General features: G+C 68.2%; 55 protein-coding genes, 1 tRNA gene and 1 pseudogene (2 of these 57 only partly in view). 26 read left to right on the plus strand and 31 right to left on the minus strand.

Annotated elements, in window-relative coordinates:
* From NGR01S_RS16545 to NGR01S_RS16565, 5 genes are all read left to right on the plus strand, one after another.
* Window positions 1-768, plus strand: partial view of an MFS transporter gene (locus NGR01S_RS16545; RefSeq protein WP_063037742.1) — the 3' portion only. 570 nt of this gene lie to the left of the window's left edge; only the last 768 of its 1,338 coding nucleotides appear in the window; its start codon lies beyond the left edge, outside the window; it ends in the stop codon at window positions 766-768.
* Window positions 765-2,096, plus strand: coding sequence for an MmgE/PrpD family protein (locus NGR01S_RS16550; protein ID WP_063037744.1), 1,332 nt, complete (start codon window positions 765-767; stop codon window positions 2,094-2,096). Before NGR01S_RS16545 ends, NGR01S_RS16550 begins: the two co-directional genes overlap by 4 nt.
* Before the next feature lie 4 nt (window positions 2,097-2,100).
* Window positions 2,101-3,078: an asparaginase gene (locus tag NGR01S_RS16555; protein WP_063037746.1), complete on the plus strand. Its 978-nt coding sequence runs from the start codon at window positions 2,101-2,103 to the stop codon at window positions 3,076-3,078.
* On the plus strand, window positions 3,075-3,965 hold the full coding sequence (locus NGR01S_RS16560; RefSeq protein ID WP_063037748.1) for a polysaccharide deacetylase family protein: 891 nt from the start codon (window positions 3,075-3,077) through the stop codon (window positions 3,963-3,965). The genes NGR01S_RS16555 and NGR01S_RS16560 overlap by 4 nt, the downstream gene beginning before the upstream one ends.
* Before the next feature lie 197 nt (window positions 3,966-4,162).
* On the plus strand, window positions 4,163-4,819 hold the full coding sequence (locus tag NGR01S_RS16565) for a GntR family transcriptional regulator (RefSeq protein WP_063037750.1): 657 nt from the start codon (window positions 4,163-4,165) through the stop codon (window positions 4,817-4,819).
* A 170-nt stretch (window positions 4,820-4,989) separates the two neighbouring features.
* Here the strand turns inward: NGR01S_RS16565 and NGR01S_RS16570 are convergent, their stop codons facing one another.
* The 6 genes from NGR01S_RS16570 to NGR01S_RS16595 form a co-directional block, all read right to left on the minus strand.
* On the minus strand, window positions 4,990-5,415 hold the full coding sequence (locus NGR01S_RS16570) for a nitroreductase family deazaflavin-dependent oxidoreductase (RefSeq protein WP_063037752.1): 426 nt from the start codon (window positions 5,413-5,415) through the stop codon (window positions 4,990-4,992).
* Between the two features lie 192 nt (window positions 5,416-5,607).
* A complete protein-coding gene (locus NGR01S_RS16575) occupies window positions 5,608-6,552 on the minus strand; it encodes a sigma-70 family RNA polymerase sigma factor (protein WP_063037754.1) in 945 nt (314 codons plus the stop codon).
* Between the two features lie 10 nt (window positions 6,553-6,562).
* Entirely contained in the window at window positions 6,563-7,753 is a 1,191-nt protein-coding gene (locus NGR01S_RS16580; RefSeq protein WP_063037756.1) for an NAD(P)/FAD-dependent oxidoreductase, read from the minus strand.
* A gap of 183 nt (window positions 7,754-7,936) precedes the next feature.
* On the minus strand, window positions 7,937-8,983 hold the full coding sequence (dmpG, locus tag NGR01S_RS16585; RefSeq protein ID WP_063037758.1) for a 4-hydroxy-2-oxovalerate aldolase: 1,047 nt from the start codon (window positions 8,981-8,983) through the stop codon (window positions 7,937-7,939).
* A complete protein-coding gene (locus tag NGR01S_RS16590) occupies window positions 8,980-9,951 on the minus strand; it encodes an acetaldehyde dehydrogenase (acetylating) (RefSeq protein ID WP_084481190.1) in 972 nt (323 codons plus the stop codon). The genes dmpG and NGR01S_RS16590 overlap by 4 nt, the downstream gene beginning before the upstream one ends.
* Window positions 9,948-10,775: a 2-keto-4-pentenoate hydratase gene (locus NGR01S_RS16595; RefSeq protein WP_063037981.1), complete on the minus strand. Its 828-nt coding sequence runs from the start codon at window positions 10,773-10,775 to the stop codon at window positions 9,948-9,950. The genes NGR01S_RS16590 and NGR01S_RS16595 overlap by 4 nt, the downstream gene beginning before the upstream one ends.
* 129 nt (window positions 10,776-10,904) lie before the next feature.
* On the opposite strand from NGR01S_RS16595, the gene NGR01S_RS16600 reads away from it, so the two are divergent.
* Window positions 10,905-11,672, plus strand: coding sequence for an IclR family transcriptional regulator (locus NGR01S_RS16600; protein WP_063037760.1), 768 nt, complete (start codon window positions 10,905-10,907; stop codon window positions 11,670-11,672).
* A 340-nt stretch (window positions 11,673-12,012) separates the two neighbouring features.
* A complete protein-coding gene (locus NGR01S_RS16605; RefSeq protein ID WP_063037762.1) occupies window positions 12,013-13,323 on the plus strand; it encodes a cytochrome P450 in 1,311 nt (436 codons plus the stop codon).
* On the opposite strand, the gene NGR01S_RS16610 is transcribed toward NGR01S_RS16605, so the two are convergent.
* A complete protein-coding gene (locus tag NGR01S_RS16610) occupies window positions 13,283-14,635 on the minus strand; it encodes a phthiocerol/phthiodiolone dimycocerosyl transferase family protein (RefSeq protein ID WP_063037764.1) in 1,353 nt (450 codons plus the stop codon). The genes NGR01S_RS16605 and NGR01S_RS16610 overlap by 41 nt on opposite strands.
* A 78-nt stretch (window positions 14,636-14,713) precedes the next feature.
* On the opposite strand from NGR01S_RS16610, the gene NGR01S_RS16615 reads away from it, so the two are divergent.
* The gene (locus NGR01S_RS16615) at window positions 14,714-14,968 is read left to right on the plus strand and encodes an acyl carrier protein (RefSeq protein WP_169811924.1); all 255 of its coding nucleotides are present in this window, start codon (window positions 14,714-14,716) and stop codon (window positions 14,966-14,968) included.
* Here NGR01S_RS16615 and NGR01S_RS16620 read toward each other — a convergent pair.
* Window positions 14,956-16,335, minus strand: a complete 1,380-nt coding sequence (locus NGR01S_RS16620; RefSeq protein ID WP_169811925.1) for a class I adenylate-forming enzyme family protein — start codon at window positions 16,333-16,335, stop codon at window positions 14,956-14,958. The genes NGR01S_RS16615 and NGR01S_RS16620 overlap by 13 nt on opposite strands.
* Before the next feature lie 190 nt (window positions 16,336-16,525).
* Complete coding sequence (locus tag NGR01S_RS16625) at window positions 16,526-17,425, minus strand: LysR family transcriptional regulator (protein ID WP_063037769.1); 900 nt, start codon at window positions 17,423-17,425, stop codon at window positions 16,526-16,528.
* Window positions 17,426-17,571: 146 nt separating this feature from the next.
* Here NGR01S_RS16625 and NGR01S_RS16630 point away from each other — a divergent pair, with 146 nt between their 5' ends.
* Entirely contained in the window at window positions 17,572-17,922 is a 351-nt protein-coding gene (locus NGR01S_RS16630) for a DoxX family protein (protein ID WP_063037771.1), read from the plus strand.
* A 300-nt stretch (window positions 17,923-18,222) separates the two neighbouring features.
* Here the strand turns inward: NGR01S_RS16630 and NGR01S_RS16635 are convergent, their stop codons facing one another.
* Window positions 18,223-19,077, minus strand: a complete 855-nt coding sequence (locus NGR01S_RS16635; protein ID WP_063037773.1) for a 3-hydroxyacyl-CoA dehydrogenase — start codon at window positions 19,075-19,077, stop codon at window positions 18,223-18,225.
* 215 nt (window positions 19,078-19,292) lie between these two features.
* Between NGR01S_RS16635 and NGR01S_RS16640 the strand changes: the two genes are divergently transcribed.
* The 3 genes from NGR01S_RS16640 to NGR01S_RS16650 all read left to right on the plus strand — a co-directional run bounded on the left by NGR01S_RS16640 (window position 19,293) and on the right by NGR01S_RS16650 (window position 21,649).
* The gene (locus tag NGR01S_RS16640; RefSeq protein ID WP_063037775.1) at window positions 19,293-19,871 is read left to right on the plus strand and encodes a TetR/AcrR family transcriptional regulator; all 579 of its coding nucleotides are present in this window, start codon (window positions 19,293-19,295) and stop codon (window positions 19,869-19,871) included.
* Window positions 19,868-21,073, plus strand: coding sequence for an NADH:flavin oxidoreductase (locus tag NGR01S_RS16645; protein ID WP_063037777.1), 1,206 nt, complete (start codon window positions 19,868-19,870; stop codon window positions 21,071-21,073). Before NGR01S_RS16640 ends, NGR01S_RS16645 begins: the two co-directional genes overlap by 4 nt.
* A gap of 177 nt (window positions 21,074-21,250) precedes the next feature.
* Window positions 21,251-21,649 (plus strand): hypothetical protein, encoded by a 399-nt coding sequence (locus NGR01S_RS16650; protein ID WP_063037779.1) that lies wholly within the window; start codon window positions 21,251-21,253, stop codon window positions 21,647-21,649.
* Window positions 21,650-21,757: 108 nt separating this feature from the next.
* Here NGR01S_RS16650 and gad read toward each other — a convergent pair whose 3' ends face one another.
* The gene (gad, locus tag NGR01S_RS16655; protein WP_063037983.1) at window positions 21,758-23,197 is read right to left on the minus strand and encodes a glutamate decarboxylase; all 1,440 of its coding nucleotides are present in this window, start codon (window positions 23,195-23,197) and stop codon (window positions 21,758-21,760) included.
* 328 nt (window positions 23,198-23,525) lie between these two features.
* On the opposite strand from gad, the gene NGR01S_RS16660 reads away from it, so the two are divergent.
* Window positions 23,526-23,951, plus strand: a complete 426-nt coding sequence (locus tag NGR01S_RS16660; RefSeq protein ID WP_063037781.1) for a VOC family protein — start codon at window positions 23,526-23,528, stop codon at window positions 23,949-23,951.
* Between the two features lie 19 nt (window positions 23,952-23,970).
* Window positions 23,971-25,611 carry an MFS transporter gene (locus tag NGR01S_RS16665; protein ID WP_157107292.1) on the plus strand — a complete coding sequence of 547 codons (1,641 nt, stop codon included), beginning with the start codon at window positions 23,971-23,973 and terminating at the stop codon, window positions 25,609-25,611.
* A 108-nt stretch (window positions 25,612-25,719) separates the two neighbouring features.
* On the opposite strand, the gene NGR01S_RS16670 is transcribed toward NGR01S_RS16665, so the two are convergent.
* From NGR01S_RS16670 to NGR01S_RS16680, 3 genes are all read right to left on the minus strand, one after another.
* The gene (locus NGR01S_RS16670) at window positions 25,720-27,282 is read right to left on the minus strand and encodes a bifunctional phosphatase PAP2/diacylglycerol kinase family protein (protein ID WP_245664634.1); all 1,563 of its coding nucleotides are present in this window, start codon (window positions 27,280-27,282) and stop codon (window positions 25,720-25,722) included.
* Window positions 27,283-27,366: 84 nt separating this feature from the next.
* Window positions 27,367-27,834: a peptide-methionine (S)-S-oxide reductase MsrA gene (gene msrA, locus NGR01S_RS16675; RefSeq protein ID WP_373861431.1), complete on the minus strand. Its 468-nt coding sequence runs from the start codon at window positions 27,832-27,834 to the stop codon at window positions 27,367-27,369.
* A 139-nt stretch (window positions 27,835-27,973) separates the two neighbouring features.
* Window positions 27,974-28,786 carry a class I SAM-dependent methyltransferase gene (locus NGR01S_RS16680; protein WP_063037789.1) on the minus strand — a complete coding sequence of 271 codons (813 nt, stop codon included), beginning with the start codon at window positions 28,784-28,786 and terminating at the stop codon, window positions 27,974-27,976.
* Window positions 28,787-29,300: 514 nt separating this feature from the next.
* Here NGR01S_RS16680 and NGR01S_RS16685 point away from each other — a divergent pair.
* Window positions 29,301-30,551 carry a cytochrome P450 family protein gene (locus tag NGR01S_RS16685; protein ID WP_063037791.1) on the plus strand — a complete coding sequence of 417 codons (1,251 nt, stop codon included), beginning with the start codon at window positions 29,301-29,303 and terminating at the stop codon, window positions 30,549-30,551.
* 223 nt (window positions 30,552-30,774) lie between these two features.
* A complete protein-coding gene (locus NGR01S_RS16690; protein ID WP_063037793.1) occupies window positions 30,775-31,647 on the plus strand; it encodes a bile acid:sodium symporter family protein in 873 nt (290 codons plus the stop codon).
* Window positions 31,648-31,656: 9 nt separating this feature from the next.
* Here NGR01S_RS16690 and NGR01S_RS16695 read toward each other — a convergent pair whose 3' ends face one another.
* Window positions 31,657-32,127: a MarR family winged helix-turn-helix transcriptional regulator gene (locus NGR01S_RS16695; RefSeq protein WP_084481195.1), complete on the minus strand. Its 471-nt coding sequence runs from the start codon at window positions 32,125-32,127 to the stop codon at window positions 31,657-31,659.
* Between the two features lie 57 nt (window positions 32,128-32,184).
* On the opposite strand from NGR01S_RS16695, the gene NGR01S_RS16700 reads away from it, so the two are divergent.
* Complete coding sequence (locus NGR01S_RS16700; protein ID WP_063037797.1) at window positions 32,185-33,021, plus strand: amidohydrolase family protein; 837 nt, start codon at window positions 32,185-32,187, stop codon at window positions 33,019-33,021.
* A gap of 37 nt (window positions 33,022-33,058) precedes the next feature.
* Here NGR01S_RS16700 and NGR01S_RS16705 read toward each other — a convergent pair whose 3' ends face one another.
* Window positions 33,059-33,892, minus strand: a complete 834-nt coding sequence (locus NGR01S_RS16705) for a sigma-70 RNA polymerase sigma factor region 4 domain-containing protein (RefSeq protein ID WP_063037799.1) — start codon at window positions 33,890-33,892, stop codon at window positions 33,059-33,061.
* A gap of 191 nt (window positions 33,893-34,083) precedes the next feature.
* On the opposite strand from NGR01S_RS16705, the gene NGR01S_RS16710 reads away from it, so the two are divergent.
* The 3 genes and pseudogenes from NGR01S_RS16710 to dhaL all read left to right on the plus strand — a co-directional run bounded on the left by NGR01S_RS16710 (window position 34,084) and on the right by dhaL (window position 36,678).
* The gene (locus NGR01S_RS16710; RefSeq protein WP_063037801.1) at window positions 34,084-34,332 is read left to right on the plus strand and encodes a hypothetical protein; all 249 of its coding nucleotides are present in this window, start codon (window positions 34,084-34,086) and stop codon (window positions 34,330-34,332) included.
* A 22-nt stretch (window positions 34,333-34,354) separates the two neighbouring features.
* The gene (locus NGR01S_RS16715) at window positions 34,355-34,813 is read left to right on the plus strand and encodes a hypothetical protein (protein ID WP_063037803.1); all 459 of its coding nucleotides are present in this window, start codon (window positions 34,355-34,357) and stop codon (window positions 34,811-34,813) included.
* Between the two features lie 172 nt (window positions 34,814-34,985).
* Window positions 34,986-36,678: pseudogene (gene dhaL / locus NGR01S_RS33205) on the plus strand (dihydroxyacetone kinase subunit DhaL).
* 1,448 nt (window positions 36,679-38,126) lie between these two features.
* Here dhaL and NGR01S_RS16735 read toward each other — a convergent pair.
* Window positions 38,127-38,199 (minus strand) — tRNA-Asn (locus tag NGR01S_RS16735).
* Between the two features lie 199 nt (window positions 38,200-38,398).
* Between NGR01S_RS16735 and NGR01S_RS16740 the strand changes: the two genes are divergently transcribed.
* Window positions 38,399-38,647, plus strand: coding sequence for a hypothetical protein (locus tag NGR01S_RS16740; protein ID WP_063037811.1), 249 nt, complete (start codon window positions 38,399-38,401; stop codon window positions 38,645-38,647).
* Between the two features lie 6 nt (window positions 38,648-38,653).
* Here the strand turns inward: NGR01S_RS16740 and dnaG are convergent, their stop codons facing one another.
* The 3 genes from dnaG to NGR01S_RS16755 all read right to left on the minus strand — a co-directional run bounded on the left by dnaG (window position 38,654) and on the right by NGR01S_RS16755 (window position 42,751).
* The gene (dnaG, locus tag NGR01S_RS16745) at window positions 38,654-40,579 is read right to left on the minus strand and encodes a DNA primase (RefSeq protein ID WP_063037813.1); all 1,926 of its coding nucleotides are present in this window, start codon (window positions 40,577-40,579) and stop codon (window positions 38,654-38,656) included.
* Window positions 40,580-40,823: 244 nt separating this feature from the next.
* Entirely contained in the window at window positions 40,824-42,071 is a 1,248-nt protein-coding gene (locus NGR01S_RS16750) for a deoxyguanosinetriphosphate triphosphohydrolase (RefSeq protein ID WP_063037985.1), read from the minus strand.
* A gap of 59 nt (window positions 42,072-42,130) precedes the next feature.
* Window positions 42,131-42,751: a YdcF family protein gene (locus tag NGR01S_RS16755; protein WP_174551712.1), complete on the minus strand. Its 621-nt coding sequence runs from the start codon at window positions 42,749-42,751 to the stop codon at window positions 42,131-42,133.
* A 789-nt stretch (window positions 42,752-43,540) separates the two neighbouring features.
* On the opposite strand from NGR01S_RS16755, the gene NGR01S_RS16760 reads away from it, so the two are divergent.
* The gene (locus NGR01S_RS16760; protein WP_084481230.1) at window positions 43,541-44,443 is read left to right on the plus strand and encodes a cutinase family protein; all 903 of its coding nucleotides are present in this window, start codon (window positions 43,541-43,543) and stop codon (window positions 44,441-44,443) included.
* Between the two features lie 298 nt (window positions 44,444-44,741).
* On the opposite strand, the gene NGR01S_RS16765 is transcribed toward NGR01S_RS16760, so the two are convergent.
* Together NGR01S_RS16765 and NGR01S_RS16770 are read right to left on the minus strand one after the other, a co-directional pair.
* Window positions 44,742-45,419 carry an MBL fold metallo-hydrolase gene (locus NGR01S_RS16765; protein WP_063037817.1) on the minus strand — a complete coding sequence of 226 codons (678 nt, stop codon included), beginning with the start codon at window positions 45,417-45,419 and terminating at the stop codon, window positions 44,742-44,744.
* Window positions 45,420-45,556: 137 nt separating this feature from the next.
* The gene (locus NGR01S_RS16770) at window positions 45,557-46,942 is read right to left on the minus strand and encodes a glycine--tRNA ligase (RefSeq protein WP_063037989.1); all 1,386 of its coding nucleotides are present in this window, start codon (window positions 46,940-46,942) and stop codon (window positions 45,557-45,559) included.
* Window positions 46,943-47,217: 275 nt separating this feature from the next.
* On the opposite strand from NGR01S_RS16770, the gene NGR01S_RS16775 reads away from it, so the two are divergent.
* Both NGR01S_RS16775 and NGR01S_RS16780 read left to right on the plus strand, forming a co-directional pair.
* Window positions 47,218-47,571: an ArsR/SmtB family transcription factor gene (locus NGR01S_RS16775; protein ID WP_030523140.1), complete on the plus strand. Its 354-nt coding sequence runs from the start codon at window positions 47,218-47,220 to the stop codon at window positions 47,569-47,571.
* A gap of 3 nt (window positions 47,572-47,574) precedes the next feature.
* Entirely contained in the window at window positions 47,575-48,018 is a 444-nt protein-coding gene (locus tag NGR01S_RS16780; RefSeq protein ID WP_245664635.1) for a Fur family transcriptional regulator, read from the plus strand.
* 79 nt (window positions 48,019-48,097) lie between these two features.
* Here NGR01S_RS16780 and NGR01S_RS16785 read toward each other — a convergent pair whose 3' ends face one another.
* Window positions 48,098-49,078, minus strand: a complete 981-nt coding sequence (locus NGR01S_RS16785) for a hypothetical protein (protein WP_063037819.1) — start codon at window positions 49,076-49,078, stop codon at window positions 48,098-48,100.
* Between the two features lie 103 nt (window positions 49,079-49,181).
* Here NGR01S_RS16785 and NGR01S_RS16790 point away from each other — a divergent pair, with 103 nt between their 5' ends.
* Window positions 49,182-49,835 (plus strand): TetR/AcrR family transcriptional regulator, encoded by a 654-nt coding sequence (locus tag NGR01S_RS16790; protein ID WP_063037821.1) that lies wholly within the window; start codon window positions 49,182-49,184, stop codon window positions 49,833-49,835.
* A 5-nt stretch (window positions 49,836-49,840) separates the two neighbouring features.
* Here the strand turns inward: NGR01S_RS16790 and NGR01S_RS16795 are convergent, their stop codons facing one another.
* The 4 genes from NGR01S_RS16795 to NGR01S_RS16810 all read right to left on the minus strand — a co-directional run bounded on the left by NGR01S_RS16795 (window position 49,841) and on the right by NGR01S_RS16810 (window position 52,796).
* On the minus strand, window positions 49,841-50,266 hold the full coding sequence (locus NGR01S_RS16795; RefSeq protein WP_030523144.1) for a CesT family type III secretion system chaperone: 426 nt from the start codon (window positions 50,264-50,266) through the stop codon (window positions 49,841-49,843).
* Entirely contained in the window at window positions 50,263-51,078 is an 816-nt protein-coding gene (locus tag NGR01S_RS16800; RefSeq protein ID WP_174551710.1) for an isoprenyl transferase, read from the minus strand. Before NGR01S_RS16800 ends, NGR01S_RS16795 begins: the two co-directional genes overlap by 4 nt.
* Before the next feature lie 313 nt (window positions 51,079-51,391).
* A complete protein-coding gene (gene recO / locus NGR01S_RS16805) occupies window positions 51,392-52,201 on the minus strand; it encodes a DNA repair protein RecO (protein WP_063037823.1) in 810 nt (269 codons plus the stop codon).
* 85 nt (window positions 52,202-52,286) lie between these two features.
* Window positions 52,287-52,796, minus strand: coding sequence for a cupin domain-containing protein (locus tag NGR01S_RS16810; protein WP_063037825.1), 510 nt, complete (start codon window positions 52,794-52,796; stop codon window positions 52,287-52,289).
* 107 nt (window positions 52,797-52,903) lie between these two features.
* On the opposite strand from NGR01S_RS16810, the gene NGR01S_RS16815 reads away from it, so the two are divergent.
* Complete coding sequence (locus NGR01S_RS16815; protein ID WP_063037827.1) at window positions 52,904-53,782, plus strand: LysR family transcriptional regulator; 879 nt, start codon at window positions 52,904-52,906, stop codon at window positions 53,780-53,782.
* A gap of 83 nt (window positions 53,783-53,865) precedes the next feature.
* Here the strand turns inward: NGR01S_RS16815 and NGR01S_RS16820 are convergent, their stop codons facing one another.
* The 4 genes in view from NGR01S_RS16820 to NGR01S_RS16835 are tightly spaced (each overlapping or abutting the next) and all read right to left on the minus strand, a layout consistent with a single transcriptional unit that may run on beyond the window.
* Window positions 53,866-55,104, minus strand: coding sequence for a cytochrome P450 family protein (locus NGR01S_RS16820; RefSeq protein ID WP_063037829.1), 1,239 nt, complete (start codon window positions 55,102-55,104; stop codon window positions 53,866-53,868).
* Window positions 55,101-56,384 carry a cytochrome P450 family protein gene (locus tag NGR01S_RS16825; protein WP_063037831.1) on the minus strand — a complete coding sequence of 428 codons (1,284 nt, stop codon included), beginning with the start codon at window positions 56,382-56,384 and terminating at the stop codon, window positions 55,101-55,103. Before NGR01S_RS16825 ends, NGR01S_RS16820 begins: the two co-directional genes overlap by 4 nt.
* On the minus strand, window positions 56,381-57,010 hold the full coding sequence (locus tag NGR01S_RS16830; RefSeq protein ID WP_063037833.1) for a GTP-binding protein: 630 nt from the start codon (window positions 57,008-57,010) through the stop codon (window positions 56,381-56,383). The genes NGR01S_RS16825 and NGR01S_RS16830 overlap by 4 nt, the downstream gene beginning before the upstream one ends.
* Window positions 56,991-57,017, minus strand: the final stretch of a protein-coding gene (locus NGR01S_RS16835) for a DUF742 domain-containing protein (RefSeq protein ID WP_063037835.1). The gene runs 333 nt beyond the window's last position; 27 of the gene's 360 nt are visible here — the last part of the coding sequence; the start codon falls outside the window, past its right edge — the gene reads right to left on this strand; its stop codon occupies window positions 56,991-56,993. Before NGR01S_RS16835 ends, NGR01S_RS16830 begins: the two co-directional genes overlap by 20 nt.

Below are 57,017 nucleotides of genomic sequence, written 5' to 3' on the forward strand. Positions count from 1 at the left end.
ACCACGATTCCGGACGAGGCCTACCTCACCTGGGGTTGGCGGATCCCGTTCATCGGAAGTCTGGCTCTGATCGCGGTGGGTCTGGTCATGCGCTTGAAGGTCCGTGAGTCGCCGGTATTCGCGGCCGCCCGGGCGAACTCGGAGGAGGCCGCGCACGGCAAACTGCCCATCCTCGAGGTATTCCGCCGGCACACCCGGAAAACTCTTCTGGGTTCGCTCGCGTATATCGCAGTGAGCACAACGTTCTATGTAGCGTTCGTGTATCTGCTCTCGCACGCGACCGGCGACCTCGGAATCGGCAATACCGCGGCATTGACGGCGATCCTGGTGGCAGCATGCTTCTACTGCGTCGGAATCATGGTGTCGGCGTGGATCGCGGACATCCGGGGCCGACGGCCGGCGCTGCTCATCGGCCTGATCGGCGCGCTGGTGACGAGTGTGCCGATGCTCCTGCTGGTACAGACGGGAGACCCGATCCTGTTCGCGACGGGTCTGTCCATATTCTCGGTGCTGGTCGGTATGAGTTACGCACCGATCGGTGTCTACTTCGCCGAACTGTTCCCCACGGCGGTGCGCTATTCCGGTATGACCGCGACCAATCAGGTCGGTTCCCTCCTCGGCGCCGCCATCGCTCCCTTTGTCGCCACCGCGCTCTACCAGGCGTTCGGCATGGTAGCCGTGGGTATCTACCTGATCGTGGTGACCGCATTGAGCGCTGCGGCCGTAGCGTCCCTCGGGGAAACTCGAGGCACGGAGATCGAGCGATGACCGCGGCGGACGCGCTCGGACGCGCCTGTGACACGGTGGGCGCGCTCGACCTGAATCGGGTTCCGCCCGATTCGATCGACAAAGCGCTGCGGATCATCGCCGATTGTCTCGCTGTCGCCATGGCGGGGTACCGGACTCCGCCGATGGCGGCGCTCCGCGGAGCGGATACAGCCTGCGGTCTCGTCACCGCGCCGGAGGAGCGGAATCCGTTCCATCGCTCCACCGTGTGGGGCGGCGGGCGCGCATCGGCCCACCACGCCGCATTCCTGAACGCGACCGCCGGGAGCTTCCTCGAACTCGACGAGGGAATGCGTCCGACCGGTCACCCGGGTATGCAGATCGTCCCGGCGGCGATCGCGGCCGCGGAGGACACACACGCCTCCGGTGCAGATCTCCTGCGGGCCGTGGTCGCCGGCTACGAACTCAGTGCCCGGATGTTCCGTGCGGTCCGGCTCCGCCCCCACGCCCATCCGCACGGCCATGTGGGTGCGCTCGGCGCGGCACTGGCTGTTTCGATGCTGCGCGGCACCGATATCCGAACGGCTACCGCGATCGCCGCGACGCTACCGCTGGCCGCTACCTGGCAGGCCTGCTACGACGGCGCGACTGCGCGCAATACCTATATGGGGCACGCGGCCGCGATCGGTGTGCGGTCGACCGAACTGGCGCGCGCGGGCTTCACCGGTTCCTTCGCTTCCTTCGGTGTCGTGCTCGGTGAACTTCTCGGCACGGGATTCGACGAAGCGGCTCTGGTCGATACATTGAGATACGACGCCTTGGCGGTCGGCTCCGGGTACTTCAAGGTGCACAGTGCGTGCGCGCTGACCCATACCGCGATCGACGCCGCACTCGATATCGTCGCCGCGGCGCCGCTCGCAACGGAAGCGATCACGAAGGTACGGGTCGACACCGTGGCGGCGGCACGTAAGGTCGACGTTCCGGCGGCGCCGAACGATCTCTCCTGCCGGTTCTCTCTGTCATACGCGGTCGCGACAGCGCTGGCCACCGGGGCGAGCGGCCCGGCGGCATTCCGTTTCCGCGCGGATATCGCGGCGCTCGCGCAGCGGGTCGAGGTTCACGTGGATCCCCAGTTGGAACAACGGTGGCCGACGTGCTCACCGGCCCGCGTGCGTGTCGAAGTGGATGGCCGGATTCTCGAATCCCTGGTCGAGAATCCCACCGGCCACCCACCACGCGCACTGTCCCGGGACGCGCATTTCACGAAGTTCGCCGACGCGATCACGGATCCGGATCGTGCGCGCGACGGGTGGGCGCGGATCATGGATCTTCCGCATCTGCCCGACGTCAACTCGCTCCTGGCATGGTGATCGGATGACCGAGCATCTACTCGCTGTGCTGGGCACAGGCGGCACGATCTCCACCCTGCCCGGATCGGACGGCGCCGTCCCGCGGATGACCGCGGAGGAACTCGCCGGCTCGCTCGGCGTAGATCGAATTCGCTCGACGGATGTCTTCACCCGGTCCTCGCGCGAGATCGGACCGGCCGAAGCATGGACACTGGCGGCGGCGGTCGAGAACGAGATCCGGCGCGGCGCCACCGGCGTGATCATCACCCACGGAACGGACACTGTCGAGGAGACGTCCTACGCACTCGCGCTGCTGGTCGACACCCGAGTTCCCGTGGTCCTCACCGGGGCCATGCGCTCGCCGCATCTGCCCGGTGCCGACGGACCCGCGAACCTGCGTGCCGCGGCGTGCACGGCATCGTGTGCGGAGGTGGCCGCGTACGGCCCGGTCGTCGTGATGCACGACGAAATCCATCTCGCGTCGTTGGTGACCAAGACCCATGGAGTGAGCGTGGCCGCATTCAGTTCGCCCGCGGCGGGACCTGTCGGGCGAATCGTCGAGAACGAACCGCTCCTGTTGCTCGGGCCACCGGCCGGGACAGCCCTGCTGCCCCGGCGCACGGCGCCGGACAAGCGCGTCGAGGTCGTGAGCGTATGCGGCGGAGACGACGGACTCGCGATCGAAAGCGCGGCACAGCGGTCCGACGGTCTCGTGCTCGCGGCCACCGGCGCCGGCCATATCTCCGCTGCCGCGGCGGAGGCCGCCGCGGCAGCGGTCGCAGACGGTACCCCGGTGGTGTTCACGAGCAGATGCGCAGACGGGCTGACGCTCGCCGGGACCTACGGTGGCCCCGGCTCGGAGACGGATCTGCAACGGGCGGGCCTGGTCCGCGGCAGGTTCCTGAGCCCGGGCAAAGCACGACTGCGTCTGCTCTTCGGGCTGTCCGCAGGACTGGATCCCGCCGAGCTCTTCGGTTCGGCCCAGAAAGGAACCTTCGAATGACCTCGCGAGACTTCATCGGCTATGGGGCCGCCCCGCCGGACTTCACCTGGCCGAACGGTGCTCGTGTCGCCGTGAACGTGGTGCTGAACTACGAGGAGGGCGCGGAGCGCAATATGCTCGACGGCGACGACGCCCGGGAGACCCTTGTCGAAGCGCACTACTCGGTGCCCGACGGAGAGCGTGAGTTGTTCGCCGAGTCGACCTTCGAGTACGGCAGCAGAGTCGGTGTGTGGCGCGTGCTCGACGCGCTGGACGACGCAGAGGTGACGCCGACGATCTTCGCCACCGCGCTCGCTCTGGAACGAAATCCGGCGGCGACCGAGGCATTCCGGGCACGTGGTTGCGATATCGTCGGTCACGGCTATCGCTGGATCCCGCACGCCTACCTGTCCGTCGAGGAGCAGCGGCACGATATCGAACTCGGCGTGGAAACCATTCGCCGGCTGACCGGACGGCAGGTTGCCGGCTGGTTCACCCGGCCGCCCAACACCGTGCACACCCGTTCTCTCCTGGCGGCCGCCGGCGTGACCTACGACGCCGGCTCGGTCAGCGACGATCTGCCCTACTACGAGGACGTCGACGGCAAGCCGTTCCTCATCGTCCCCTACTCGCTGGATGTGAACGACACCAAGTTCTACAAAGGACAGTTCTTCACCGGACGCGACTTCGCCGAATACGCCATCGACGGACTCGACGCGGTGCTCACCGGGCGCCGGCCGGCCGTCTACTCCATCGGACTGCACTCCCGGATCATCGGTCGTCCCGCCCGGCTGGCCGGATTGCGCCGGGTGCTCGACCACCTTGCCTCGCGTGACGATGTATGGATCACCGGACGCGACGACATCGCGTCCTTCTGGCGCGATACCTTTCCTCCTGCGGGTGGTTGATCTTCCTCTGGGCACCGGTTGTAATTCGGCCGATGTCGATCGACAACTAAACTGAGTGCAGGGACTCGGCGGACCGTTCGGTGTCGACGACCGGGCAGGGTCGGGACCGACCACTCGAACGGTGTTCGGACGGCGGGCGATCGCATGAACCGGCCACGGTCGTGACAGCTGTCGTCCCTCGAACCGGAGGAGGACTGATGAGTACGACCGTGTACGAGCGAGTGCGGAGCGCCATCCTCGACGGTACGTTGTCACCGGGACAGCTGGTCTCCGAGAACCAACTCGCCGGTGAGTACGGCGCCTCGCGGACTCCGGTACGCGAGGCACTGCACCGACTCGAGGCCGAGATGCTCATCGAGCGGGTCGGCAGAACGGTCCGGGTACGTACCACCAGCCCCGAAGAGATCCTGGATATCTACGAAGTGCGGATCACCCTGGAAGGCGCGGCCGCGCGGGGCGCCGCGCTGCGCGCGACCGAACTCGATCGCGCACGCCTACGCGCGGCGAGCGCGTCCATGCGCGCGGCCGGAAACGATCCCGCGGAGCGGGCGGCCACGAACCGGGTGTTCCACGAGACGCTCTGGAATGCGAGCCACAGCCCGACACTGGTGGATCTACTGCAACGTCTGAATGTTCACCTCATCCGCTATCCATCCACCACCCTCGAGGACGATGAGCGCTGGCATACGGTGCTCGTCGAGCACGACGCGATGATCGAGGCGATCGAGAGCCGGGACGCCGCGCGTGCGCAATCGCTCGCCGAATCCCATATGACCGGCGCCCGTGAAGTGCGACTCGAGATGATGACACGGCGGGTCGCCGCGACAGGGGCGGGCGGGGCCGACAACAACTGATCCCGGGCGCGACGAATACCGAGTTCGGCCCGGCGCCGGGTATCCTCGCCCGTCGCAGCCCAAGACCGCACGGCCGGATTCGAGCTGGACGGCGAACACCATCATCACAGCTTCGGCCGGGACCTGTCGGCCGGAACTGGTCTCGGCAGCGATAAGGCGGGCCCCATCGGTTACCCCGCTCCCGCGGCCGTGCGCGGGGTGAGCGTGACCACCGGTACGACCCGGCCCGCGGTGCGCTCGTACTCGGCCAGCGCGGGCAGGATCGCGACCATCGCGAGGTGCAGGCGATCGCGTTCGGGTCCGGCGTCGATCACCTCGGCATCGGCCTCGAAGAGTTCGGCGCCTACCTGCACGGTCACTGTCGGATGCGCGCGCAGATTGTGGTACCAGGCCGGGTTACGCGGCGCCCCGGCATTGGAGGCGACGATCACCAGCCGATCGCCGTCCCGTAGATACATCACCGGCTTCGTATGCGGTAGGCCGGATTTCGCGCCGATGGTGGTGAGCAGGAGCAGATCGTAGCCCGCGAAGGGCCCGCCGACGCGCCCCTCGCCGGCACGGAATTCCTCGATGACCTCGTCGTCCCAGGCGGCCATGTGCACGTCCTCCGCGTCCGAACCGCACCCCGCCGATCAGCGGTGCGCGTCACCGGGGGCGGGGGTCGATTACCCAGCGCCCGGTTCAACCAGAATGCCCCGCGTATCCCATGGAAAACAGCCGTTCCCGGCGGCGGTATCCGCCGGATGGAAAACGACCGATGCAGCACCGTGCGGTCGCCGGCCGGCCGGCTACCACGATTCGATCAACGGAACTCCGTGCTCCCGCCGCTGCCATTCCGCGGTGAGGCGACCGAGCCGGGAGGCGGTGGCGATCCCGCGCACTCCCGCGATCCGGTCGGCACGCATTTCCAGGATCACCGCGCCCACGACTCGGCCATCGAGTGTGGCCAGCATGGCCGGACTGCCGTTGACCACGGCGGCATGGATATCGGGCGAACCACCGGCGAGCCTGCGCTTGGCCGGAGATGGGGCGAAGCCCGCCCGCATCGCCGCAGCGATCCGCTGCGGGGTCGGGTACCGGATAAGTTTTCCGGTACCCCATTTGAGTCCGGCGCCGTCGGAAACGCCGGTCGCGTCGTCGGTCAGCAGCGCCACAAGCCGTTCGGTCCGGCCCGAGGACGCGGCAGCGACGAACGCCTCGACGATCCGACGGGCGGACGCGGGGTCGATATCGGAGGCATGGCCGACGGCGGCGATCCGGCGCCGGGCCCGATGGGCGTGCTGCTGGCTCCCGGACTCGGTGATCCCGAGGAACTCGGCAATCTCGGCGTGGCTGTAGGCGAACGCCTCACGCAGCACGTAGACGGCCCGTTCGACCGGTGACAGCCGTTCCATGAGCATCAGTACCGCCAGGGTCACCGATTCACGCTGTTCGACGGTATCGGCCGGGCCCAGCATCGGGTCGCCGTCCAGGAGCGGTTCCGGCATCCAGGCACCGACCGCGCGTTCGCGCCGCATCCGCGCCGAACGCAGCCGGTCGAGCGCCAGGTTGGTGACGATCTTGGTCAGCCACGCCTCGGGCACCTCGATGTACTCCCGGTCGGCGGCCTGCCACCGTAGGAAGGCGTCCTGCACCGTGTCCTCGGCGTCGGCGGCCGAGCCGAGCAGCCGATAGGCGAGCGAGGCCAGCCGGTTCCGGCTGGCCTCGAATCGCGCCACGGTGGCAGTGTCCATGGTCAGGACTCTATCCGGCGACCAGGGCGGCCGACGGCACTCCCGTGGTCGCCGCACGGTAGCGGTGACTCCGCTTCCCGAAGGTCGGGTGGCCGATGGCCCAGCCGCTGGTCGCCAGGATCGCCGCCTTGACCCCGGCTGCCGGGCGGCCGCGCAGCGCACCGGACCTCGCGCGGGCGTCACCGTCGACCAGCTGGAAGATCCCGTCCTTGCGGCCGAGACTGATGTGGTTGCCGAGATAGGACAACGCGGTCGTTTCGACCTTGCGCCCGGTCCGGTCCCCGATGATCGCGGATGTCGCCTGCATACCGGTGAATCCCGCCGAAGCGCACGACATCGGCAACGGCCGGCCGTTGTCGCCGATGACGAAGGCGCTGTCGCCGGCCACGTAGACATCGGGGTGGGAGACCGAACGCATCTGCCGGTCCACTTCGATCTGTCCGCCTGCCACCACCTCTAGGCCGCTGGCGGCGGCAATCGGATGGACGGCGAAACCGGCGGTCCACACGGTCGCGTCGGAGGCGAAAACGGTGCCGTCGGCGGCGACCGCCGCCGACGCCTCGACGCGTTCGATGGTGGTGTGCTCGTGGATCGTGATTCCGAACCGGTCGAAGGCGCGCAGCAGGTGCCGGCGGGCCTTCGACCCCAGCCACCCACCCACCTCGCCGCCGGTGACGAGATCGACCCGCAGGCCCGGCCGGGCTTCGGCGATCTCGGTGACGGTCTCGATCGCGGTCAGGTTGCCGCCGACCACCAGCACCTTCCCGTCTTCGCCCAGTTCGTCCAAGCGGGTACGCAGGCGCAGTGCGGACGGCCGCGTGGCCACGTGGAAGGCGTGTTCGGCGACACCCGCGACGCCGTGCTCGGCGGCGGTGCTACCGAGTGCGTACAAGAGAGTGTCGTAGCCGAGCCGGTCGGTGCCCGCGGCATCCGCGACGGTGACGTTCCGACGCTCTACATCGACGCCGGTCACCCGCGCTGTCCGTAGCCGGATACCGGTACCCGCGAACACCTGCGACAGCGGCCGGTGCGGGAGATCCCGGCCGGCGGCGAGCTGATGCAGGCGCAACCGCTCCACGAAATCGGGTTCGGCGTTGACAACGGTGATCTGGAAGTCGTCGGAATGCAGTTGACGGGCGAGGTATCCGGCGGAGAAGGCTCCGGCGTATCCGGCCCCGAGGACGACGATGCGATGCGGCATGGTTCGCTCCTGTCTGGTTCGCGTGCTTCCTGAACGAGACAGCTTCCGCGTTCCTGACAGCATCGAACGGTGAGGTGGATCACGCACGCGACCCGTACACACGCCACTACGCGAACAGCCCCGGCCGGCACCGGGGCTGTCCACTGTTCGGCCGTGGCGGATACCAGGACCGCCGCGGACCGGTCAGGCAGGCTGTTGTTCGGCCTTCTGCTCGGCCAGCATGGTGAGCGCGATATCGACGATCATGTCCTCCTGACCGCCCACCAGCCGGCGCCGGCCGGCCTCCATAAGCAGGGTCCGGACATCGATCCCGTACCGTTCACTGGCCGCCTCGGCATGCCGCAGGAAGCTGGAGTACACGCCGGCATAGCCGAGCGTGAGAGTTTCCCGGTCCACCCGCACCGGCCGGTCCTGCAGCGGCCGGACCAGGTCGTCGGCGGCGTCCTGGAGCGCGAACACATCACAGCCGTGCTTCCAGCCGAGCACATCGGCGACCGCCACGAACGCTTCGATCGGGGTATTGCCCGCGCCCGCACCGTGACCGGCCAGCGAGGCGTCCACCCGGGTGACCCCGTTCTCCACGGCCACCACCGAATTCGCCACCGACAGCGACAGGTTCTCATGGGCGTGGATACCGAGTTCGGTCGCCGGATCGAGGACGTCGCGGTAGGCCAGGATGCGGTCGCGGACACCGTTCATGGTGAGGCGGCCGCCGGAATCGGTGACATAGACGCAGTGCGCGCCGTAGCTCTCCATGAGCTTGGCCTGCGCGGCCAGCTCGGCCGGTTCGGCCATATGGCTCATCATCAGGAAGCCGGAGACGTCCATCCCGATCTCCCGCGCGGTGGCGATGTGCTGGGCGGCGACATCGGCCTCCGTGCAGTGGGTGGCCACCCGCACCGAGCGCACGCCCAGCCCCCAGGCCCGCCGCAGATCCTCGGCGGTACCCACACCGGGCAGCAGCAGGCTGGTCAGCCGCGCCTTCTTCAGGTTCGCGGCGGCGGCCTCGAGCCAGGTCCAATCGCTGTGCGACCCGGGACCGTAGTTCACCGAACCGCCGGCCAGCCCGTCCCCGTGCGCGACCTCGATGGCGTCGACACCGGCGGCATCGAGCGCGGCCACGATCTTGCCGACGTTCTCCGGGGTGATCCGGTGCCGGATTGCGTGCATACCGTCGCGCAGGGTCACATCCTGGACGAAGACGGTCGGCGCGGCGTCGGGCTCGCTCATCGGGCGCTCTCTTTCTGCTGAGTGTTCTGCGCGATCCGCTCGGCGACCTGCAATCCGGCCGAGGTCATGATGTCGAGGTTGCCGGCGTAGGCGGGCAGGTAGTGGGCCGCGCCCTCGACCTCGAGGAACACCGACACCCGATGGGTCGGGAAGGAGTCGTTGTCCTTGGCGAGCAGGGTGTGCACCGGCTGATCCCCCGGAATGGCGTCGATCTGCACCTCCTGCTTGAGCCGGTAGCCGGGCACATAGGCCGCCACATCGTCGACCATCTTCGCCACCGAGGCCTTGATCTGCTCGTGCGAATCGGCATCGGGGGCGGTGACCAGGCAGAAAACCGTATCGCGCATGATCAGCGGCGGTTCGGCCGGATTCAGGATGATCACCGCTTTGCCGCGTTCCGCACCGCCCACGGTTTCGATGGCGTGCGCGGTGGTCTCGGTGAACTCGTCGATATTGGCACGGGTGCCGGGCCCGGCGGATTTCGACGCGATGGAGGCCACGATCTCGGCGTAGGCCACCGGCACCACCCGGGAGACAGCGGCCACGATCGGGATGGTCGCCTGACCGCCACAGGTCACCATGTTCACGTTCGGCGCGTCGAGGTGCTCCTCCAGGTTCACCGGCGGCACCACGAACGGCCCGATGGCCGCGGGGGTCAGGTCGATGAGACGTTTACCCAGCGGTGCCAGCCGCTCGTGGTTCTGTTTGTGCGCCTTGGCCGAGGTGGCGTCGAAGACGATCTCGATCTCGTCGAAGTTCGGCAGCGCGATCAGGCCCTCCACTCCCTCATGGGTGGTGGGCACCTTCAACCGGGCCGCCCGGGCGAGCCCGTCGGATTCCGGGTCGATACCGACCATGGCGCCCATCTCCAGGAACCGGGAATGGCGCAGGACTTTGATCATCAGGTCGGTGCCGATATTGCCCGAACCGATGATCGCGACCTTGGTGCGCGTGTTGTTGTCACTCACGGGGAGACCTCCGAAGCGGTGGTGAACGAAGCCGTGACCGTCCCGAGGCCGGAGATGGCGGCGGTGACGGTGGCGCCGGGGTGCAGCGGCCGCATCGGGCCGAGCGCGCCGGAGAGGATCACCTGTCCGGCCCGCAGCGGCTCACCGAAGGTTCGGGCCTGTTGCGCGAGCCAGGACAGGGCATTGAGCGGGTCACCGAGGCAGGCGGCGCCGTTACCGGTCGACACTTCTTCCCCGTCGATGCGCATACTCATGGCGACGTCGACCGGTTCGAAGTCGTCCAGGGTCCGGCGCTCGGTGCCGAGCACGTAGAGACCGCTCGAGGCGTTGTCGGCGACGGTGTCGGCGAAGGAGATGTTCCAGTCGGTGATGCGACTGTCCACGATCTCCAGCGCGGCCACCGCCTCGGCGACGGCCGCGCGGCACTGCGCGATATCGAGCGGCCCCTCGGCGAGGTCCGCGCCGAGGACGAACGCGATCTCGGCCTCGGCCCGCGGCTGCAGGAGGCGGTCGATCGGGATCACGTCGCCGTCCGAGTACGCCATATCGGAGAACAGGACCCCGAAATCGGGCTGTTCCACGCCCAGCTGCTGCTGGACCGCCTGCGAGGTCGCGCCGATCTTGCGGCCGACCACCGTGATCTCCGGGGAGACCCGGGCGGCATTGAACCGCTCCTGGATCCGGTAGGCGGTAGCGATATCGTCCGGGCTGATCAACCCCTCCCGTAGCGGGGCACAGGTTCGGCGCGTCTCCGCGGCGGTGATCAGGCGAAGCGCGGCACGGGCGACGATCGACTCGTCTACGCCGGGCCCGCTGTCGCTGATGCTGTCGACAGTGGTGGCCACCACGACCTCCGTTCTCCTCTTCGTCGGGGTGTCACCAGTGCACACCCTCGGAGCGGCTCTGCACAGTAAAGTGGTCCACTGACCGGACCAGTCTTCAGAAGGGCCGCAATGCCGGACAACCACCTCGACGAGCGTTCCGTGCTGGGCCGGGCGCTGCTGATCCTGGAGGCGTTCGGGGTGGAGGACCAGGCCGTCGGACTCTCCGAACTGACCCGCCGCACCGGGCTGCCGAAGGCCACCGTGCACCGGATGTGCCGCGATCTGGTGACCGCGCGCCTGCTGAGTTCGGCACCGGAGGGCTACCGGCTCGGGCGCGGACTGTTCGAACTCGGTATGCGGGCGGCCACCGAGCGCACACTGCTCGAGGTCGCCGTACCCTTCCTCCAAGACCTGTTCGCCCGCACCCGCGAAACCGTGCACTTCGGCGTCCGCGACGGCGACGAGGTCGTCTACATCAGCAAGATCGGCGGCCACCGGCAGGCCCGCGCACCGTCCCGGATCGGCGGCCGGATGCCGCTGTACTGCACCGCGATCGGTAAGGCGCTGCTCGCGCACTCCGGCCCCGACACCATCGACCGCATCCTGGCCGGACCGCTGTCCAGACGCACCCCGCGCACCGTGGTCGCCCCCGGCCTGCTGCGGATTCAGCTCACCCAGATCCTCGAACGCGGCGTGGCCTTCGAGCACGAGGAATCCGCACCCGGCATCGTCTGTGTAGCCGCCCCCGTACTCAGTTTCGACGACCGGCCACTGGCGGCGATCTCGGTGACCGGCCCGGTCACCCGGTTCCACCCCGAATCCCACGCGGCATCGGTGCAGGCCGCCGCCGCGGGGGTGGCGTCCATCCTGGCCCGGCGGGCGCAGATTCCGGGGTAGCGCCCCTCATCGAACACGCGCCGGATTCGCTCCGCTTCACCGCCAGTACCTGCACGGTCATACCGGGACCGTGCTGGAACACCCCTTCGGCGATATCGCGGTCGACCTCCCGGCAATGCTCCAGCCGCAGCCCGGCCAGATCGAGATGGAACTCTTCCGGCGTCGGCAGTATCGCCCGGGTGGCGTTGATCCTGCCCAGCAAACAGGCCGGCCTCGGCCTGGCCCGGCACCCGCGACCCGCTCGACGCCGGGATCGACCCCCGATAGCAGAGCGCCGGGATTCGAACTCCCCCGAAATAGCTGTTGACTATCATGAGGGAAGGCCGAGAGCGGAGGTGACATGTCGACTCGCGCGTGGACCCGATGGCTTTTCCTACACGGCTTGACCAGGGCTTATCTTCGGTGGTCGGCCCGCCAGGGCGATCCCCTCGCACAGATCGCCTTCGGCCAGGATCGCCTGCTCGGCGCGTCACCGTTCATCGAGGAGATCCGTCGGCGGGGACGACTACCGAAGCTGTCGGGCGTGCACGTCACCGCCGACTACGAACTGTGTCGTCACGTCCTCCGTGACAAACGCTTCGGCTCGCTCGCACCCGGCCATCCCGCTATTCCGAAGCCGATCCGCTGGGTGCTGGCCAAGACGGATCAGGAACTTCCCAATCTCACCGAGCCGCCCTCGATGCTGGCGACCGATCCGCCGGACCACACCCGGTACCGACGTCTGGTCGGGCACGCATTCAGCCCGGGGGCGATCGGCAAATTGGAGCAGCGGACCGTCGAGGTAACCGATGGCCTGCTCGAAGGCATGGCGGCGAAGCCGCGCCCGGACCTGATCGAGGACTTCGCCGAACAGGTGCCCGTCGCGATGATCGCCGGCATTCTCGGGTTTCCCGACGATATGCATTCGACCATGCTGAAGTGGGGTCTCAACAGTGCACCGCTGGTCGACCGAGCCGTGACCTGGTCCGCGTATCGCCACGCCATCGAGGAGCTGGCGGAGGTCAAGCAGTATTTCGAGCAGCGCATCGACACGCTCACCGCCGAACCGGCCGAGGGCCTGCTGACCGTGCTGGTGACAAGTGGTGAGCTCAACCGCCGGGAGCAGATAGCCAACGCCGCCCTGCTGCTGGATGCCGGATTCCTGACAACGGTGAACCTGCTCGGCAACGGAATAGCACTGTTGACGAGCCATCCGGATCAGCTGGAATTGCTGCTGGCGCAGCCGGAGCTGTGGCCGGGCGCGATCGAGGAGATACTGCGCTACGACTGCCCCGTGCGGATCACCGGCCGAGTCGCCAACTGTGACCTCGACATCGCCGACCAGCACATCCGGCACGGTTCCCTGGTCCTACTGGCCCTGGCGGGCGCGAACCACGACCCCGGCGTCTTCACCGATCCCGAACGATTCGATGTGACCAGGGCCAACGCCTCGGATCACCTCGCGTTCAGCAGTGGGATACACGGTTGCCTGGGATACCGGCTGGCCCGGATGGAAGGCGTTATCGCCCTGCGGACCCTCTTCGAGCGATATCCGGATCTGCGCCTGGACGGCCCCCCGATCCCCCGCCGCCTGGTGAACCTGCACTCCTACCGCTCCATGCCCGCCGAACTCACGCCCGGCCGATCGGCCCCTCCGGCACCTCCCGGGTGACGGAGGCGGTGCCGCGCTCGGCGCGGCGATCGCGGCCGGCACTTTCGAGCCGCGCTACCGCGTTGTCGGTCAGCCACCGCACCTCGTCGTCGCTCATGGCCGTTGCCGCGTACGCGACGCTGAGTTCGAGGCCACCGAGCCACGTATTGGCGATCACGAACAATGACGGCCCGAACATATCGAGGGAAACGGCTCTGGTGACGTCCTCGAGCGTGTAGGCACCGTAGCCGGACCGAAGCCCGGACTCGCCTACCGTGGTGACGCCGAGTCCGTCGATACGCCGATTGTTCCGGATCGTCGGCCGGACTTCGCGCCGATATACCTCCCAGTCGGGAAACTCCATGATCGAGGCGGCCTCCCGATCTTTGGCCAGCGCGGCGATCAGCTTGAACGAGGCGTCCCGGGCGGTTGCCCAGAAGTCGTCGGTGATCGAATGCTCGGTACGCAGGATGTCGGCGTAGCAGCCGCAGGTCTCGTCCGGCAATGCGAGTTCACCGAAGCGGCGGAGGTCGACCGTGCTCAACACGGTCATGGTGTCGAGCCGGTATCGCTCGCGGATGGCGAGTAGGAAGGCCGCCGTTATCGCACCGTGCACTGTCGTCCTGTTGGCTTTGATGGCATCCTCGAGCCGCGCTGTGGTGTCGGGGTCGAGGCGACGCGCCAGTACTCGCGACTCTTCCTTCGGCTCGGGTATCGCTTGCTTGGGCAGCCGAATGGCCGCCGTATAGGTGGTTTTCCCGTCGGTGCCGGACTTGCCGGCCGAGCCGGCCTCGACCGGTGGCGGCAAGGCGGTGCGGGGCGGCGATTTCGATTGCGGCGCGGCCGGTTCGGCCAGGAATTCGAGAAGTCGGTGGCCGAGCATATTGGCGGAGTGGGCATCGAGTGTTGCGTGATCGGCACACATGACGATGTGGTTGAGGTCGGCGTCCGGAGACTGCCGCACCATCGTTATCCGGAGGCGCGGATGGTTGCCCTTCGGGATCGGTGTGCGGATCTCGGAGGCCATCACCTTCCGCCAAGCGTCCGGATCGGTGTCTTCGAGGACTCGCAACGGGATCTCCGTTGTGCCCTCGGTATCGAACCAGGGCTCGCGATGGGCGAACGGCGGCAGCCGTCGCCAGATGATCTTGCCGTAGCGGATATGGGCGCGCAGGATAGGGTGCTGGGTCTGTAGCCAGGCGAGCGCCTGTTTCACCAGTATCGGATCGAGGCGTCCGCGCACATGCAATACCTGCACGGTGATCAGCCCACGACGGGCATGTAAATGGTTGAGCAGTTGTTCTTTTTTGCCCAGCGGGCGCGTTTCGACCACGTCGCCCTCCCATCTTTTCGCGTATTTCAGGTCGCGTCGAAATTGGTTAGTATGTTGACGACGTAAGGGGCTGGTGTGATGAACGATATCGAACAACCGATAATCGAGTATATCTCCGCCATGGTGGCCGAAACCGGTGGATCGCCGGTCGATCGCGATACCCCGTTACTCGAGGCCGGATTGTTGGACTCGATCAAACTGGTAAGACTGGTGCAGTTCCTCGAGCAGGAATTCGAGATCGGCATCCCGGAGACGGAGATACAGGCGGACCTGTTCGAATCGCCCGCGAAGATAGCAGCCTATGTCTCGCAGCGCGCGGCTCAGCCTGCCTGAAGCTCGCCCAACCGCCCGCGGAGCACCTTACCTGCCGAGCTGCGGGGTAGTGCGTCGATAAATGCGACCTCGGCCGGTACCTTGTGCTCGGACAATCTTCTGTGGGCGTAGCGGATCAACTCGCCGGCCGATACCTCTGCCTCTTTGACGACGAATGCGATCAGCCGATTGCCGTTGCGCCCGTCCGGAAGACCCGCCACCGCGGCTTCGGCGACGGCGGGCAGGGTCATGAGCGTCTCCTCCACTTCGATGGGGTCGATCTTATAGCCGGATACCTCGATCAGCAGCTTGCTGCGACCACGAATGAAAATGCGGCCCTCTTCGTCGAGAGAGGCGAGATCACCGGTTCTGAACCAACCCTCGTCGAAAGCCTCGGCATTGGCCACGTCATTGTCGAGATAGCCCCGCATGAGCGAGGACGACCTTATTTCCATTTCGCCGACGGAGGGGCCGAAATCGGTGTCGAACGGAATGATGCGGGCCCTGGCGTCACCCGCCGGTTTGCCCACCGAGGCCCAGCTCGAGTCGGGATCGGCGGAGTCGTTGTGCGCGAACATGCTCGCCTCGGTGGAGCCGTAGTTCTGACGAAGTGGGACACCGAGGCGCTCACGTACCGCTTCGTAGACCGGACGTTTCAAGGAGACGCCGCCCGAGACGGCCATACGCAGCCCCAGATCGAAACTGCCGGCCTGGCCGGTGATGATCTCGTACATTGCCGGAACGGCACCCATGAAGGTGACGCGCTCACGGACCATGGTGTCGAGCAGCTTCTTGCGGGAAAGCGCCAGCGGCAGGCGATCGCTCCAGTACAGCGTCGTCGCACCGCCGGCCACGGCGTACGCGGTCCCCATCTGAAAGCCCATCGAGAAGTTGCCCGGCAGGATGTTGAGGACGATATCGTCGGGCTGGATATCCCAGGCCGTGCCGGCTCGTTCGCCATCGGCGAGGAGTTCGGCATGGGTATGCGGTACCACCTTGGGCAACCCGGTCGAGCCGGACGAGAAGAGGTAGAGCGCCGTGGTGTCGCCGGGCAGTTCCGGCAGCCGGGTGGTCGTCCTTCCTTCGGGCAGTGCGTCAGTCGAGAACAGGGGAATACCGGGGGCCACCTCCGCGATCAGCGCCTCGGCGAACGCGGCACGGCCGGGGGTCGAGACCACCGCCTTCGGTGCGGTTTTCCGCGCGAGCGTGGCGAGTTCGGTCCGGGTGGCCGTCTCGGCCATCGGCATCGCGATGGCGCCGATGGCGAAGAGAGCATGGGAAGCGGCGAAGAGATCGGGCGAGTTCGGAAGCAGCAGGGCGACGGGATCGCCGCGCTCGACCCCGCATTCCATGAAGCCGACGGCGAGTCGGCCGATCCGCTCGACCACATCGGCGTAGGGCGTGAATACTTCGCCCTGCCGCAATCCGCTGGTGGTCGGTACCTGCGCTGCCATTGCGAGCAATTTGTCGTAGATCATCTCTACTCCGCAGGGGTCGGTTCCCTTGTCCGTAAGGATAGAAGTGGGATGCGGCATCTACAAGGTTTCGGCGTCCGGGTCCAGCAGCTCGGCCGGGGAGTCAGTCGGTCCCGCAGCACAGCTCAGTACAGCACTCGACGAATGCCCGGACCACCGGATCGGTGTCCGACTCCGCCTTCCACACGACACCGACCCGGCTCGCCGGCACCCCGGTCAGCGGGCGGTAGGCGATACCGGGCCGGGCATAGAACCGGGCAGCCGACTCCGGGGCCAGCGCTATCCCGTATCCGTTGGCGATCGCGCTGAGCCACGCGTCGGGTTGATCGGTCACCGCACCGATCCGCGGCGCCCGGCCCGCGCGTTCGTCCACCGCGAGCCAGAAGTCACGCCAGGCGCCCGTTTCGGCCGGGGCCGCGACGAACGGTTCGTCCAGCAGGTCGGCGAAGTCGATCGACTCGCGCCCGGCCAGCGGATGCGCGGCGGCCAGGGCAACCCAGCGCGGTTCGCTGAACAGTTCCCGCACCCGCAAGAGGTCCTGTCCGGGGAACGGCAGCCGGAGCAGGGCGATATCCACCTCGCCGGCGGCGAGGCCCCCGGTCGGGTCGCCCCACGAGGCCTGCCGCATATCCACCCGCCAGCCGGGTTGCCGGCGGGCGAACTCGGCGATGATCCGCGGGGTGGCCTCGTTGGCCGCGCTGGCGAGAAAGCCGACCCGCAGCGTCCGCGCCGCGCGACCCGCAGCCTGCCGGGTTTGCCGGACTGCCCGATCCCATTCGGCGAGCAGCGCCGGTACCCGCCCGGCGAGCGCCTCCCCCGCCGCGGTGAGCGCCATCCCCGCCCGTGAGCGCACGAAGAGTTCGACACCGAGCAGGTTCTCCAGCTGCCTTATCTGCTTGGTCAGCGCCGGTTGCGAGACATAGAGCCGCGCGGCGGCGCGGGTCAGATTCCCCTCCGCCGCCACCGCGGCGAAGTAGCGGAGCAACCGGGTGTCCACATCCATTCCGACAGGTTATGGATGCAGGTATTGGCGGGTTTCGCCAGGGTCCACAAGGCTGGATTCCACAACAGGCGCACCAGCTTCGACCGGGCGCCACGCTTACCCCCGGCACCGGGCGCCGAGCGCGCCCCATCGAACAGGAAGTCGCCGTGCACACCATCTATCTCGTCGTCGCCCTCGTCACCGTCGTGGCCAACGCCGGTGACGCCCTCGCCGGTTTCGCCAGGGCGCCGTTCGTCCTGGCCAATTCCGCGGAGGTGGGCGTGCCGCCCGGCTGGGTGCCCTGGCTGGCCACGCTCAAGCTCGCCGGCGCGGCCGGCGTCCTACTGGGCCTGCTCGGCATGGAAGCGCTGGGATTCGCCGCGGCGGTCGGCCTGGTGCTGTTCTTCGCGGGCGCCCTCCTCACCCACCTGCGGGCGCGCGTCTACTACAACCTCGCCTTCCCGGGCGCCTACTTCGCATTCGCCCTCGCGACCGCCGCTCTCACGGTCGTGCACTAACGGGCCGGCGGCTCGGAGCAGACGCACAACGACACGGTCGCGTCGCAGACACCCACCGACGCTCTCGCTCTCCGCGATCCCGATCGCGGCAGAACTACCGACCGGGACTCCGCTTCTCGCTACCAGCACTCAATCGGGTACCGGTTCGGCGAGCGCGGTTTTGTCGCTGAGCCCGAAAGTGTCGGCCCCTGAGGTCGATATCGTCGAGCAGGAGTTGCCGGATCGGTGTCGCCCGCGCCGCGTAGCCGGCCACCAGGGCAACGGCACGCCGCCGGGACGCCGGCAGTCCTCCGTGGGTGGTCAGGAGTATTTGTAGAACCCCTCCCCGGTGGCCACACCGAGCTTGCCCTTGTCGATGTAGTTCTCCTTCAACCAGCGGGCGAGACCTTCGGTTTCGGGAGCGCTGCTCAGAATGTTGTAGGGCGTGGTGAGACCGATGACGTCGAGGATCTGGAACGGGCCCATGGGCGCCCCGGTGGCGATGCGCCAGGTCTTGTCCACCGCCTCGGGTTCGGCGTAGTCACCGGCGGCGAGTTCGACGGCGGAATTCAGGAACGGCACCAGCAGCGAGTTCAGGACGTAGCCGGATTTCTCCTTGTGCACCTCGATCGGCACCATGCCGATGGCCGCGGCGAACTCGACGACCGCGCGGAATACGGCGGGATCGGTCCGGTCGGTGCCCATGACTTCGGCGGTGTTGAACTTCCACACCTGGTTGGCGAAGTGCAGTGCCAGGAATTTATCCGGCCGCCCGGTGAAATCCGCCATATCGCTGGGTAGCAGGGTCGAGGAGTTGGTCGCGAATATCGCCCGCTCCGGTGCCAGCTCGCCGAGCCTCCGGTAGGTCTGCCGTTTGATGTCGAGCACCTCGGGGACCGCTTCGATCACCAGATCGGCCTCGGCGACCGCGGCGCCGAGATCGGTGGTCAGGCCGATACCCGCGCGGGTTTTCTCGGTGAGTTCGTCGGTCGCGCCCATCACTTCGTCGCGATAGGTGGCGGCGAGCCCGGTGAAGCGCTCCCGCGCCGCGGCGAGCGCCTTGTCGTCGATGTCGTAGGCCTGGACGCGGAATCCGTGGTAGGCGCTCTGGAAGGCGATCTGGGAACCGAGCACCCCGGTGCCCAGCACTGTCACCGCGCGGATCTCGAGGGCCATCGTCTTCTCCTTGTCGATCGATCGAGGGCGTATCGGGCAACCGGAGCTGACTACCGGGTCCAGTAGAACAGGACCGGCCCGCAGCGGTGGCTGCGTGCCCCCACACAGCCGTTTGCGATCGGATAACGACTGCCGCCCGACCCCTACACCAGCTTTTTCAAACAGTATTTCAATCAATGATTGAAAACCGTCCGGCGCAGTGGTTCACTGGCCGCATGCCCCAGCGAGTTTCGGCCGCGACCCGCGAACGCCTGCTGACGGCCGCCGAACGCCTGCTGCTCACCGAGCGCTACGACGATGTCTCGGTACGCCGCATCTGCACCGAGGCCGGCGCGAACCCCGCCGCCGTCCACTACCACTTCGGATCCAAGGAAGCCTTGGTGGCGACCCTGCTCGAAGAACGCCTCGGCGCGCTGTGGGCCGACCGTCTCAGCGAGGTCACCGCCGCGGCCGGGCCCGTGGCCGATCTCGTCGACGCGGTCCTCACCCCGTTCACCGATCTGGTCGCCGACCCGCTGGGTCGCTTGCACCTGCGACTGCTCGCGCAATGCGTGATCGACCGGCAGGTGGGCCCGTGGCAGCAGCAGTGGTTCCGGATCGACTCGTGGGCCGGACTGCTGCCCGAGGTGGGCGAACGGGAGAGCCGACGCCGCTGGATGCTCGCGTTCGACCTCATCATCATGCGATTCGGCCGCGCTGCCGCCGAGGACCGAGCACTGAGCCCGCAGGCCGTGGCCACCCTGCGCACTTTCGTCGTGGCCGGGCTGACCGCACCGACAGGAGATATATCGTGACCGACGTATTCGCCCCCGCCCCGCTCGGGCCACTCACCCTGCGCAACCGGGTGATCAAGGCCGCGACCTTCGAAGGACGCACGCCGGACGCGCTGGTCACCGACGATCTCGTCGAATTCCACCGGGAGGTCGCGGCGGGCGGGGTCGGGATGACCACCGTCGCCTACTGCGCGGTCGCGCCCGGCGGCCGCACCGACCGCCACCAGATCTATATGCGTCCCGAGGCGGTGCCGGGCCTGCGCCGGCTCACCGACGCCGTGCACGCCGAGGGCGCGGCGGCCGGCGCGCAGATCGGCCATGCGGGGCCGGTGGCCAATTCCGCGTCCAATCGCCTGCCCGCGCTGGCGCCGAGCCGGATGTTCAGCCCACTCGGGATGAGCCCGATGAAAGTGCCCGACGCGGCCGAGATCCACGACCTCATCACCGCCCACGCCGACGCGGCACTGCTGGCGATCGAATCCGGGTTCGATGCGGTGGAAATACATTTCGGGCACAACTACCTGGTGAGTTCGTTCCTGAGCCCGCTGCTGAACCGACGCAAGGACCGCTACGGCGGCCCGCTGGAGAACCGGGCCCGGTTGGCCCGCGATATCGCCCGCCGGGTGCGCGAGGCGGTCGGCGACCGGATCGCGGTCACCGCGAAACTCAATATGGAGGACGGGGTCCGCGGCGGTCTGACCCTGCCGGAATCGTTGCAGGTGGCCGCGTGGCTGGAGGCCGACGGCGCGCTCGACGCGCTGGAGCTGACGGCGGGCAGTTCCCTGCTGAACCCGATGCTGCTGTTCCACGGCGCGGCACCGCGCCGCGAGTTCGCGAAAACCCTGCCGGGTCCGGCCCGCTGGGGTTTCCGGCTGGTCGGTAAAGCGTTCCTGCGCGAATACCCATACGAGAAGGCGTATCTACTCGAACGTGCTCGGCAGTTCCGTAGGGAGCTGACCATGCCGCTGGTGCTGCTGGGCGGTATCACCGACCGGGAATCGATGGATCTGGCAATGGCGGAGGGGTTCGATTTCGTCGCCATGGGCCGGGCCCTGCTGCGCGAGCCGGATCTGTTGCGCCGCATCCGATCCGATGCGAACACCGAATCCGCCTGCGTGCACTGCAACGAATGTATGCCGACCATCTACAGTCGCACCCGGTGTGTGCTCCGGCTCGATCAACTCGAAGCCACGATCCCGATTCACTCGGTCACCGGCGAATAGGCGGCCTGCGGGTCGCGGAAGTCACTGTTCACAGCATTCGTCATCCCCAATTAACGAACACATGTTGAATGCGCCGTTATTTAACGGTACGGTCTAGGCATCAGAGCAAAGCCGCACTCCCCCAGTGCAACTGCTTCCGCCACCGCCCCCGGGCGGCGCTACGACCGAGGACGAATCATGCACCGAACCGCACGCACCCGCCGACTCGCCGTCCGGATCGCGGCCACCGCCGCGATCGCCCTGGCCCCACTGACCCTCACCGCCGCACCCGCGCTCGCCGACGACCACGTGAGCGTGGTCACCGATGACACGACCGAGGCCCAGGACGTGAGCCGCCCCGGCCGCCATGGTCACGGCTACGGCGATCGCGGACGGCACGGCCGCCATGACCACAGCTGGAACGGCCGGCACAACAACCCGGCGGACTGGAATCGCGGCCGCAACCGCCACGACCGCGGCTGGGACCGGGGCTGGGATCACGGCCGGCACAACAACTGGGACCGGGGCCACCACCGCCCCGGTTTCGGTCTGCCTTTCCCGCGGATCTTCCTGCCCGGCACCGGCAGCGCCTTCTGATACCTGAACAACGGCGCATCGGCCAAGTGTCGATAGACCTCGGGCAGGCCCGGCCCGAGACAGCGGAACCGGCCGGCCACGGCGACTGTGCCGGCCGGTTCCACTCGCTCACGACCCCGCCGGCCGCACTCCCGCGTGGTGCGGGCGGATATCGGCCCCGTGCGAGAACGACGCGAGCTCGGCGCCTCGCTGCGGCACCTGCTGGGCCCGCAACCGCGGCAGGGCCCGCTGCAACGCCTCGATCAGCAGGTCGGCGAGATCGTGGCTGAATCCGTTGCGAACCACCACCCGCAGCACCGCCAGATCCTCCCGATCGGCCGGGAAGGTGTAGGCGGGCACCAACCAGCCCTGTTCCCGCAGCGCCGCCGAGACATCGAAGACCGAATACCCGGTCTCGCCCTCGGCCAGCGTGAAGGCGAAGACGGGCAACTGCCTGCCGTCGGTGATCAGCCGGAACGGGCCCAGCTGCGCGATCCGGTCGGCCAGCGCGGACGCGACCTCCCGGCAGTAGCCCTGCACCCGCGCGTAGCCGCGGTACCCGAGCCGCAGGAAGGTGTAATACTGGGCTACCACCTGCGCACCGGGCCGGGAGAAGTTCAGCGCGAAGGTCGGCATCTCCCCGCCGAGGTAGTTCACCCGGAAGACCAGGGCGTCCGGTAGCGCGTCGGCGTCGCGCCACAGCACCCAGCCCACCCCCGGGTAGATCAGCCCGTACTTGTGGCCCGAGGTGTTGATCGAGGCGACCCGGGGTTGCCGGAAATCCCACTCCAGTTCGGGATCGCAGAACGGCGCGATCATGGCGCCGGACGCCCCGTCCACGTGCACCGGGATATCCCAGCCGTGCTCGGTCTGCACCCGATCCAGCGCCGCGCAGATCTCGGCGACCGGCTCGTAGCTACCGTCGAATGTGGACCCCAGGATCGCCACCACACCGATCGTGTTCTCGTCGCAGCGGGCCGCCGCCTCCTCGGCGGTGAGATGAAACCGCTCCCCCGACATCGGCACCACGCGCGGCTCGACGTCCCAGTACTCGGCGAACTTCTCCCAGCACACCTGGACATTGATCCCCATCACCAGGTTGGGCCGCTCGGTGGACTGTCCGGCGGCCCGGCGCCGCAGTTGCCACCGGCGCTTCATGGCCAGTCCGGCCAGCATGCACGCCTCACTCGAGCCGGTGGTCGAACACCCGACGGCATGGTCGGGGTCGGCGGCGTGCCACAGATCGGCCAATATCCGCACGCAGCGCTGCTCCAGTTCGGCGGTGCGCGGGTACTCGTCCTTGTCGATCATGTTCTTGTCGAAGCATTCGCTCATCAGCACCTGCGCCGCGGGTTCCATCCACGTGGTGACGAAGGTGGCGAGGTTGAGCCGGGCGTTGCCGTCGAGCAAGAGTTCGTCGTGCACGATCTGATAGGCGGTCTCGGCGTCCAGCTCGCGAGCGGGCAGCCGGTTGCGGGGCACCTCGAGTGGTTCCCGGGTGAACACCGGATTCACCGAGATATCGTCCCGGCCGGTGCCACCGGGATGAGACGGATGGGTCAATGCCATGGAGACCTCCACCAGCATTCGAACCGGACGTGGCACCGCCCGGACGGGCGGCGACCCCGAGTATCGCCCGGCGCGCGACTGTTCCGGCGCACGGCGGCCGCCCCGGCGGGTCGAATGCCCGTGCCTGCTCCCACCAGGTCGTGGGGAATCCGCCCGAGTCGTCGCGCGGCGCCGAACCACCCCGCATCTGGGCGGGATCTGCCCCGGCACCCGAGCACGCGGGATACGCTCGGCCCGATCGGTCCGCGCGCCGGCCGCCGCGCCCGGATCGTAATGCGTTCCCCCTGGTCACCCATCCGCACATCCTCATCACCAGAGGAGGAGACCCGTGAAATCCGTCAACGCGTATCTCATGTTCAACGGCAATGCCGAGGAGGCGTTCACCTTCTACCAGTCGGTGTTCGGTGGCGAACTCCAGCTGATCCGGTTCGGCGATATGGGCGAGGGCGCGAATCTGCCGGACGAGGCAAAAAGCCTGGTCGCGCATACGGCACTGCCACTGGCCGGGACCGGCCAGATACTGATGGGCTCGGACTGCCCGCCCGGGCAGACCGTTGAGGTTCCGCAGCGGCCGAACTTCACCGTATGCCTCGAGGTCGGCGACCGTGCCGAAGCGGAGCGGGTGTTCGGCGCGCTGAGCGAGGGCGGGTCGGTGGATATGCATCTCGCCGAGACGGAGTGGACGGAACTGTTCGGCATGCTCACCGACAAGTTCTCCATCCCCTGGATGATCGACTTCAACTCGTCGCAGTAGCGGCCGCCCCGGCATCCCGGTGAGCCCAGGCCAACCCGCGGTCCCGCCGCCACGGTCCGGATCCGGACTCGTGCTGGCCGTGTTGTGCGCGGGCCAGTTCCTCATGGCGCTCGACAGTTCGGTGATGAACGTATCCATGGCGACCGTGGCGCAGGACCTCGGGACGACCATCACCGGCATCCAGACCGCCATAACCCTGTACACGCTGGTGATGGCGTCGCTGATGATCACCGGCGGGAAGGTCGGCGCGATAGTCGGCCGCCGGCGTGTCTTCGGGATCGGTCTGGTCGCGTACGGCCTGGGGTCGTTCGTCACCGGTCTCGCACCGAATCTGACCATCCTACTGGTGGGCTGGTCGCTGCTCGAAGGGATCGGCGCGGCACTGATCATGCCCGCGATCGTGGCCCTGGTGGCCGCCAACATCCCCGCCGAACGCCGGACCGCGGCCTACGGCCTCGTGGCCGCCGCGGCCGCCGCGGCGATCGCAGTGGGCCCGTTGCTGGGCGGCGCGGTGACGACCTACACCTCCTGGCGCTACGTCTTCTTCGGCGAAGTGGTCGTGGTCGTTCTGATCCTGTTGCTTTTACGCAAGATGAACGACACCTCCGGGGAGCAGGCGCGCCTCGACTACCTCGGTTCGGCGCTGTCGGTGGTCGGCCTGGCCATGATCGTGTACGGCGTACTCCGTTCGAGCGAATGGGGCTGGGTACAGGAGCGGCCCGGCGCGCCGGCCGTGTTCGGCCTGTCTCCGGTGATCTGGCTGCTACTCGGTGGACTGCTCGTCCTGTACCTGCTCCGCGAACGCCTGGCGGTCTGTGTACGCACCGGACGCGAACCGCTCCTCGACCCGGAACTGCTGGGTAACCGACAGCTCACCGGCGGCCTGTGGATGTTCTTCGCCCAGTTCGCGGTGCAGGCCGGGGTGTTCTTCACCGTCCCGCTGTTCCTCTCGGTAGTACTCCAGCTCAGCGCGCTCGGGACCGGCGCCCGCTTACTGCCGCTGTCGGTCGCCTTGATCGCGACCGCCGTCGGCATCCCGAAATTCGCGCCCCGCGCGGGTGCGCGGCGCGTGGTCCGCCTGGGCGTGCTGTCCATGACCATCGGGATACTGCTGCTGGCGGGCGGTATGGACCCCGGGGCCGACGCGCGCGTGGTCGCGATCCCGATGCTGCTGATGGGCGCGGGTCTGGGCGCGCTGGCGTCGCAACTGGGCGCGGTGACCGTCTCCGCGATACCCGAATCGCGCAGTGCCGAGGTGGGCGGACTGCAGAACACCGCCACCTACCTCGGCGCGTCGCTGGGCACCGCGCTGATCGGTTCCATCCTGATCGCCACCCTGACCTCGTCGGTCACCGAGCAGATCGAGAACAATCCCACGGTGCCGGCCGCCGTCCGGCAGCAGGCCACCACCGAGCTGGCCGATGGCGTCCCGTTCCTGTCCGACACCCAACTGCGCGACGCACTGACCGACGCGGGTGTGGACGGACCCACCACCGATGCGGTCGTCTCGGTCAATACCGCGGCCCGCCTGGACGCGCTGCACACCGCGTTCGCGGCCACGGCGCTGCTGGCCGTCCTCGCGCTGTTCGGCACCCGGCGGCTGCCGGAACGACCCCTCGCACAGGCGGACGACGACGCCGGCACATCCGCTTCCGGATGACCTCGTACCGCGCGGCACTCACCCGAACGGATCGGGGACCCGGCTCGGGCAACCGCCGAATGCCGAGCGATACCAGTAGGCGCCCGAGATCGCGCGGTGCCGGACCGCTCAGCGGAAACGGAACACGTCGGGCAGCCACGGAGCCCGGCGATGATGCGGGCGACTGCGGTTGGCCCACAGCGGGTTCGATTCGTCGCGCCGGTACACCGTGAGCTGGCCCGCCACCGAGAAACGCAGATGGGTCGCAGTGCCGAACACCTCGCCGTCGGCCGCGAGCGATTCCGACCGGGGCAGGTACACGAACAGCTCCGATAATTGCCGTTCCCCGTAGACCCGGCTGTGCCCGATGGCGGCCAACAGCAGCGACACCACCGCGCGGGTGCGGGACCAGCGCACATCGGCGCGCAACCAGCGCACATCGAGCAGTCCGGAATCGAGCCGGTCCCGGAACGCCGGTACAGCGCCGTGCGGATGGTAGGGCCCGTTGCCGACGAAGAGGAACCACACCCGCTGCCAGTGGTCGTCGAGGTAGATCTCGATCGGTTCGGCCCGGCGCAGGGTGACCACGAGCGCTGCCGCGAACGCGGGCCACTTACCCCACCGCGGCTGCCATTTCTCGCGCAACCGGACCAGATCCGGGTAGGAGCCGAGGCTGAAGGTGTTGATCAGGTGCCGGGTTCCCATCTGGGTCGCGTCACCGTACTGGACACCGGCTATATCGACCGCGACGGCTTCCCCGACACCGGTCGCGTCCACGACTTCGAGCAGATCGTAGACGCCGAGGTCGCGGGCGAAGTGGTTGAGCGTACCGGTCGGGATCACCACCAGCGGCAGCTCGCGGCGCAGGGCGACCGCGGCCACCGCGGCGACGGTCCCGTCACCACCGGCCACCCCGAGGGCCGCGACCGGCTCCGACTGCTCGGCAATGGCTTGCTCGAGGAGTTCGGCACAGTCCACATCCGGCCGGGTGCGCAGCACGACCGCCGCGGGCAGCGCGGCGGCGATATCGTCGGTGGGGTCGTAGTTGGCGTCACCGGACACCGGGTTCACCATGACGACCAGCCCTTTGCCCTCGGCGAGTACCGGCGCCTCGCGAACCAGCCGGGCCCGTGCCTCGTCGGATTCGCGTACCGGCCACCAGCGCCGGGTGGCCAGCGCTAACCCGGACCCCACCGCGGCGCCGACCAGGACATCCGAACCCCAGTGCACTCCCGTGTGGACCCGGGAGTAGGCGACCGCCGCGGCCAGCGGAGCCACGGCCAGCGCGGTGCGCGGGCTCTCCATGGCGACCGCCGTCGCGAAGGCGGCGGCGCTGGCACTGTGCCCGGACGGGAACGACGACGAGGACGGGGCCGGGGCGAGCCGCCGGTACCGCGGCATCAGTTCCGCCGCCGGACGGCGGCGCGCGAACACCGGCTTGAGCACGACATTGGCCACGAAGCTGGCCCCGGCCACGGAGACCACCCCGCGCATCGCCGCCCGCCGGGTGGCCCCCGGGCGCACCGCGAGCAGCCCCGCGCAGACCATCCACAGGACACTGTGGTCGGCGCTGCCGGTCAAGCGCAGCAATCCCGCGTCCAGCCGGGAGGCGGGCAGTTCCGCCACCGCGCCGCCCACCGCGCGATCGAATCGTCCTATTCTCTGGAACCTACGGCGCGCCCAACCACTCACCCGCCCGACACTACTCATCACCGCGGTCGGGCGGCGAACCGAAGCGGCGCGGGGCACCGGCCCCGGCCGCTCCGGTATCGGCGCCTACCGGGCGGTGGTCTGCCGCCGCGGCAGCTTCCAACCGGGCCGCGGGAAGTGGCAGGTGTAGCCGTTCGGGAAGTGCTGCAGATAGTCCTGGTGTTCGGGTTCGGCCTCCCAGAACTCCGGGGCGGGCGACACCTCGGTGACGACTTTGCCCGGCCACAGTCCCGAATCCTCGACATCGACGATGGTGGCCAGCGCCTCCCGCTTCTGCTCCTCGTCGACGTAGAAGATCTCCGAGCGGTAGCTGCTGCCGATATCGTTGCCCTGGCGATCCCTGGTGGTCGGATCGTGGATCTGGAAGAAGAACTCCAGTAGCGCCCGGTAGTCGGTCTGCGCCGGGTCGTAGACGATCTCCACGGCCTCGGCATGACCAGGATGGTTGCGGTACGTGGGGTGATCGTTGCGCCCGCCGGTGTAGCCGACGCGCGTCGATACGACCCCCGGCTGCTTACGGATCAGCTCCTGCATACCCCAGAAGCACCCACCGGCCAGGATCGCCTTGCGCGTTTCGGTCACGCTTCCTCCTCAGTCCTGCGCTTTTCCTGCTCCGCGTACAACCCGCGACCGAGCCCGGAAAGTCCCGTTCCGGGGCCCGGCCGGCGCATGGTCAGTCGCGACGCGCGGTCACCAGCAGATACTCCCATTCCATCCGGCCGTTGCCCAGATCGTGCGCGGCGCCGAGCTCGGCCAGTTCCCGATCCAGGCGCGCGCCCCGGTCCGGCTCGTCGGCGAGGGCCCTGTACACGGTGACCAGGGGTCCGTAGTTGGCCTTGAAGAAGTCACGGAAGGCGGCGCCGTCGGCAAAGCAGTCGACCACCGCGTGCTCCCGGCGCAGCTCCAGATCGGTCACCCGGCCCCCGAGCAGTTCGGCGACATGTGCTTCGTCGCCCCATAGGGGCGGCGGCTGCGCACCAGGCGGCGGGGCGGGGGCGTACGGCTTCATGACGGCGAACAGCCGGCCGATGAACCCTTCCGGCGTCCAGTTGATCAGGCCGATCGTCCCGGCCGTCCGGGTCACCCGAACCAGCTCGTCGGCGGCGCTCCGATGGGACGGCGCGAACATCACCCCGACGCAGGAGAGCACGGCATCGAAGGCACCGGCGTCGTAGGGCAGGTCTTCGGCGTCGGCCTGTTCCCAAGTGAGCTCGACCCCCGCGGCGGCGGCCTTCTGGCGGCCGGCCTCGAAGAGTTCCGGGGTGAGGTCACTGGCGACGACCTCGGCACCCGCCTCGGCCGCCGGTATCGCCGCGTTCCCGGCACCGGCGGCGATATCCAGTACCCGCTGCCCGGGGCCGATACCACAGGCGGCGACCAGCCTGCGGCCGAGTCCGGGAATCACATCGGCGGCCACCCGGGGGTAGTCACCGGAGGCCCACATCGCTCTGTGCTTGCTCTTGAGGTCGGGCGCGAACTGCGTCATCGTCTGCTCCTCGGATCGATCGGAACCTGGAACCACTCACGGCGGGTCGCGCCCTCCGGATACTTCGCGGCCGCCCTCTGTCGTCGTTTCGCCAGCTCATTCGCGTACCGAGCCGGTCTCATTGTCTGCCCCGGTGGCCTCGCACCGCAATGGTTCCGACGGCCCTGCGGTGCGCACCGAAGGTTGTGATCCTGCGGAGCGCATACCGGCCACCCGGCGAGGAGATCGGCAGCAGCCGGCGCGGCAGTGCGCAGACCGGGTGCCCGGCGGACTCGCCTGGCAGATCACGCGCAACGACCGTAGAGTTCTCGGGGGCCTCCGACGGCCGTGCGTCCGGACCGCGGCACCGCGCGCCTGACTTCCGCACCGCACGTTACCCCTCGAGCACTGTTATCAAACACAATGTGCTGCAGAGTATTTCATGTTGACCTCCAGTAGGGTGCTACATCGTGCCGAGATGACGAGCCGACGGCTCGGAAGGTCCCGGCATATCGCGACCAGTCTGGAGTCACCCTTGAGCACGCCACCGCCCGACACCCACATCCCGCCCCGCGCCGCCCACGGTTCACCCTTCGCCGACGGCGGACCGCGCATCCCGCTCTACTCGGCCGAATTCGCCGAGGACCCGCACCGGGTGTTCGGGCAGATGCGCCGCGAACACCGTTCGATGGTGCCCGTGGACCTCGCACCCGATGTGCCGGCGACTCTGGTCATCGAACATCGGACCGCCGTCCGCATCCTCAACGATCACGAACACTTCCCCGCCGACCCCCGGACCTGGCAGCAGAGCATGCCCACCGACTGCCCTGTACTGCCGATCATGGAATGGCGGCCCGTCCCGGCCCGTAGCACCGGAATCGACCAGCAGCGTTACCGGTCGGCGAATCTGTCCGCGCTCGCCGAGGTGGATCTGCACGGACTCCGTGCGGCGGTGGACCAGATCGCGACCCCACTGATCAACTCCTTCTGCGAGACCGGCCGGGCAGATCTGCTGATGCAGTACACCTTCCCGCTGGCCTTCGGGGTCTGCAACACCCTGCTCGGTTGCCCCACCGAGATCGGGCAGCGGGTCGCCGCGGGTATGGCCGCCATGTTCGAGGGTATCGATGCCGGGGCCGGCAACCAGATGATCAATTCCGCACTGGCGGACCTGGTCGCGCTCAAACGCGCCGAGCCCGGGGACGATGTCACCTCGCGCCTGCTTCAGCACCCCGCCGAATTGGACGAGGACGAGATGGTCCATCAGCTGGCGGGTCTGTACGGCGCGGTAATCGAATTGCAGCAGAACCTCGTGGCGAATGCGCTGCTGCTCATCCTCACCGAGGAGCGTTTCGGCGGGAATGTGCTCGGCGGCAGCCTCTCCACCCGCGACGCCCTCGACGAAGCCCTGTTCGACAACCCGCCCATGGCAAACTTCCTCATCACCTACCCACGTCAGCCGATCCTGATCGACGACGTCTGGCTTCCGGCCCACCAACCCGTCGTCATCAGCATCGCCGCCTGCAACCACGACCCCTCCATCCGCGCCGACGACCACCGCGGCAACCGCTCCCATCTCTCCTGGGGCCTGGGCCAGCGGACCTGCCCCGCGCAGACCCCGGCCTATCTGGTCGCCCAGGACGCCATCGACCTGCTGCTCGACGCGCTTCCCGAGCTGGAGCTGGACGCACCGGAGGGACCCTCCTGGCGACCGGGTCCCTTCCACCGATCGCTCACCGCGCTGCCGGTGAAATTCCCACCGTCACCGCCGATTTTCCTCGGGTGACGCGGGCGCGTCCCCGCCCCGGCCGCCGCCATGCGGGCATCGAGGCGCACGGTCCTGGCGCCGCCGGCTCCCACGCAGCGCCGCCTCGTCGTCGACACGCTGCTCGCCTGTGAGGTCGCGGGCGCGGCGGCCACCGGTGAACCATCGAACGACGGGCCCGCCCGAGCCCCGCTTGACGAGCCCCGGGGCCCCGGGCCACACTCGGCCGTCGGAAGGATGACGCATGGGGTCAATGCTTTTCGCGCTCGCCCTGCCGCTGGCACTGGGTATCGTCATGTTCGGCCTGGGCCTGACCCTCACCGTAGACGACTTCGCCCGGGTGGCGCGTTTTCCCAAGGCGGCACTGATCGCATTGAGCTGTCAGCTGATCGTGCTGCCCGCCCTCTGCTTCGGCCTGGTGCGGCTGTTCGGCCTCGAGGGCGCGCTGGCGGTGGGGATGATGCTACTGGCCGCCTCACCCGGCGGGACGTCGGCGAATCTGTTCAGCCATATCGCGGGCGGCAATGTGGCGTTGAACATCACGCTGACGGCGGTGAACTCCGTACTCGCCGTTTTCACGCTGCCGATCGTGGTGGGGCTGTCCTACTCGGTGTTCCTGGACGACGGCACGGGTATCGGCCTGCAACCCGGCAAATTCCTCCAGGTCTTCGCCCTGGTCCTGGTCCCGGTGGTGCTCGGCATGACGGTGCGGCGCCTCTTCGCCGCCTGGGCCCTGCGGATGCACACCGCAGTCAAGGTCGCCGCCGCGGTGGTACTGGCACTGGTGGTCGTGGCGGCACTGGTCTCCGAGTTCGACGCCTTCACCGAGCATGTCGGGCAGCTGGGAGCCATCGTCCTGCTGCTGTGCGTGTGCAGCCTGATCGTCGGCTACGCGGTACCGCGCGCGTTCGGGGTGGAGCGGGCGGACGCGATCGCCGCGGGTATGGAGATCGGCGTGCACAACGCGGCCCTGGCCATCACCATCGCGGTGACCGTGCTGGGCAACGAAACCATGGCGGTTCCCGGCGCGGTGTACGGCTTCCTGATGAACATTCCCGCTGCCCTCGCCACCTTCCTCTTCGCCCGCTCCCGGCGTACCCATCCGGCCCCGGTATGACCGGCGCCCTCACTTCCGGCCGGGCGGGCCCGTTTCGTCCGGCCGGTCCGGAAACGACGCGACAGCCGAATCGAGCGCATCCAGCAGTTCGGCGAGCCGTGCCCGGCCGTCGACGCCGAGGGCCTCTAGAACGAGGCCGTTGAGGACCCCGTAGGTCTCCTGGGCCCGACCGATCGTCTCCCGCCCCTGAGCGGTGAGGAACAGGGCGACCGCCCGGGGATCCTGATCGCTCACCCGCCGCTCGACCAGGCCGGCCCCGCGCAGGCGACCCATCGCGGCGACCACGGCGGATTCGCCGAGACGCAGCCGCCGGGCGATATCACGCTGGGAGCAGCCCGGATCGTCGGCGATGACGGAAAGGATGCCGGCCTGGGCCGTGGTCACCCCGGCGCTGTCGATGAGCAGGTGATCGGACCTCTTGCGCAGGGAATGCGCAACCTGCTGGATCCGGCCGATCAATCGGTACGGGTCCCTTGCCATCCTGCCCACCTCTCAATACTTTGATAGTGAAGTATACGACCCCGGAAGGAGCCGCCCATGGGCGCGATCGACGTCTGGGCCCAGCAGGTGGGCCCGCGGATGGCCCGCGAGCCCTGGCTGGCCACCCTGCTGCGCTGGACCGGTAAGGACGCCGCGGATATGGTCCCCGGTATCGACCGGACCCTCGCGCGGATGGACGCCGCCGGAGTGGATCTCGCGCTGCTCTCGGCCTGGTACGGGCCCGGTGGCCCACTGATCACCAATGACGAGGTACGGGCCGCCGTCGAGCACGCACCCACCAGATTCCGCGGCCTGCTCGGCGTCGACCTCCGCGATCCCGTACGTGCCGCCCGGACCGTCCGCGAACTGGCCGGCGACGTCTTCGTGGGCGTCCGGGTCGTGCCCTGGCTGTGGGAGCTACCGCCGGACCATCGGCTCTACTACCCCGTCTACACCGCGTGCGTCGAGGCGGGCGTACCGCTGTGCACCCAGATCGGGCACACCGGACCGTTGAAGACCTCGGAAACCGGCCGGCCCATCCCGTACCTGGAACGGGTCCTGCTCGATTTCCCGGATCTGGTGGTGGTGGGTGGCCATGTGGGATTCCCGTGGCTGGACGAAGTCGTCACGCTCTCGGTCAAATTCCCGAACTTCTACGTCGACACCTCCGCGTACGCGCTCGACCGGCTACCCGCGGCGTTCCTCGACTACGCCCGGACACTGGGCCACCGCCGCGTCATGTTCGGTACGAACTGGCCGATGATCGACCCGGCCCGGGCACTACGCGACCTGGCTGCCCTGGGCTGGGACGAGGAACTACGCGCCGATTTCCTCGCGGGCACCGCCCGGCGGGTATTCCACCTCCCCGATCCGGCCACGGCGGCCCGGGCGTGACCACCCTCGATCCGCTCGGTCCGGGATCTCCATCGGCTCATTCCCGGGAGGTGAACGGCCCCGCGACGATCCGGCTCCCGGTGATGGAAAGGTCGGCATCGAAATCGCATTCGATCACCGCGCTGGTGAATCGGGCCGATCGCTCGTAGATCTCGGATACATGGCCGCTCAGCCAATGCGCGATGCCCAGGGATCCGACACCCGTCACACCGGCGATATGGACGATGACCCGGCCGTCGGCCACCTGCCGCGCGAGGTAGCCGATATCGATCCGGTTCGCGCTGTCGGCACGGAACGGAGAGCCGTACCGGCGTCCGGACGCTTTGTCGACGAGATACCAGGTGCCGTCGATGTTCTCGAAACCCAGGGCCTTGTCGGCGGTGAGCAGACGCCGTGCCACCGGAGCCGCTTCGGGTTCGCAGATCACCACGGCGTCACCGGCCGGAACGTCCTCGGTACCGGGCTCGATCTCGAAGTGCGTGGACGCCATCGACAGGCGGGCCAGGTCGACTTCCACCCGCTGTCGGGTCGCCTGGTAACTCACGTCGAAGTGCACATGGTCGCGCTCGGCCTCGTTGTCGGCCGGCCGGGGAATCCCGACCGCTACCGGGCCGACACCGAAGAACGCGCGTTCGGCCGGCGGAGCGCTGGTCCTGATCTGGCTGATCCGGCCTTTCGTCACCCCGAGCAGCTCAGCGATCTCGGTGAAACTGAGACCGGTCCGATGCGCTTCTTCGATCGCCTCTCTGCGAAGTCTCGCCAGCTCGGTGGCCCGCTGCCGGTAGCGCGTGATCAGTTCGGTGGCCCGCTGACCACGGCGCACCGGGTCCGGTTCGCCACGGACCTCGTCGAACTCGCCGGCTCCATCCACAGCGTGGAGTTTAGAGGCGCTTGACGGCAAACCCGTAGCAGCCGTATTGTTGCGTTTACACCCCCTTAACCCAGCAGGCTTCGCGCGCCGGTCGGGTTTACCACGGGTAAACAGTTCGTTCTGCCCATGCTCCGCTCTCCCGGCCCGAGATAGACGCCGCTGTCCATTCATCGAACCTGCGAGGTCAGACCATGCCCGAACAGCGCCCGCCGCTGCCCATCCGGACCACCAATCGAGCCATGTCCGCAACCCTGCGGCTGTGGCAGGTCACTCGGCGCACAGACCTCGAACTCTTGGAACGGGTCGCCGCCGGACTGCGTGAGCTACCCGACGAACGCCCGCCGATCCCTCTCGGATCCGACGATCTCACGGCCGGGCTATCCCCCGGCGCGACTACGCCGCCCCGGGTCCGGCAGTACCCGGACGCCACCGACTCCTGATAATCAGCACAGAAAGACCGATATGCCACAGCAGGACGAACCGGTGTGCGGATGCCGCATAGCGCCCTGGGTCCACACCGGAATGCTCGTACCGAAATCCTCCTCCGGGCTCTACTACTGCCCGGAGAAGTTGTACTGCCTCCACGGCACCCGGCTCGAGAACGGCCGGGTCGCGGACCACTGGCGCAATGTGCCGGGCGAATGCCCCTGGGTAGGAATCGAAGTCGTCGACAGGCCGATATGCGAATGTGGGCGCGGGCCCTGGATTAATCTTCGCTACCTGCGAATCTCCCTCCGCAAGAACCTCGTCGGGCCCGTCACCGCGATCGGCTGCCCGGGCCTGTGCCCGGGGACGCTGGTATCGGTCGACGAGGACCGGATAGCCGATCACCCACGCGACCACCGCACCCGGTGCCCCTGGTCCGGTACGCGGATCATCCCCATCGGCACTCCCCCGCCGTTGTTCCCGCCGACCCGCTGAACTTGTTACCGCGGTATCAACACACCGTCGGTCGGCCATCACAGCAGCGTTGGCAACCGTTTCGACCGATACGGCGTGCCCTCGGCTCCGCTGTGTACATCCGAGACGTACGGATCGTGCAGTTCGAGCTCGACTAGCATCGGCGAACAGTCGATCGAAGGAGAACGGGCTCGTGCGCCGACAGATCCTCAACCAGCCGGAGACCGCGCCCGAGGAGGCACTCGAGGGGCTGGCACTCACCAATCCGACACTCGTCGCCTACGACCGCACTCGCGGCATCGTCACCCGGGCCGCCCCGGCACGCGACAAGGTCGGTCTCGTCTCCGGCGGTGGATCCGGCCACGAACCCCTCCATGCCGGCTTCGTCGGATACGGCATGCTCGACGTGGCCGTACCCGGCGCGGTATTCGCCAGCCCCACGGCACTGCAGGTGCACGAGGGCACCGTGGCCGCCGATTCCGGACGGGGCGTCGTGCAGATCGTGAAGAACTACACCGGCGACGTCCTCAACTTCCGGATCGCCGGTGAACTCGCCGGTGACGACAACGCCGTCGCGGCCGAAACCGTGCTCGTCGACGACGACCTGGCCACCCAGAGCGCGGACGACGACGGCCCCGGCCGCCGCGGCACCGCGGCCGTGCTCGCGGTCGAGAAACTCTGCGGCGCGAGCGCGGAGGCCGGTGCCGACCTGCACACGGTCGCCGAGGTCGGCCGCCGCGTCGCCCGCAATGCCCGGACACTGAGCTTCGCGCTCGCCGCCGGTACACACCCCGGCGAAACGGCTCCGGCGTTCACCCTCGAACCCGGCGAGGTCGAACTGGGTGTCGGCATCCACGGTGAACGCGGCACCGGCCGGGTGCCGTTCGCCGACGCCGATTCGCTGGTATCGCTACTGGTCGACCCGCTGGTCGCCGAACTCGACCTGGCGCGCGGATCCGCGGTGATCGCCATCGTCAATGGTCTCGGCGGCACCTACCCCGTCGAGCTGTCCATCGCGGCGCGCGCGGTACACCGGCAACTCACCGGACGCGGTATCACCGTCGCCCGCTCGCTGGCCGGTAGCTATGTCACCTCGCTCGATATGGTCGGGGTCTCCCTCACCCTGCTGCCCGCCGACGCCGATCTGCTTCCGCTCTGGGACGCGCCCGTGCGCACCCCGGCCCTGACCTGGTGAAGGAGCTCTGCTCATGAACAACGAAGCACTACCCGCGGGATTCGGTCAGCGTTGGGTGCACACCATGTTCGACGCCTTCCTCGACCGCACCGAGGCGCTCGCCGATCTAGACCGCCGGGCCGGTGACGGCGATTTCGGCGCCAATATCGCCGCCGCCCTGCGCCGCGCCCGCGAGAACATCGACACCACCGCCCCCGACTCCTACGCGGACTGGCTGACCGCGGTATCCCGCGGCTTCCTGGGCACCGGCGGCACCAGCGGTCCACTGTTCGGCATGTTCTTCCGCGAACTCGCCCGCTGCGCAACCGGTTCCGAACCCACGCTGGCGGAGTTATCCCAGGGCCTGACCGCCGGGGTGGCCACCGTGCAGCGATACGGGAAAGCCGAAGTCGGGCACAAGACCATGGTGGACGCGCTCGCACCGGCCGCCGAAACCCTCGCCGCCCGCACCGCCGAGGGCGATCCGGCCGCGGCACTCACCGCCACCGCCGACGCCGCGGTGCGCGGCGCGTCCGGAACCGTATCGCTGGTGGCCAAACGCGGCCGGGCCAGCTACGTCGGCGAGGTGGCGCGCGGCGTGCTCGACCCGGGCGCGGCCGCCGCCGCCCTGATCCTGCAGGCCGCCGCCGCGGCCTGCGCGGAGCCGCCGGGCGATATCGATACCGGGTGGCTCGGCAGCGCGACCGCATGAACCGTCCGGACGATTGGACTCGGCGCCGGGCGAATGCCCACTCGAACAGGCACGCGGTGACGGTCACCGACACACGGTGACGCTCGCCCCAGAAATCGCTGCGGCCCTGTAGATCTCACCGGCCAGGCCGATCTCGCACAGTATCCACCTCGTGGTCCCCGAGCGCTGAGCGCTACGACGTCTACGACACCTGGGTGCGCGGCGATGTGGTCCCGCTCGAGGTGAATGCGGACACCGGCGGAGAATCTCTACGTATTCGCTTGGCGGAATCCCGCCCGCGACGGCGCGCTGCGCGCCTGCCACGGCCTCGACGTACCCTTCACCTTCGACACACCCCCCAGCCCTCTCGGCCGCGCCTCATCGGCTCCCAGGTCCCACCGGATTTCGCACCCCTGTCGGCCGCAATGCGCGGCGCTTTCACCGCATTCGCCGAGACCGGCGATCCCGGCCGGCCGAAGTTCGACACCGGCGACCGGATCCGGCGGATATGGAAGACTTCCCCCGCTCTGAGGCGCGACTCCCTGCACGCCTCACGCCGGATCTGGCACGACCGCCACCCGGCCGCGAAAACGGATACCGATCGCGTTCCGTGAGTGTCCGCCGGCGATCGGGTGGGGCCATGTGGTGGTCGTGGCCGCTGCCGATCCGGGTTCCCGCTCGGCGGCCCACGTGCGAATGCTTCGGCACTGCCGAACGGGCCGCAGCTCGCGAACCGTCCGCGCTCGACGGATGTTCACCCTCGAGGATGAACATCCGTCGCCGAGGCCCTACTCCGGTCGCACGACGACCACACGCGGCGGTTGATGTGCCGGATTCCGATGCCGAGCAGAATTCCCGACAGTGCCGGTACCGGAGGTCGAAACGTGCGTGTGTCCATACAATCCCATCCAACCGCCCGGACGGCGCTACTGTCGGTGATCGACCGAACAGTTGCTGGTCAACAACGGTGCCGAGCCGAAGGGGTGCGTTGATCGGGCACAGCACCAGACCCATGAGCGGGCCTTTGACAGGTGCAGTCGCCGACGAGCCCGGAGTTATTTCGGTGAATCGGCACCCAGACGGCCGAAACGGTCCACCGCCGGTGCCGGTGGCCCCTGATCGGGTCGCCGATGGTCGGTATCGCCGGCCCCGACCCGCTTGGCACGCTCAGCCAGGGCAGTAAGTCCCAGGTGGGCGTCGGCTGTGTAGCACACGATTTTGCCCTTGTGATTCTTCGAACGGCCGAGTATTCCGGCGTCGGCCCACTCTGTGAGGGCACGGTGGGCGGCGACAGCCTAGACGCCCGAAATCGGCCCGCAATGGGCTCCACCCGGGTCCACCCACCCAGTTCTGTTCGGTACGCAGACCGGCTGGTAATCGGCCTGGATCGGTCGGCCAGGGCTGACGAACGCATCGGGTCCCGGATTTTCCACACCGCCGCGGGTATTCGGCCTGACCTGCGGTTTCTGCTCCCCCAACTGGACTCGAACCAGTAACCTGCCGATTAACAGTCGGCTGCTCTGCCAATTGAGCTATAGGGGATTGCTCGGCGGCCTCGCCCGTACCGGGCTGACCGAGAGGAAACTCTAGCGTATGGGTGGGTGCGCGCCCAAATCGCGGGGTCGAGCCGGGGTGGGCGGCCGAAACAGGGTCCGACCGGCCGTGGGGACCGGATCGACAGGCGTCGGTGCGGTCGGGCAGGATGGGTCGGCACGGACTACTGGGAGGAGCTCCACCCACAATGTTGCGGTTGATCATCGGTATCGCTGCCGGTTATGTGCTGGGCAGTAAGGCCGGGCGGGCACGCTATGAGCAGATCAGCGCGAGTGCCCGCGCGGTAGCGGGGAGCCCGGTGACGCGCAAGCTGGTGCAGGTGAGCAGACAGAAACTGTCGGACAGGTTGAGCACCCGGCCGAAGCTGGAGCCGATGGAGCCGCTGGACGAGCGCACCACCGTGATGGTGCCGCACGATCAGCTACGGCGACGCTAGCCGGGGTCAGGCGGCACCGAATTCGCTGGTGCCCATGGCCTGTTCCAGCAGACTCTTGCGGTACTGCTCGAGGGCCACGAGGTCGGCGAACAGGGCCATATAGATCTCCGGTTCGTCGACGGAGGAGACGCGGTGCAGCCGTGACTTGAGTTCGGCGATCTGCCGGCCGACCAGGGCGGCCTGGGCATTGGCGAGGACCCCGGTGATGAACCGGGGGATATCGCCGGTGGTCTTCACCGGCAGCGGTTCACTGGCGAGCTCGGAGACCAGGGCACGCAACGTGAGGTCGTCGGTGTGGTCGCCGATCGCACTCACCCAGTCCGCACCCGACAGGCCCGCCGCCACTCCCCCGGCTTCGGCCATGAGCGTGCGCACGGCGATATAGGCGGGGTGGGTGAAGGCGTCGGCTTCGAGGGCGTCGAACGCCGGACCGGCGATCTCCGGGTACTGCAGGCCGGCGGCGAGGGCCTGCCGCTGGGAGCGCAGTACCGGGTCCCGGGGGTCGGGACGGGCGGCGGGCGGCGTGGGGCCGGATTCCTCGCTCCGGGGCGCCCGGGTGGGCGGGGCGGCCGCGGCGCCGCGCAACTTGCGGGCCTCCTCGTCGACCCGGCGGTACACCAGTTGCGGATCCTGCCAGCCGGTCCATTCGGCGAGCTGGGTCGCGTAGCGTTTACGCAGTCCGTGGTCCTTGATCTGGGCGACGATAGGAACCGCCCAGCGCATCACCTCGACCTGACTGTCATAGGTGAGGGCCCGGGTACGGCTGTCCTCGCGTTTGGCGATCTCCTGGCGCAGCGCGAAATCGAACAGTGGCTCGCGGCGGGCGACCATATCGCGCAGGGCGGCGTCCCCGGAGTGCTGGCGCATCTCACAGGGATCCTGGCCGTCGGGCGAGACCACGACGTAGGTCTGCCCGGCGACCTTCTGATCACTGAGGAATGCCTTGAGGGCGGCGGCCTGGCCGGCGGCGTCGCCGTCGAAGGTGAAGATGATCTCGCCGCGCCAGAAGTTGTCGTCCATGAGCAGCCGGCGCAGGATCGCCAGATGGTCGTCACCGAAGGCGGTACCGCAGGCGGCGACGGCGGTTTTCACCCCGGCCAGATGCATGGCCATCACATCGGTGTAGCCCTCGACGACCACGGCCTGATGACCCTTGGCGATCTCCCGTTTGGCGTGGTCGAGACCGAACAGCACCTGGGATTTCTTGTAGAGCAGCGTTTCCGGGGTATTGACGTATTTGCCCGGCATGGTGTCGTCTTCGAAGAGTTTGCGGGCGCCGAAACCGATCACATCGCCGCCGAGATTGCGGATCGGCCACAGCAGCCGCCGGTGGAACCGGTCGATCGGGCCGCGCCGACCCTGGCGGGACAGACCGGCCGCCTCGAGTTCCTTGAAATCGAAGCCCCGGTTCAGCAGGTGCTTGGTGAGGGTGTCCCAGCCGTCGGGGGCGTAACCACAGCCGAACTGGGTCCAGGCGGCCTCGTCGAAGTTGCGGTCGGTGAGGTACTTGCGGGCGACCGTGGCGTCGGGGCCGCGCAACCGCTCGGCATAGAACTCGTGGGCGGCGGCGTTGGCGGCCACCAGCCGGGACCGGGTGCCGCGGTCACGCTGGACCGATGTCCCGCCGCCCTCATAGTTGATCCGGTAGCCGATCCGGTCGGCCATCTGCTCGACGGCTTCCACGAAACCGATGTGCTCGATCTTCTGCAGAAAGGCGTACACATCGCCGCCCTCGTTGCATCCGAAACAGTGGAACAGGCCGTGGTTGGGCCGCACGTGGAAGGACGGGGACTTCTCGTCGTGGAACGGGCACAGCCCCTTCATCGAGTCCGCGCCGCCCCGTTTGAGCGCCACGTACTCGCCCACCACATCCTCGATCCGGACGCGCTCCCGAATGGCGGTGATATCGCGAGCAGGTATTCGTCCGGTCACGGAGTCGAGTCTAGGCGAGCGGGTCCACGCCGGAACCCGAGCACCCTGGCGCGTGTGCGGCCGGTCCTCCATAGAGAGACGATCATTGAGCGCTTACGGTGACGTGGATCTACTCGGGCCGGTCGGCGCACGAGCGCATACGCCCTCCCACCTGCTTCGAAGAGTCGGCAGCCACGGTCGGTCGATAAGGGACCCGGCCGGCCCGTGGTGCCGAAGGCGTCGCCGATCACGCCGGTGAGCACTGTCACGAATCCAGGGTGGCGGCGATCCGTTCCAGGCGGCTCTCGGTGTAGGAGGCGATCTGGTCGACGATCACGCGAACCCGGGCGCTGTCGTCGGCGGCGGTGTCCCACCAGGGCAGCAGCAGCGGATCGAGTGCGGCGGGACCGGTGGCGAGCAGGTGTTCGGCGACGGCGGTGAGCCGGGCACGCTGCTCGGCCTGACGCAGCTTGTGGTCGGGATCGGACATGACGTAGCGCAGCGCGACGGTCTTCAGGACAGCGACCTCGGCGGCGGCTACCGGCGGCACCACCAGGTCGGCGGAGTAGCGGGCGAGCGGTCCGGTATGGGCCGCCCGCGTGGCCACGACCGCCGCGTTGGCGAACCGGCCGACGAGTTCACTGGTGAGCCTTTTCAAGGCGACCGAACTGGCGAGGGTGCCGTCGTAGACGAACACCTCCGCGACGACGGGCAGTTCGGACAGGCGTTGCGCGGCGGCCACCAGATCGTCGACCGAGAGGTCGCGATGCTGCACATGTCCCAGCTCGGCCAGCGCGACCCGCTCCACCGGATCGGCCAGGGCACGCAGATCGATCCGGCCCGCGATGATGCCGTCCTCCACGTCGTGCACCGAGTAGGCCACATCGTCGGACCAGTCCATCACCTGGCATTCCAGCGCCGGCCGCCGATCCGAGGCGCCCTTGCGGACCCAGGACAACCGGTCGGCGTCCGCCTCGTAGGCGCCGAACTTGCCACTCGCCGCGGTGCGATGCCACGGGTATTTGATCGTGGCGTCGAGCGCGGCGCGAGTGAGATTGAGCCCGACACTGCCACCGTAGGAATCGACGACCTTCGGTTCGAGCCGGGTGAGGATCCGCAGATTCTGGGCGTTGCCCTCGAACCCGCCGGCACCGGCGGCAAAGATATCCAGCGCTTTCTCGCCGTTGTGACCGTAGGGCGGATGGCCGATATCGTGCGCCAGTCCCGCGAGTTCGGCCAAATCCGGATCGCAGCCGAGGCCGTCGGCGATACCGCGGCCGATCTGCGCGACCTCCAGCGAATGCGTGAGCCGGGTGCGCGGCGTATCGCCTTCGCGGGGACCCATCACCTGGGTCTTGTCGGCGAGGCGGCGCAGCGCGGCCGAATGCAGTACGCGCGCACGGTCGCGCGCGAATTCGGTGCGGTGCCCGTTTCCGTGGGCTCCGGCACCGGCCAGGCCCGCCGTTTTGGGGGCCTCGCCGACCAGGCGTTCGCGGTCGTGCTCGGTGTAGATCACCGCACCAAGTCTGCCACCGGGCCGTGACCGGCCGGGAGGTCCGGCGGGTGAAGGCTTCACTGCCCGGCGGTGTAGTTGAAATCCGCCGAGAAATGGGTGAGCTGATACCAGAGCAGAGCGGCGGTCTCCCGGGCGATACCGTGCGCCTGCGATTCCCGGGTGTACACGGCCGGACCGGTGCGGGTAGGTGCGGTCCAGGCGTCGAGCCCGGCGTCGCGGGCCATGGTGCGGGTCCGCAGCGAATGCCACGGATCGCTGACCAGCACCGCGGAATCGAGGCCGCGGCCCTGCATCGCGGCGGCCACGGCTTCCACGCTGCGGAGCGTATCGGAACCGGTCTCCACGGCGAGGATGGCGCTCTCCGGGACGCCCGCGTCCATCAGGTACATCTTTCCCGAGGCGGCCTCGGTGTACAGGTCACCCTCCTGCTTGCCGCCGACCGTGATGACAAGGTCCGACACCCCCTGCTCGTACAGGCTCGCCGCCTGGTAGAGGCGCGCCTCGAACACCGACGACGGTGTCCCGGAGTACTGCGCGGCGCCCAGCACCACGATGGCGTCGGCGGGTGTGTAGTCCTCGATCCGCGCCACCTGCCACACCCGCACGGCGGTACCGCCCACCAGGATCAACCCCACCACCAAGGCACCGCCGAGTAGCCGCCCGGCCCAGCGCAGGATCCCGGCACCGATCCCGCGCGCAGCACCGGAGTCGGCACGCGAATCCGGTCGTGTACGCACTGGCGTCCAAGTCACGACACAAGTCTGCCAGGCACCTTCCGAGCCCCGGACACCGCGCGAGCCCGGGTGCCATACCTCGCCGTAACGCGAGGATTCGAGATTCGGGCTGGTCAGGTGATCGCGGACGGATCGGCGGCACCGCGGGGGGCGTGAACCGGAGGGCGCAGACACCCGTCGCCCGGTCGGACGGGCACTTCTTATGGCCCGAATCGTTATCAGTGACCCTCCTTCCGAGGGAACAGAGCCGCTTCATGGGCCTCGTCCACACGCGCCGAGCGCGTCCGCCACGCCCCGGGAACTCCAGTCGAGTACGGTAGCGATTTCCCCGGTCCGGACCGTCATACCGTGCCTACTGCCCAGGTCGCGTCGGCGGACAACGGGGCCGGGCGCGCGAAGACCCGAGACCGCCGCGGGTGCGGTGACCGCGGCACACCGACCCGGGCACCGAAACCACCGTGAGCGGGCGGATTTCACAGCACAGCGCCGCCCGACGGTGAATATCCCGTTGATCAGGGCCGAACACCGGTAGATTCGACTTTCGGAACGGGCCCCGATGTGCTTGGCTATCCCTCGGCGAGATCTGAAGTGCCTCTGATCCATCCATCGGGGTCGACGAACTCGCACCCACACGTCACACCACAAAGGCGTGGCATGCCCGTCGACTGTTTTGGGAATCCTGGGAACAGGTGAACGGCCGGTGGCCGTCTCGGTGAGCACATGGAGCACACGATGTTTTCTCGATGGAAGAGCGCCACCGCCGGTATGGCGGTAATCCTCGCGTCGGTCCTCGCGCCCGCCGTGGCCACGACGGCCCACGCGGCGCCCGCGAACTGCCCCGACCTGTATGTGGTCGCGATCCCGGGCACCTGGGAGACGTCGAAGTCCGACCCCGGCAAGGGAATGCTCGCCCTGGCCGCCGACGGCCTACCGGGCAACGCCCACACCGATTACGTCGCCTACACCGCCACCGCCTTCCCATGGGAGGGCGAGGTCTACGGTCGCTCCAAGAACGAGGCGATCTCCGGAGCCCGCGGACTGATCTCCGATGTGGCGCGACGCTGCGGAAACACGCGATTCGCGCTGCTCGGCTACAGCCAGGGCGCCGATGCCGCCGGTGACCTCGCCTCCGAGATTGGCACCGGGCTCGGCGTGGTCCCCCCGGACCGGGTGGGCCTGGTCGGCCTGATCGCCGACCCGCGCCGCTCCCCCCTCGACAACCTCATCGGCCCACCGGTACAGGGCGCCGGCGCCGGCGGCCCCCGGCTGACCGGTTTCGGCTGGTTGAGCAACCGCACCTACACCTTCTGCGCAGTGGGCGACCTGTACTGTTCGACCCCCGACGGCGATTTCGCCGCCCGAATCGCCGGGTTCTTCGCCCAGGTCTCCAATGCCGACCCCAGCCAGCTCGGCAACTACCAGACCCTCGGCATGCAGCTGCTCAACGACGCGTTGGCGGCGGGTGGACTCGGCCTGCTGCACGACCAGCTCAACAACAACGCTTATGAAGAGCGTAAGAAGCAAGTCGACGATTTCGTGAAATCCGGCATCCACCAGAGCTACCCGGGCTACCAGGTGGCCGGTGGTGTCACCACACTGAGCTGGCTGCGACAGAAGCTCGTCGAACTGTCCTGACGCCCGGCCCCGCACGCGCCGGGGCCGGGCACACGCTCCCGAAACGGCGGCCCGCCGTCCGGCGACCGACTCCTGGTCGCCGGACCACGGCCGGTCCGCCGGTTCCACATTCGCGGGTGTCGCCGCCGCGTCGTTTCCTTCGGCCGAACCGCGGCGCCGGTGGCCCCATCGCCCGGACTCGGCGAATTCGATACGGTCGGCGCGGGGGACAGCGGCAGCGATCACCGACCTCGACCACCGGAACTTCACGGCATCCGCGAAGGCGGCCCCGGCGAACACGGCAGAACCGCCGGACGGGTCACCAACCCCGGCTGCGCCATTCGGCCAGCCGAGGCCGTTCCGCGCCGAGTTCGGTGTCGTCACCGTGCCCGGGATACACGACGGTGTCGTCGCCGAAACGGTCGAACAGTTTGGTGGACACGCCCTCGATCAGAGTCGTGAAATCCTCTGAGCGCCAAGTTTTCCCGATTCCCCCCGGAAACAAGCAGTCTCCGGTGAAGAGGTGGGTGCGACCGGAACCATCGGTGAGGGCCAGGGTCACCGACCCCGGGGTGTGCCCGACCAGGTGGATCACCTCGAGGTCGAGGTCACCGACGGTGACCGTATCCCCTTCCGCCAGGATCCGCTGCGGGATCACCGGTAGCGGGTCGGCGTCGAGGGCGTGGGCCGCGGTGGGGGCACCGGTGGCGGCGGCGACGGCTTCGAGGGCCTGCCAGTGGTCGCCGTGCTGATGGGTGGTGACGATCAGGCCGACTCCGTCGGTGGTCTCCTGCTCGATCAGCTCGAGGATCCGGTCGGCTTCGTTGGCGGCATCGATGAGCAGGGCGGCTCCGGTGGCGGTGCACTGGACGAGGTAGGTGTTGTTGTCCATCGGGCCGACCGACATCTTGGTCACCCGGGCGCCGGGGACCTCACGGCGCTGCGGCGCGGAACCCGGTGAGACATGGCCGGTGTAGGTGGTATCGATGGTGATCACACCCCGATGCTAGCGAGGACCCGGACGGGTTTCCGGCCGACTCCCGGCTGCTCGCGCGGTACCCGAGGCCTTCCGCTCCCGCTCAGGAGCTACCCCGATCGGGGCGGCGGTAAGGGCGCGGAGCGGAAGGAGCGCGGTCAGCAGCCGAGCAGGCGCTGCGCCAGGTAGCCCTCGACCTGGTCCAGGGCGATCCGCTCCTGTGCCATGGTGTCGCGTTCACGCACCGTGACCGCTTGGTCGTCGAGGGTGTCGAAATCGACGGTAATGCAGAACGGGGTACCGATCTCGTCCTGGCGGCGGTAGCGGCGGCCGATGGCGCCGGCGTCGTCGAACTCGACGTTCCAGTTCCGGCGCAGCCGGGCGGCGAGATCCTTGGCCTTGGGGGTGAGGTCGGCGTTGCGCGACAGCGGCAGCACCGCGGCCTTCACCGGCGAGAGACGGCGATCCAGGCGCAATACCGTGCGGGTGTCCACGCCGCCCTTGGCGTTCGGGGCCTGGTCCTCGGCGTAGGCGTCGACGAGGAACGCCATCAGCGACCGGGTGAGACCGGCGGCCGGCTCGATCACGTAGGGGACGTAACGTTCCTCGGTGGTCTGGTCGTAATAGCTCAGTTCCGCGCCGGAGTGCTTGGCGTGCGTGGACAGGTCGTAATCGGTGCGGTTGGCGATACCTTCCAGCTCACCCCATTCACCGCCTTGGAAACCGAAGCGGTACTCGATATCGGTGGTGCCGGCCGAGTAGTGCGAGAGCTTCTCTTTCGGGTGCTCGTACAGGCGCAGGTTCTCCGGGTCGATACCGAGGTCGGTGTACCAGGAGAAGCGGGTGTCGATCCAGTACTTGTGCCATTCGGCGTCTTCGCCGGGCTTGACGAAGAACTCCATCTCCATCTGCTCGAACTCGCGGGTGCGGAAGATGAAGTTACCGGGGGTGATCTCGTTGCGGAAGCTCTTGCCGATCTGGGCGATACCGAACGGCGGCTTCTTGCGCGCGGTGGTCATCACGTTCGCGAAGTTCACGAAGATGCCCTGTGCGGTCTCCGGGCGCAGGTAGTGCAGGCCCTCTTCGTCGTCCACCGGGCCCAGGAAGGTTTTCAGCAGGCCGGAGAAGTTCTTCGGCTCGGTCCAGCTGCCGGGCTGGCCGGTTTCCGGGTCATTGATATCGGCGAGTCCGTTGGCCGGGGGGTGGCCGTGTTTGGCTTCGTAGGCCTCGAGTAGATGGTCGGCCCGGTAGCGCTTGTGGGTGTGCAGGGACTCGACCAGCGGATCGGAGAAGGTCTCGACGTGGCCGGAGGCCACCCAGACCTGGCGCGGCAGGATCACCGACGAGTCGAGGCCGACCACGTCCTCGCGAGCGGTGACCATTGAGCGCCACCACTGTTTCTTGATGTTCTCCTTGAGTTCGACGCCCAGCGGACCGTAGTCCCACGCCGATTTGGTACCGCCGTAGATCTCACCGCACGGGTACACCAGACCCCGGCGCTTGGCGAGGTTGGCAACGGTGTCCACCTTCGACTTGGGTGCCACGCGAGAATTCTCCATCCACTACGAATCGCCAGTAGTTACGCTGCCCGGATCGGGCTACGTGATCGCAGTTGCCCACGGTAGCTGCTCTGCCGTGCGCGGCTGATCGGGTACAGCCTAGTAGGTGCCCATGGGCCGGGCCCAGCCGCAGCCCGCCCGCGCCCGCAGTACTGTCGGCGGGCCCGTGCGAGCACGATTCGCGTGCGCATCGGCATGGATATTTGACATGCATACCCATGCATATCAAAATGGGACCGGTTTCCAATAAGGAGTGGACGATGACAACCGACACTGCCGCCGCCGGGCAGCACAATCCCTACCGCTCCCCCGCGCCGGTCCCAATACCCACCCGGACCGTGCTGGAGAACGCGGGAGAACTGCTGCGCGCACTCGCGGCACCCGTCCGCATCGCCATCGTGCTACAACTGCGGGAGTCGCCGCGCTGTGTGCATGAGCTGGTGGATGCCCTCGGCGTTACACAACCGCTGGTCAGCCAACATTTGCGGATTCTCAAATCGGCCGGGGTGGTACATGGTGAGCGATCGGGCCGGGAGGTCCTCTACGAACTCGTCGACGACCATCTGGCGCATATCGTGGTCGACGCAGTAGCGCACGCCGAAGAAGAAGGGTAATTCGTGTCCGAGAACCTGGTCACCGACAAAGGGACCGCCACACAGAGAGCAGTCGGTGTTCGCACCACGCGGCAACGCAACGCGATCGCCTCGCTACTGGAGGATATCGACAGGTTCCGGTCGGCTCAGGAGCTACACGACGAGCTACGCCGGCGCGGCGAGGGGATCGGACTGACCACCGTCTACCGCACACTGCAGTCACTGGCCGACGCCGGCATGGTCGATGTGCTGCGCACCGACAACGGCGAATCGGTCTACCGGCAGTGCTCGACCGGTCATCACCACCATCTGGTGTGCCGCCACTGCGGCCGCACGGTCGAGGTCGCCGGTCCGACCGTGGAGGCGTGGGCGGCCAGCACCGCCTCCAGCCACGGGTTCACCGAAGTCAGCCATACGCTGGAGATCTTCGGTACCTGCCACTCCTGCTCCGCGGCCGGCCGGGGCTAGCATCCCGGAGCACCTCCGAACCACGGCGAAGGCCGCTACCACCGGGTGGTAGCGGCCTTCGACGTATCCCGTTCGCGGCTCACGCGGTGACCGGCACCGGCGCCGGTTCGGCCGTTGGCACCGGCTCGACCCGGGCACGATCGCGGATCACCCCGATACCGAACAGCACAAGGGCGAACCCGGCCCACGCCAGCAGCACCAGCAGCGGCCGCTGCGCGCCCGCTCCGTCGAAGAACGCCACCGAGCGGAGCAGTGATGCCGCGGCGCCCGGGGGCAGTAACTGCCCGATCGCGCCCCACGGTTGCGGCAGCAGTTCCGGAGCGGCGGTGGCGGCGGAGAACGGGTTGCCGATGAGCAGCATGGTCAGGGCGGCGATACCGATACCCACCCGGCCGATCACGGTGGCCAGCCCGGCGACTGTACCGGCGACCGCGAAGGAGACCAGCCCGGCCACCACCGACAGCGCGAGATAGTTACCGGGAACGATGGACAGCCAGGTCTGGGTGACGAGCATGCTCAGCAGACCACCGGCGATACCGAATACGAGCGCCCCGAGTGCACGGCCGCCGGCGGCAGGCACCAGCAGAGTCAGCAGCACACCGCCCGCGATACCGGCCATGACCAGCGGGAGCGCCATAGCACCGAAACCCGCTCCGCGCGGATCGTCGGGGTCGGCGGGGACGACATCGTCCACCGGCGCGGCCGGCGCGCCGGACATCTGCTGGCCGATCTGGGCGAGCTGCTGGGCGAACGCGGGGGCCGCGCCGGAGGCTACCAGCACCCGCGGCGCGTCACCCCCGGTCACGATCGCGCCGTAGACCTCGCGGTCGCCGATGGCCGCACGCGCCGCCGCTTCGTCGGGCACGACCGTCAGTTCGAACGCGCCGGGATTCTGGCCGGTCAGCCGGGCCTCGACCATCGCGGCCTGCGGACCGGCGACGGCGAGCGGTAGCTCCCGGGGCGCGATATTCGTCGCCGGCCACGCGAAAGCGATCAGCATCAACGCTTGCAGCAGGGCCGCGCCCACCCCGAGTGCCACGGCGCGCTGGATGACGTTCATGACGTTCTCCCCAGAAAATCGAAGGCTCGTTTTTTTAGATGCACTCACGGTCCCATCACCCGCATACCTTGTCAAGAACGAACATTCGTTTTAGTTTGGACGTATGCCCCGAGTCAGTGACGAACACCTGGAACGCCGCCGGCAACAGATCCTGGACGCCGCCCGTATCTGCTTCGTCCGCAAGGGCTTCCACCAGAGCTCCATGCAGGACGTCTTCACCGAATCGGGACTGTCCGCAGGTGCTGTCTACCGCTATTTCAAGAGCAAGGACGAACTCGTCATCGCGCTCGCCTCGACCGCCGCCGGGGATATCCGCGCGCAGATGACGGCCGTCATCCAGAGCGACCCGCTCCCCACCCCGGCCGAACTGATCGCGCGGATGACGGAATGGATCGACACCCAGAGCGGCCCGGAGGGCCGGATACGGCTGGCGCCGCAGGCCTGGTCACTGGCCCTCATCGACGAAGAGGCAGCCGCACCCGTGCGCCGGACCCTGGCGGGCATCCGGGGAATGTGGCACGAATACGCCGAACGGATGCGCGCGGCCGGATGGCTACCGCCGGATGCCGACGTGGACGCGGTCGCCGCCGCGCTATTCGGGCTACTCCCCGGATACGTGCTCCAAAATCTGCTGCTCGGAGATCTCGTCCGGGACCAGTACCTGCGCGGTGTGGACATCCTGTTCCCGTACGGCGATCCGGAAAGCCGCCGCCCCCGGTCGGCGGCCGGTTCCACGGCAGCCGCCGACCCGGCCTGATCACGTCAGGGTAGTAGACCTTTGCGCGCTTCCCCGGCGCCACCGAGCACCAGCAGCAACATCGTCGTCAACGCCATATCGTCCAGGCCGGCCGCCGGGAAGGTGTAGCGCAGGATCACATCGGCGAGCTTGTCGTGCGCGATCAGCGCGATCGAACCGAACTGCAACGACGCGTTCCGTTCGGCCACCCGCTTGTGCAACTGCGGTTTGAGCGGCCGGTCCCAGGCCAGCACACACGTCAGCGACAGCACATCCAGGCCCGGCGTCAATGTGAACGCGCTCAGCGAACACAACGCTCCCTGGAAATCGAAACGCAGGGAACCGTCGTTGTCGACCCGGACGTCGATATCGTAGAGCCCCAGTCCGGCACCCGCCCGGGCCTGCAACTCCAGATCCGGTGCCAGCGCACCCGATTCGGCCTCGCCGCTCATTTGGTACCTCCGAACCGGCGATCCCGCCGCGCGTACTCGAGACAGGCTTCCCACAGATTGCGCCGATCGAAATCCGGGAACAAGGTCGCCTGATAGACGAACTCGGCGTACGCCGACTGCCAGATCAGGAAATTCGAACTACGGAACTCCCCCGACGGCCGCAGGAACAGATCCACATCCGGCATCTCAGGCTCGTCCAGGAACCGGGCGATCGTATCCTCACCGACCTTCTCCGGATCGATCTCCCCGGCCGCCACCCGGAGCGCGATCTCCCGTGCCGCATCCGCGATCTCGGCCCGGCCGCCGTAGTTGACGCACATGGTCAAGGTCATCACGGTGTTGTCCTTGGTCAGCTCCTGCGCCGTCTCCAACTCGCGGATCACACTGCGCCACAGCCGCGGCCGCCGCCCCGCCCAGCGCACCCGCACCCCCATCTCATGCATCTCGTCGCGCCGTCGCCGGATCACATCCCGGTTGAACCCCATGAGAAACCGCACCTCGTCGGGGCTACGCCGCCAGTTCTCGGTGGAGAACGCATACGCCGACAACCACTTCACACCGATCTCGATACAACCCTCGACGGTGTCCATGAGCACGGCCTCGCCCTTTTCGTGGCCCGCGGTACGCGGCAACCCACGCTCCTGCGCCCAGCGCCCGTTACCGTCCATCACCAGCGCGACATGCCTGGGGACCAGCTCCGCGGGAATCTCCGGCGGGCGGGCCCCGGAAGGGTGCGGTGACGGCGGTCGGATGGTACGGACGGTATCGGACGCGGGCACGTCCGAACCGGTGGTGTCACGACGCAGGATCACGTCCAAAGACTAGCTGTGTTTATGGCGCGCTGGCGCGCGCGGGGTCGAGGCCCCCAGTGCCTCGCCGTTCAGGCCTCGAACCTTGGCCCAAGGTGCTCGATGGTCGCACTCTACGGATGGCCCACCGCACATCGCGTGCGCTTCGAGGCCTGAACGGCGAGACTGGCCTCAACCCTTTGAAGTGCCTCGCAGAACTCGACCCATGCGTTTACGTCGGGGTCGATCTCCGGGTCCGCATTCGGCTCTCGAGGGTGAGGCAGCGGTTTCCTCGACGAGTGCGTGGCCTCTTCGGAGCGAGCCGGGCGATTCACCACTACCCTGGGCCCGCCGCACCGGCGACCTGATCTACCATGCGCAGTTCTTCGTCGGTATTTCCGATGCGGCGTACGCTACCGCTGCGTTCCACCAGCGGGAGGGTGCGCAGTTTGTGTTCCAGATGCCATTGCAGGTGGGCCGCGATGAGTCCGCTGGCCTGCCGGCGGCCCGATTCGGGGATCGCCTCGACGCGGTCCCAGCGACCGTGGCGCAGTGCCAGCAGATGGTCGAAGACCGCGGGGGCGGGGGTGACGGCGCCGGGCGGGCGGCAGTGGACGCAGACCGCTCCGCCGGCGCCCACATGGAACGCGCGATGCGGGCCGGGGGTGGCGCAGCGGGCGCATTCGTCGACGGCGGGGGCCCAGCCGGCGTAGTCCATGGCACGCAGCAGGAAGGCGTCGAGGACCAGTTCGTGCGGGCGCTGCCCTTCGGCGATCGCGCGCAGGGCACCCGCGGTGAGGGTGTGCAGGCGGGGAACGGGGGCGCGCTCTTCGCCGGCCAGTCGTTCGGCGGTCTCCAGTACGGCACAGGCGGTGGTATATCGGCCGTAGTCGGCGATGATGGCGGACGCGTTGGCTTCGACGGTGTGGACCTGGGTCACGATATCGAGGCTGCGACCGGGATGCAGCTGCACGTCGATGTAGGCGAACGGCTCGAGCCGGGCCCCGAATTTCGATTTGGTGCGGCGCACCCCTTTGGCCACGGCGCGCACGAGACCGTACTGCCGAGTGAGGAGCGTGACGATCCGGTCGGCCTCGCCCAGCTTGTGCTGGCGCAGCACGACGGCATGGTCACGGTACAAACGCACGCGACCAGTCTTGCACGTGTCCGGCCTCGCCGCCTCGAGCCGCCCCGCTCGACCGCACCCACGCCGTGAGCCCGGTGCCACCCGGCTACGCGGACTCGGAACGCGCCTGCGTAGCCGGGTGGCGCCAGGTCGTCGCGGGCAGGAAGTGGACGTCGTAGCGCTGTTGTTCCGGTAGCAGGCTGTCGAAGTCCGCGTGTCCGCGCCGGATCCGGCCGAGCTGACGGAAGTACCCGAACCGCTGGACACCGGGGGTGAGGACGATGAGCAGGTCGACCGGCGATCCCGGTGCGGCGCCGAATGCGTGCGGCATACCCGGCGGGACCACGACGAGACTGCCCGCGGGAGCGGTTGTGGGAGTGCCGTCGAGGAAGAACTCCGCGATACCGGTGAGCACGTAGAACAGCTCCGTGGACCGTGCGTGGTAGTGCGGCGCGGCACCGTCCGCACCGGCGCCGAGGGTGAGCCGGTTCGCGCCCAGCGCGCCGCCGGTGTCGACGGCGTCGGCGAGCAGATGGAAGGCCCCGCCTTGGGGTAGGTCCACGATTTCCGCGGTCGCACCGGGTACGACCAGGGCGTCGGGGATGTGGTCCGGCATGATGTCTCCTTTGTTCACTGTTGCTTCCAGTGCACACGGGGAAGAAAGCGCGAACCAGACGCAGTTGTGCCGGGCAGTGATCACGAATCCAGATCAATGGAGGCGCGGTGGAACTGCGGCAGCTCGAGTACTTCGTGGCCGTCGCCGAGGAGGGCGGCTTCGGCCGGGCGGCCCGGCGCATGAATATCGTCCAGTCCGCGGTGAGCCAGCAGATAGCGCGGCTGGAACGAGAATTCGGGGTTCTGCTGTTCGACCGATCGACCCGGCATGTCCGGCTCACCGGGGCGGGCGACCGACTACTGGACGAGGCACGGCTCGTACTCGCGGCCTCGCGGCGGATGCGTAGCGTCGCCGGGGATATCGCGGCCGGCGACGACGGCACACTGCGCTTGGGCACCCTGCACGTACCGGGTGATCGACTGTATCGCGCGTTGAACACACTGGCCGCGATCGCGCCGCGACTGCAGGTCCGGCCCCGGCGACTGGCACCGGCCGAACGACTCGCCGCGGTGCGGTCCGGGGAATTGGACGCCGCGCTGGTGCGCGCCCTACGTCCCTCGGCCGGCCTCGAAGCGCTCGAGGTATGGACCGATCCGCTGTACGTCGCGCTCCCGGCCGACCACCCGCTCGCCGACTCGTCCCGGCTGCGGCTCGACCGGCTCGGGCACCTCCCGCTGCGCCTGGCTGCCCGGGAGGCCAACCCGCCTTTTCACGATCTGGTCACCGAAGCGTGCGGGGCCGCGGGGATCGCCCCCCCCGTGGGCCCGCCGTTCACCACGCTCCAGCAAACCCTCGCCGATATCGCTGTCGGCCCACCGTCGTGGACGGTCTTCTACGAGGTGGCCGCGCTGCCGACCGTCCACCGGATTGCGATCCGGCCCCTCACCGATCTGTCGGTGACGACATCGCTCGCCGTCGTGCCCCGACCACCGGGGCCGGCCCTGCGACATCTGCTCGACGCGCTCCACCGGACCACGAATACCTGACCGAGCCGCATCGCGACCTCGCGTAGTCCGCTCGACAGTCGACCGGATCCGGTATCGAGGCCCGATGGCGCCCGACCGGCGTTCTAGTTCCCCAGCCGAATGGGGAACGCCGCCGGATCGTTCTGCGTGAGAACGGGCAGGTTGCCGATCTCGCTGAGCGGCATGGCGCACTGCAGATCCGGGAACCGGTCGAACAGGGCGGGCACGGCGATGGACGCCTCGAGCCGGGCCAGCGCCGCGCCGGGGCAGATGTGCGGGCCGTAGCCGAAGGAGATATTGCGGTTGGCGGTGGGGCGGGTGATGTCGTAGGTGTCGGCGTCCGCGCCGTGCAGCGACCGGTCCCGGCCGATCGCGCGATAGGACATGACGACGCCGTCGCCCTTGGCGATGGTGAAATCGTCGACGGTGATGTCCTCGGTAGCGAAACGCATCAGCAGATGGATCACCGGACCGTCCCAGCGCAGGGTTTCCTCGATCGCCTCCGCCCAGGTGCGGTCACCGGACCGGATCGCCGCCAGTTGTTCGGGATGACCGAGTAGGGCGCGGACGGTGGTGATGATCAGGCTGACCGTGGTCTCGTGTCCGGCGGCCACGAGGGCCTTCAGGTTGCCGTGCACCTCCGCCTCGGTGAGCGGGGTTTCGCCCTCGGCGACGTCGTGGATGAAGTCCGAGGTCAGGTCGTCGGCGGGCCGGACGGTTTTCTCCTTGATCAGACCGGTGTAGTAGTCGTCGAGTTCGGCGAAGACCCGCATCCGCTCCTCATGCGGGGTCAGCAGCGAGAAGAACGCCTTGTAGGACTCCAGCAACATGGTGTGATCCGAGCGCGGTACCCCCATCAGCTCACTGACCACCCGCATCGGCAGCGGATAGGCGAAGATCTGCTTGAGATCGACCACCTCATTTCCGGCGCCCGCGGCGGCCAGGTCGTCGAGGAGTTCGGCGGTGAACTGTTCGATCTTCGGTCGCAGCTCACCCAGCCGGCGCGGTGCCAGGGCCCGGGTGGTCTTGATCCGCAGTCGGCGGTGTTCGGCGCCGTCCACGGTGAACATGGAACGTCCGGCGTCGATCATGCCGATCAACGGCCACTCCCGGGTCACCGCGCCGGACTGCCACAGATTCCAGTGCGTGCGATCCTTCACCAGGCGGGTGTCGGTGAGCAGTTGCCGGGCCAGATTATGCCGGGTGACGGTCCAGGCGGGCGCACCGAGCAGTTCGATCCTGGTGAGTGCCGGACCCTCGGTCAGGGCGCGGGTCTCCCCCGCGAGATCGGCGACCATCGGATCGATGGTCAGGGCCGCGGTGTGCGGGCATTGCTGGCTCACGAGCCACCTCCAACGGCGGGAACGGGTGTGAATTCGACCGGGAGCGCGGTGAATCCGCGCAGAAACGGCGAGGGCCGGCGGACCAGGGCCGCGGCCGGAACCGAGAGGTCGAGGTCGGGCAGCCGGTCGAGCAGCACCTCGATCCCGGTCCGCGCGATGATCTCGGCGATCTGCTGCGCCGGATACGGGCAGCGGTATTCGCCGTGGCCGAAGGCGAAATGTGCGGCATTGCCGGAATGGGCGGGTTCGGCGCCATCACCGGAATACTGGCGGATATGCGGATCGGCGTTCGCGGCGGCCAGACCGAGCAGCAACATATCGCCGCGGCGCACCAGGGCTTCACCGAGCCGGGTATCACGCGAAACCCAACGACCGGCCAGGATCTGGGTGGGGGTGTCCTCCCACAACACCTCGGTCATCGCCTGGCCGATACTGTGCCGGGCGGCGCCGAACGCGGCGGCGAACCGGTCGTCGACGAGCATGAGGCGGATGGAGTTACCGATCCAGTCGGCGGTCGGCAGATGGCCGGCGGCCATCACCGACTGCATGTTCAGCACATATTCCTCGTCGGCGAACGGTGCGGGATGCGCCAGCATCCGCGACACCAGATCCTGCCCGGGCGCGGCCTTCTTCTGCGCCAGCAGCTTCTGCATGTACTCGACGAACCGCTGGTAGGCGGCGGGCGCTTCCGGACCGCCGTCGCACAGCGTCTGCATGGTCTGCGCCAGATACGGGCCGTCCGATTCCGACACGCCCATGATCCACGCCAGCGTCAGAACCGGGAGCAGCTCGGCGAATTCGGTGACCACGTCCGCGTACCCGCGGCCGCAGAACCGGTCGATCAGCCCGTCGGCGAGTTGTTCACAGGCGGTACGCAACGCGAACGGGTCCACCGATTCCAGGGCCGGTTCGACCAGGCTCACATGCCGGGCGTGCGTGGCACCGGCGGTGAAATAGATGCCGGGCTGTGGCCGACCGACCATGGGCAGCAGCGGCCAATCCGGAGGAATCACCGACCACTGGTTCCACAGGCTCGAATCCCGCGGGAACAGCAACCCGTCCGTGGTCACCTGGTGCAGTTCCCGATAGCCGATCACCAGCCACGCCGGGATACCGCCGATGAGCTCCACCGGGACGACCGGTCCGAACTCGGACCGCATCCGGGTGTAGAGAAGAGCGGGGTCGGAGTGGAAACCGGGACCGTCCAGCGCGACCGCCCCGCTCGGGCCGACCGGGCAACCGCCCGGCGATATCCCGGTGTTGTAGGCCGGACGGGTCACGCTCGGACCTCCGGTGCCGGCGCGGGTGGGGCCTGCCGCTCGATGAGGTGTTCGACGAGACCGATCAGCACCTGTTTGCCGGACGCCCGCGAGCGCGCGTCACAGGCGAACATCGGCACGTGCGGATCGAGATCGAGCGCGTCGCGGACCTCGTCCAGCGCCGGCGGGATCGGTTCGAAGGAGTTGCAGGCCACCACGAATGGGGTGCCCTGGTATTCCAGCCGGTCGATCGCGTACCAGGAATCACTGATCCGGCGCGGATCGACGAGCACCACCGCACCCAGGGCCCCGGTGAACAACCGGTCCCACAGGAACCAGAACCGTTCCTGACCGGGCGCGCCGAACACGTACAGCACATATTCGTCGGCGAGGCTGATCCGGCCGAAATCGAAGGCGACGGTGGTGGTCGATTTGCCCGTCACCCCGGACAGATCGTCCACTCCGATACCGGCGTTGGTCATCACCGCCTCGGTGTCCAGCGGCTGGATCTCGCTCACCGCGCGGACCATGGTCGTCTTACCGACCCCGAAGCCGCCGACGACGACGATCTTCAGGGCGTGCCGCACCGAACTGCTCAGTGGCGCCCGGGCGCGCGTGGGGCGGTCGTCATAGGCTACGGAGTCCAACTAGCAC

The sequence above is a fragment of the Nocardia grenadensis NBRC 108939 genome (assembly GCF_001613445.1).
Classification (GTDB): Bacteria; Actinomycetota; Actinomycetes; order Mycobacteriales; family Mycobacteriaceae; genus Nocardia; species Nocardia grenadensis.

Coding starts and splice junctions, on each gene's coding strand:
- NGR01S_RS16715 (WP_063037803.1), top strand. CDS start 34,355: ATGCCACAGCAGGACGAACCGGTGTGCGGATGCCGCATAGCGCCCTGG.
- NGR01S_RS16810 (WP_063037825.1), bottom strand. CDS start 52,796: ATGCCGGACCACATCCCCGACGCCCTGGTCGTACCCGGTGCGACCGCG.
- NGR01S_RS16560 (WP_063037748.1), top strand. CDS start 3,075: ATGACCTCGCGAGACTTCATCGGCTATGGGGCCGCCCCGCCGGACTTC.
- NGR01S_RS16615 (WP_169811924.1), top strand. CDS start 14,714: ATGAACGATATCGAACAACCGATAATCGAGTATATCTCCGCCATGGTG.
- NGR01S_RS16550 (WP_063037744.1), top strand. CDS start 765: ATGACCGCGGCGGACGCGCTCGGACGCGCCTGTGACACGGTGGGCGCG.
- NGR01S_RS16740 (WP_063037811.1), top strand. CDS start 38,399: ATGTTGCGGTTGATCATCGGTATCGCTGCCGGTTATGTGCTGGGCAGT.
- NGR01S_RS16640 (WP_063037775.1), top strand. CDS start 19,293: ATGCCCCAGCGAGTTTCGGCCGCGACCCGCGAACGCCTGCTGACGGCC.
- NGR01S_RS16565 (WP_063037750.1), top strand. CDS start 4,163: ATGAGTACGACCGTGTACGAGCGAGTGCGGAGCGCCATCCTCGACGGT.
- NGR01S_RS16785 (WP_063037819.1), bottom strand. CDS start 49,078: ATGAACGTCATCCAGCGCGCCGTGGCACTCGGGGTGGGCGCGGCCCTG.
- dmpG (WP_063037758.1), bottom strand. CDS start 8,983: ATGAGCGAGCCCGACGCCGCGCCGACCGTCTTCGTCCAGGATGTGACC.
- gad (WP_063037983.1), bottom strand. CDS start 23,197: ATGGCATTGACCCATCCGTCTCATCCCGGTGGCACCGGCCGGGACGAT.
- NGR01S_RS16695 (WP_084481195.1), bottom strand. CDS start 32,127: ATGGCAAGGGACCCGTACCGATTGATCGGCCGGATCCAGCAGGTTGCG.
- NGR01S_RS16600 (WP_063037760.1), top strand. CDS start 10,905: ATGCCGGACAACCACCTCGACGAGCGTTCCGTGCTGGGCCGGGCGCTG.
- NGR01S_RS16700 (WP_063037797.1), top strand. CDS start 32,185: ATGGGCGCGATCGACGTCTGGGCCCAGCAGGTGGGCCCGCGGATGGCC.
- NGR01S_RS16650 (WP_063037779.1), top strand. CDS start 21,251: ATGCACCGAACCGCACGCACCCGCCGACTCGCCGTCCGGATCGCGGCC.
- NGR01S_RS16575 (WP_063037754.1), bottom strand. CDS start 6,552: ATGGACACTGCCACCGTGGCGCGATTCGAGGCCAGCCGGAACCGGCTG.
- NGR01S_RS16680 (WP_063037789.1), bottom strand. CDS start 28,786: ATGACGCAGTTCGCGCCCGACCTCAAGAGCAAGCACAGAGCGATGTGG.
- msrA (WP_373861431.1), bottom strand. CDS start 27,834: ATGCAGGAGCTGATCCGTAAGCAGCCGGGGGTCGTATCGACGCGCGTC.
- NGR01S_RS16710 (WP_063037801.1), top strand. CDS start 34,084: ATGCCCGAACAGCGCCCGCCGCTGCCCATCCGGACCACCAATCGAGCC.
- NGR01S_RS16790 (WP_063037821.1), top strand. CDS start 49,182: ATGCCCCGAGTCAGTGACGAACACCTGGAACGCCGCCGGCAACAGATC.
- NGR01S_RS16635 (WP_063037773.1), bottom strand. CDS start 19,077: ATGGCCCTCGAGATCCGCGCGGTGACAGTGCTGGGCACCGGGGTGCTC.
- NGR01S_RS16555 (WP_063037746.1), top strand. CDS start 2,101: ATGACCGAGCATCTACTCGCTGTGCTGGGCACAGGCGGCACGATCTCC.
- NGR01S_RS16580 (WP_063037756.1), bottom strand. CDS start 7,753: ATGCCGCATCGCATCGTCGTCCTCGGGGCCGGATACGCCGGAGCCTTC.
- NGR01S_RS16775 (WP_030523140.1), top strand. CDS start 47,218: ATGACAACCGACACTGCCGCCGCCGGGCAGCACAATCCCTACCGCTCC.
- NGR01S_RS16690 (WP_063037793.1), top strand. CDS start 30,775: ATGGGGTCAATGCTTTTCGCGCTCGCCCTGCCGCTGGCACTGGGTATC.
- NGR01S_RS16570 (WP_063037752.1), bottom strand. CDS start 5,415: ATGGCCGCCTGGGACGACGAGGTCATCGAGGAATTCCGTGCCGGCGAG.
- NGR01S_RS16760 (WP_084481230.1), top strand. CDS start 43,541: ATGTTTTCTCGATGGAAGAGCGCCACCGCCGGTATGGCGGTAATCCTC.
- NGR01S_RS16605 (WP_063037762.1), top strand. CDS start 12,013: ATGTCGACTCGCGCGTGGACCCGATGGCTTTTCCTACACGGCTTGACC.
- NGR01S_RS16795 (WP_030523144.1), bottom strand. CDS start 50,266: ATGAGCGGCGAGGCCGAATCGGGTGCGCTGGCACCGGATCTGGAGTTG.
- NGR01S_RS16625 (WP_063037769.1), bottom strand. CDS start 17,425: ATGGATGTGGACACCCGGTTGCTCCGCTACTTCGCCGCGGTGGCGGCG.